The 57,671-nt window shown below is 34.9% G+C and carries 45 protein-coding genes and 1 tRNA gene (2 of these 46 cut by a window edge); 27 read left to right on the top strand and 19 right to left on the bottom strand.

Annotated features, from left to right (window positions below; all coding sequences use genetic code 11):
- From ggt to FA045_RS11915, 11 genes are all read left to right on the top strand, one after another.
- Positions 1-532, top strand: the 3' end of a protein-coding gene (gene ggt / locus FA045_RS11965; protein WP_136877314.1) for a gamma-glutamyltransferase. Its footprint begins 1,184 nt before the window's first position; 532 of the gene's 1,716 nt are visible here — the last part of the coding sequence; the start codon falls outside the window, past its left edge; the stop codon is at positions 530-532.
- A 368-nt stretch (positions 533-900) separates the two neighbouring features.
- Positions 901-2,607 carry a DUF885 family protein gene (locus tag FA045_RS11960; protein WP_136877313.1) on the top strand — a complete coding sequence of 569 codons (1,707 nt, stop codon included), beginning with the start codon at positions 901-903 and terminating at the stop codon, positions 2,605-2,607.
- Between the two features lie 239 nt (positions 2,608-2,846).
- On the top strand, positions 2,847-4,166 hold the full coding sequence (locus FA045_RS11955; RefSeq protein ID WP_136877312.1) for an OmpA family protein: 1,320 nt from the start codon (positions 2,847-2,849) through the stop codon (positions 4,164-4,166).
- A 717-nt stretch (positions 4,167-4,883) separates the two neighbouring features.
- Positions 4,884-5,324: a MarR family winged helix-turn-helix transcriptional regulator gene (locus FA045_RS11950; RefSeq protein WP_136877311.1), complete on the top strand. Its 441-nt coding sequence runs from the start codon at positions 4,884-4,886 to the stop codon at positions 5,322-5,324.
- Between the two features lie 74 nt (positions 5,325-5,398).
- Positions 5,399-7,813, top strand: a complete 2,415-nt coding sequence (locus FA045_RS11945; RefSeq protein WP_136877310.1) for a 3-hydroxyacyl-CoA dehydrogenase/enoyl-CoA hydratase family protein — start codon at positions 5,399-5,401, stop codon at positions 7,811-7,813.
- Positions 7,814-7,871: 58 nt separating this feature from the next.
- Entirely contained in the window at positions 7,872-8,249 is a 378-nt protein-coding gene (locus FA045_RS11940; protein ID WP_225871330.1) for a four helix bundle protein, read from the top strand.
- Positions 8,250-8,339: 90 nt separating this feature from the next.
- On the top strand, positions 8,340-9,518 hold the full coding sequence (locus tag FA045_RS11935; RefSeq protein ID WP_136877309.1) for an acetyl-CoA C-acyltransferase: 1,179 nt from the start codon (positions 8,340-8,342) through the stop codon (positions 9,516-9,518).
- 145 nt (positions 9,519-9,663) lie between these two features.
- A complete protein-coding gene (locus tag FA045_RS11930; protein WP_136877308.1) occupies positions 9,664-10,035 on the top strand; it encodes a four helix bundle protein in 372 nt (123 codons plus the stop codon).
- 154 nt (positions 10,036-10,189) lie between these two features.
- Complete coding sequence (locus FA045_RS11925) at positions 10,190-11,968, top strand: acyl-CoA dehydrogenase family protein (RefSeq protein WP_136877307.1); 1,779 nt, start codon at positions 10,190-10,192, stop codon at positions 11,966-11,968.
- 199 nt (positions 11,969-12,167) lie between these two features.
- A complete protein-coding gene (locus FA045_RS11920) occupies positions 12,168-12,638 on the top strand; it encodes an FKBP-type peptidyl-prolyl cis-trans isomerase (RefSeq protein ID WP_136877306.1) in 471 nt (156 codons plus the stop codon).
- 7 nt (positions 12,639-12,645) lie between these two features.
- Positions 12,646-13,506 (top strand): FKBP-type peptidyl-prolyl cis-trans isomerase, encoded by an 861-nt coding sequence (locus FA045_RS11915; RefSeq protein ID WP_169305054.1) that lies wholly within the window; start codon positions 12,646-12,648, stop codon positions 13,504-13,506.
- A 45-nt stretch (positions 13,507-13,551) separates the two neighbouring features.
- Here FA045_RS11915 and FA045_RS11910 read toward each other — a convergent pair whose 3' ends face one another.
- Together FA045_RS11910 and FA045_RS11905 are read right to left on the bottom strand one after the other, a co-directional pair.
- A complete protein-coding gene (locus tag FA045_RS11910; RefSeq protein ID WP_136877304.1) occupies positions 13,552-14,895 on the bottom strand; it encodes a cryptochrome/photolyase family protein in 1,344 nt (447 codons plus the stop codon).
- Positions 14,896-14,920: 25 nt separating this feature from the next.
- Positions 14,921-15,835, bottom strand: a complete 915-nt coding sequence (locus tag FA045_RS11905; RefSeq protein WP_136877303.1) for a TIGR01777 family oxidoreductase — start codon at positions 15,833-15,835, stop codon at positions 14,921-14,923.
- Positions 15,836-16,107: 272 nt separating this feature from the next.
- Between FA045_RS11905 and FA045_RS11900 the strand changes: the two genes are divergently transcribed.
- From FA045_RS11900 to FA045_RS11885, 4 genes are all read left to right on the top strand, one after another.
- A complete protein-coding gene (locus tag FA045_RS11900; RefSeq protein WP_136877302.1) occupies positions 16,108-17,394 on the top strand; it encodes a DASH family cryptochrome in 1,287 nt (428 codons plus the stop codon).
- A 174-nt stretch (positions 17,395-17,568) separates the two neighbouring features.
- The gene (locus FA045_RS11895) at positions 17,569-20,367 is read left to right on the top strand and encodes a 2-oxoglutarate dehydrogenase E1 component (RefSeq protein WP_136877301.1); all 2,799 of its coding nucleotides are present in this window, start codon (positions 17,569-17,571) and stop codon (positions 20,365-20,367) included.
- 47 nt (positions 20,368-20,414) lie between these two features.
- On the top strand, positions 20,415-21,644 hold the full coding sequence (gene odhB, locus FA045_RS11890) for a 2-oxoglutarate dehydrogenase complex dihydrolipoyllysine-residue succinyltransferase (RefSeq protein ID WP_136877300.1): 1,230 nt from the start codon (positions 20,415-20,417) through the stop codon (positions 21,642-21,644).
- A 277-nt stretch (positions 21,645-21,921) separates the two neighbouring features.
- The gene (locus FA045_RS11885) at positions 21,922-22,629 is read left to right on the top strand and encodes a DUF2490 domain-containing protein (protein ID WP_136877299.1); all 708 of its coding nucleotides are present in this window, start codon (positions 21,922-21,924) and stop codon (positions 22,627-22,629) included.
- Positions 22,630-22,882: 253 nt separating this feature from the next.
- On the opposite strand, the gene FA045_RS11880 is transcribed toward FA045_RS11885, so the two are convergent.
- From FA045_RS11880 to FA045_RS11850, 7 genes are all read right to left on the bottom strand, one after another.
- Positions 22,883-23,779 (bottom strand): hypothetical protein, encoded by an 897-nt coding sequence (locus FA045_RS11880; RefSeq protein ID WP_136877298.1) that lies wholly within the window; start codon positions 23,777-23,779, stop codon positions 22,883-22,885.
- 2 nt (positions 23,780-23,781) lie between these two features.
- On the bottom strand, positions 23,782-24,645 hold the full coding sequence (locus FA045_RS11875) for a DUF6175 family protein (protein ID WP_136877297.1): 864 nt from the start codon (positions 24,643-24,645) through the stop codon (positions 23,782-23,784).
- A gap of 4 nt (positions 24,646-24,649) precedes the next feature.
- A complete protein-coding gene (locus tag FA045_RS11870) occupies positions 24,650-25,507 on the bottom strand; it encodes a CsgG/HfaB family protein (RefSeq protein ID WP_136877296.1) in 858 nt (285 codons plus the stop codon).
- Between the two features lie 422 nt (positions 25,508-25,929).
- A complete protein-coding gene (locus FA045_RS11865; RefSeq protein ID WP_136877295.1) occupies positions 25,930-26,667 on the bottom strand; it encodes a head GIN domain-containing protein in 738 nt (245 codons plus the stop codon).
- A 142-nt stretch (positions 26,668-26,809) separates the two neighbouring features.
- Positions 26,810-28,468, bottom strand: coding sequence for a M1 family metallopeptidase (locus FA045_RS11860; RefSeq protein ID WP_205943143.1), 1,659 nt, complete (start codon positions 28,466-28,468; stop codon positions 26,810-26,812).
- A 6-nt stretch (positions 28,469-28,474) separates the two neighbouring features.
- Positions 28,475-30,349 carry a CocE/NonD family hydrolase gene (locus FA045_RS11855; protein WP_136877294.1) on the bottom strand — a complete coding sequence of 625 codons (1,875 nt, stop codon included), beginning with the start codon at positions 30,347-30,349 and terminating at the stop codon, positions 28,475-28,477.
- Positions 30,350-30,465: 116 nt separating this feature from the next.
- Complete coding sequence (locus FA045_RS11850) at positions 30,466-35,277, bottom strand: RecQ family ATP-dependent DNA helicase (protein WP_136877293.1); 4,812 nt, start codon at positions 35,275-35,277, stop codon at positions 30,466-30,468.
- A gap of 460 nt (positions 35,278-35,737) precedes the next feature.
- On the opposite strand from FA045_RS11850, the gene lpdA reads away from it, so the two are divergent.
- From lpdA to FA045_RS11830, 4 genes are all read left to right on the top strand, one after another.
- Positions 35,738-37,144 carry a dihydrolipoyl dehydrogenase gene (gene lpdA, locus FA045_RS11845; RefSeq protein ID WP_136877292.1) on the top strand — a complete coding sequence of 469 codons (1,407 nt, stop codon included), beginning with the start codon at positions 35,738-35,740 and terminating at the stop codon, positions 37,142-37,144.
- A gap of 170 nt (positions 37,145-37,314) precedes the next feature.
- Positions 37,315-38,850 (top strand): choice-of-anchor I family protein, encoded by a 1,536-nt coding sequence (locus tag FA045_RS11840; protein WP_136877291.1) that lies wholly within the window; start codon positions 37,315-37,317, stop codon positions 38,848-38,850.
- Positions 38,851-39,269: 419 nt separating this feature from the next.
- Positions 39,270-40,457, top strand: coding sequence for a serine hydrolase domain-containing protein (locus tag FA045_RS11835; RefSeq protein ID WP_136877290.1), 1,188 nt, complete (start codon positions 39,270-39,272; stop codon positions 40,455-40,457).
- A gap of 62 nt (positions 40,458-40,519) precedes the next feature.
- Entirely contained in the window at positions 40,520-41,704 is a 1,185-nt protein-coding gene (locus FA045_RS11830) for an MFS transporter (RefSeq protein ID WP_136877289.1), read from the top strand.
- A 225-nt stretch (positions 41,705-41,929) separates the two neighbouring features.
- Here FA045_RS11830 and FA045_RS11825 read toward each other — a convergent pair whose 3' ends face one another.
- The 7 genes from FA045_RS11825 to FA045_RS11795 form a co-directional block, all read right to left on the bottom strand.
- Positions 41,930-42,478, bottom strand: a complete 549-nt coding sequence (locus FA045_RS11825; RefSeq protein ID WP_136877288.1) for a hypothetical protein — start codon at positions 42,476-42,478, stop codon at positions 41,930-41,932.
- Positions 42,468-42,947, bottom strand: coding sequence for an RNA polymerase sigma factor (locus FA045_RS11820; RefSeq protein WP_136877287.1), 480 nt, complete (start codon positions 42,945-42,947; stop codon positions 42,468-42,470). Before FA045_RS11820 ends, FA045_RS11825 begins: the two co-directional genes overlap by 11 nt.
- Before the next feature lie 5 nt (positions 42,948-42,952).
- The gene (locus FA045_RS11815) at positions 42,953-43,159 is read right to left on the bottom strand and encodes a hypothetical protein (protein WP_136877286.1); all 207 of its coding nucleotides are present in this window, start codon (positions 43,157-43,159) and stop codon (positions 42,953-42,955) included.
- 397 nt (positions 43,160-43,556) lie between these two features.
- Positions 43,557-46,982, bottom strand: a complete 3,426-nt coding sequence (locus FA045_RS11810; protein WP_136877285.1) for an efflux RND transporter permease subunit — start codon at positions 46,980-46,982, stop codon at positions 43,557-43,559.
- A 39-nt stretch (positions 46,983-47,021) separates the two neighbouring features.
- Positions 47,022-48,113, bottom strand: a complete 1,092-nt coding sequence (locus tag FA045_RS11805) for an efflux RND transporter periplasmic adaptor subunit (protein WP_136877284.1) — start codon at positions 48,111-48,113, stop codon at positions 47,022-47,024.
- A gap of 20 nt (positions 48,114-48,133) precedes the next feature.
- Positions 48,134-49,471: a TolC family protein gene (locus tag FA045_RS11800; protein WP_136877283.1), complete on the bottom strand. Its 1,338-nt coding sequence runs from the start codon at positions 49,469-49,471 to the stop codon at positions 48,134-48,136.
- Positions 49,472-49,474: 3 nt separating this feature from the next.
- Positions 49,475-50,095, bottom strand: coding sequence for a TetR/AcrR family transcriptional regulator (locus FA045_RS11795; protein WP_136877282.1), 621 nt, complete (start codon positions 50,093-50,095; stop codon positions 49,475-49,477).
- A 397-nt stretch (positions 50,096-50,492) separates the two neighbouring features.
- On the opposite strand from FA045_RS11795, the gene murB reads away from it, so the two are divergent.
- The 4 genes from murB to FA045_RS11775 all read left to right on the top strand — a co-directional run bounded on the left by murB (position 50,493) and on the right by FA045_RS11775 (position 53,221).
- Positions 50,493-51,509 (top strand): UDP-N-acetylmuramate dehydrogenase, encoded by a 1,017-nt coding sequence (murB, locus tag FA045_RS11790; protein ID WP_136877281.1) that lies wholly within the window; start codon positions 50,493-50,495, stop codon positions 51,507-51,509.
- Positions 51,510-51,663: 154 nt separating this feature from the next.
- Positions 51,664-52,191, top strand: coding sequence for an RNA polymerase sigma factor (locus tag FA045_RS11785; RefSeq protein WP_136877280.1), 528 nt, complete (start codon positions 51,664-51,666; stop codon positions 52,189-52,191).
- A gap of 107 nt (positions 52,192-52,298) precedes the next feature.
- Entirely contained in the window at positions 52,299-52,976 is a 678-nt protein-coding gene (locus FA045_RS11780) for a lycopene cyclase domain-containing protein (protein WP_136877279.1), read from the top strand.
- Complete coding sequence (locus FA045_RS11775; protein ID WP_136877278.1) at positions 52,976-53,221, top strand: cytochrome b5 domain-containing protein; 246 nt, start codon at positions 52,976-52,978, stop codon at positions 53,219-53,221. Before FA045_RS11780 ends, FA045_RS11775 begins: the two co-directional genes overlap by 1 nt.
- Before the next feature lie 263 nt (positions 53,222-53,484).
- Here the strand turns inward: FA045_RS11775 and FA045_RS11770 are convergent, their stop codons facing one another.
- Positions 53,485-54,405 (bottom strand): PfkB family carbohydrate kinase, encoded by a 921-nt coding sequence (locus FA045_RS11770; protein ID WP_136877277.1) that lies wholly within the window; start codon positions 54,403-54,405, stop codon positions 53,485-53,487.
- 587 nt (positions 54,406-54,992) lie between these two features.
- Here FA045_RS11770 and FA045_RS11765 point away from each other — a divergent pair.
- The 4 genes from FA045_RS11765 to FA045_RS11750 all read left to right on the top strand — a co-directional run bounded on the left by FA045_RS11765 (position 54,993) and on the right by FA045_RS11750 (position 56,633).
- Positions 54,993-55,069 (top strand) — tRNA-Asn (locus FA045_RS11765).
- A gap of 20 nt (positions 55,070-55,089) precedes the next feature.
- On the top strand, positions 55,090-55,428 hold the full coding sequence (locus FA045_RS11760) for a GIY-YIG nuclease family protein (protein WP_136877276.1): 339 nt from the start codon (positions 55,090-55,092) through the stop codon (positions 55,426-55,428).
- A gap of 79 nt (positions 55,429-55,507) precedes the next feature.
- Positions 55,508-55,846 (top strand): GIY-YIG nuclease family protein, encoded by a 339-nt coding sequence (locus FA045_RS11755; RefSeq protein ID WP_205943142.1) that lies wholly within the window; start codon positions 55,508-55,510, stop codon positions 55,844-55,846.
- A 133-nt stretch (positions 55,847-55,979) separates the two neighbouring features.
- Positions 55,980-56,633, top strand: coding sequence for a GDSL-type esterase/lipase family protein (locus FA045_RS11750; protein WP_136877275.1), 654 nt, complete (start codon positions 55,980-55,982; stop codon positions 56,631-56,633).
- Between the two features lie 52 nt (positions 56,634-56,685).
- Here the strand turns inward: FA045_RS11750 and FA045_RS11745 are convergent, their stop codons facing one another.
- Positions 56,686-57,432 (bottom strand): LytR/AlgR family response regulator transcription factor, encoded by a 747-nt coding sequence (locus tag FA045_RS11745; RefSeq protein WP_136877274.1) that lies wholly within the window; start codon positions 57,430-57,432, stop codon positions 56,686-56,688.
- 5 nt (positions 57,433-57,437) lie between these two features.
- Positions 57,438-57,671 carry the 3' portion of a sensor histidine kinase gene (locus FA045_RS11740; protein ID WP_136877273.1) on the bottom strand. Its footprint extends 831 nt past the window's final position, so the window shows 234 of its 1,065 coding nt (coding positions 832-1,065); the start codon falls outside the window, past its right edge; its stop codon occupies positions 57,438-57,440.

Below are 57,671 nucleotides of genomic sequence, written 5' to 3'. Positions count from 1 at the left end.
TGCAATAACAACTACTTTAAATGGTTCTTACGGAGCAGGTGTAGTGGTAAAAGGAGCGGGTTTTTTATTAAATAATGAGATGGATGATTTTTCTGTGAAACCAGGATCACCAAATATGTATGGTTTAGTTGGTGGAGAGGCAAATGCGATTGCTCCAGGGAAACGGATGCTAAGTTCTATGACACCAGCTATTTTGGCGAAGGATGGTAATTTATATATGGTAGTAGGCACTCCCGGCGGATCAACAATTATTACTTCTGTTTTTCAAACCATTTTAAATGTGGTTGATTTTAACATGTCGATGCAAAATGCGGTGAACGCTAAAAAGTTCCATCACCAATGGTTACCAGATGAAGTGTTGGTGGAGGAGAATGCAATGGATAGTCTAACAACTGAAAAATTAAAAGCCAAAGGTTACAAATTTGTGCGTAGGGGTGCAATTGGAAGGGTTGATGCTATTTTAAAAACCAAGTGGGGCTATTATCAAGGCGGCGCCGATCCGCGTGGTGATGATAAAGCTATAGGTTGGTAAAAATCGACTTTACGAGCTTGGTGTGAAGCAATCTTTAAGGAGGGATTAGCCAGCGATTGTCGTAGCATAAAATATTCCTTCGTCTCGATGAAGGATCGATCCTCGCAAAGACGACTTGTCTAATCTGTTTCGCCCATTGTTCTTAAATTAACCGGTTATGTCAGTCTGAGCGTAGTCGAAGACCCTTTAATTTTATCATGACTACAAAAAATAATCCTTCGCGTAGTTAAAGGAAGTCTTTTTTGATATTTATGCCTTAGTTTAAACACATAGTGCACTCCTCAGTGCCAAATGGTAACCTATATTTTGCAATCGCAAGATTAAAAATTGCAGATTATTGGCTACTTTCATCAAAAATATCATCCGCTATGCGTAAACTCTATTCGATTATATTCTTAGTTTTTGCTTTTCAAATCTCAATTGCTCAAAATGAGGCAAGTCTAATAAGCTCTTTAATCAATCAATATCAAGTTGATGAAATGATGTTTAACCGCAAGTATGCACTTAAACGTTCGGATGAATATTTTAAACGGATGGAAACTTTTTATGCTGCTTGGTTAACAAAATTAAAAACTTTGCCCTTCGAGAAATTGACCGTGAATGAAAGAGTAGATTATATATTGCTCAAACGCGATATTAATGTGGATGCAAGAACACTTCAAGAAAACTATTCAGAATTTAAGAATACAAATTTTTCAATTCCTTTTGCAGCTACAATTATTGATTTTGAGCAAAAACGTAGAATTGGCAAGCAGCAAGATGGCGAAACCACTGCACAAACTTTTAAACAGTTAACTATCGATATCAACGCTACCAAAAAAGCTTTTTCTACTCAACAGTTAGCAATTAATTCTGTTCAAGCCAATTGGGCACAGCAAACAGTTAATCAATACGTAACTGTTTTTACCGAAGCCTATAAATTTTATGATGGTTACGATCCTCAATTTACTAAGGCAACAAAATCAATTTATCCTGATGTAATTGCAGCTTTAAAAGATTATGCCACAGAGTTGGGTAAAACAGCTAAGCTCTCATCAGTTAAAGATGATGGAAGTGGGATTATTGGTAATCCCATTGGTAGAAATGCATTTTTAAGTTTATTAAATGATGAAATGATTGCCTACACACCCGAGCAAATCGAAGCCATCGCTATGCGTGAGTTTGCTTGGTGCGATGCAGAGATAATTAAAGCTTCGCAACAAATGGGTTTTGGTAATGATTGGAAGAAAGCATTGGAAAAAGTTAAAAATGCTTATCCTGAGTTGGGTAAACAGCCAGAGTTGGTTTACGAATTAGCGAATGAAGCCATCAACTTTGTTGAACAAAATAAATTATTAGATGTTCCAGAATTAGCAAAGGAAGGGTGGAGGATGCGAATGCTTACGCCACAAGAGCAACAATTTGCCCCATTTTTTTTAGGTGGTGAGTCTGTTCTAATTGCCTACCCCACAGAAGACATGAGTGAAGCCGCAAAAATGATGACTTTAAGGGGTAACAACCGCCATTTTTCAAGAGCGGTTGTTTTTCATGAATTAATACCAGGGCATAATTTGCAGTATTTTATGCAAAGTAGATACAAACCCTATCGCAGAAGTTTTAGCACTCCATTTTGGACAGAAGGTTGGTCGCTTTATTGGGAAATGTTATTGTGGGATAAAAATTTCCCGAAAACACCTGAAGATAAAATCGGGATGCTCTTTTGGCGTATGCATCGCTGTGCCCGTATCATCTTTTCAATGAATTATCATTTGGGCAAATGGACACCACAGCAATGTATTGATTTTTTGGTAGATAGAGTAGGTTTCGAAAGAGCAAATGCCGAAGCAGAAGTTCGTCGTTCTTTTACCGGTGGTTATGGGCCACTCTATCAAATTGGTTATATGCTGGGCGGTTTACAATTTAGAGCCTTGCACAAAGAATTGGTAGGTAGTGGCAAAATGAGCAATATTCAATTTCACGATCGTATTTTAAAAGAGAATAACATGCCTGTAGAAATGGTTAGAGCATTGTTAACAAATCAATCGTTACCAGAAAATTTTAGCACACAGTGGAAGTTTGCTGGAAAGCTTAATTAACTAAAAAGCAAAAAAAAACTTAAACTTACATCGGGGCATCGCCCCAATTTTTCAATAATTGTATAGCAAAGTACACACTTTTAACATTCTTTAACACTTCAAATAAGTGTGTGTTATGCTGTAAGTGATTGGTAATTAATGTAGTAACATGTATTTTGTTTAAATAACTATCAATGGTATTAGTTTTGAATATTGAGTTGTACAAATAACACTAACGCTTATTTTGTAAATTTAATAATATGAAACTTAGAATTTTAAACTTTTTGCCAGTTGCATTAGCTGGTTTATTTATTGGAAGTACAGCTTCTGCACAAACAACTACTTCAGCAGAACCAATGAGATCATGGTCAGTTGGTGTTAACGCTGGTGTTTTAACTCCATTATCTCCATTAGGTGGTAAAAATGATTTCAGTAACAACAAATCTAATTTTGGTTACGGATTATACATTAAAAAACAATTTACTCCATACTTCTCATTACGTTTAGATGGTGTTAGAGGTAAATTAAAAGGTGATAATTCAGAACCATTTGAAAGCGGATTAGTAAATAACAGTTCTGTTTCTGCATTTGATACACAGTTATCTTATTCAGGTACTTTAAGTGCTGTTGTTAACATGTTTAACATCGATATGTTTAAAAAAGAAAATGCTTTACAACTTTATGCATCTGCTGGTGCGGGTTTAGCAGGTTACCAACCAACAATTACAACTGGTAATGTTACTAGAGAATATGCTCCAGATCAAACCATTAGCGAATTAATTATTCCTGTAGGTGTTGGCGCAAAATTCAGATTATCTGATGCGGTAAACTTTGATTTGGGTTGGACAGTTAACTTTGTTGATGGTGATAACTTAGATGGTGTTTACAGAGGTGGAAACGATAAATACAATTATGCTTATGCTGGTTTAGAATTTGCTTTAGGTAAAGGAAAACAATTGGCTTTCCACAATCCAGTTGCTGCCACTTATGATGAAGCTTTAGCTGCAAAAAATACAGCAAATGCTTTAAAATCTGATTTAGATGCTCAAAAAGCAGAAAATGCTAAGTTACGTACAGAAATGAACGATTTGTTAAAAGATACAGATGGTGATGGTGTTGCTGATAAATTAGATAAATGTGCTGGTACTCCAGCAGGAACAGTTGTTGATGGTTCAGGTTGCCCATTAAAAGTACCTGCTCCACAAGTAACTGAAAGAGTAATTGTAACCGAAGCAGATCGTAAAGTAGTTGCTGATGCAATTAAAAACTTAGAATTTGATTTAGGTAAATCAACAATACGCTCTAAATCTTATGCTACTTTAAACAGAGTTGCTGCATTATTAATGGAGAAAAACTTTAGCTTAAAATTAGCTGGTCACACAGATAACACTGGTTCTGATGCATTAAATTTAGGTTTATCTAAAGATAGAGCAGAGTCTGTGAAAGCTTATTTAGTATCTCAAGGTGCCAATGCTAGCAGAATTGAAGCTACAGGTTATGGCGAAGCTCAACCAATTGCTACTAACAACACAGCTGCTGGTCGTCAACAAAACAGAAGAGTAGAATTTACTTTATACTAGTAGACACTTTTTAAATATACAAAAAGCGTTCCGAGCAATCGGGGCGCTTTTTTTGTTTAATAGATTTGTCATCCAGAACTTGTACCGATTTAACATCGGTAGCGCAGCGAAGGATCTCTGAGCTTAATTGCGATGAAAAATTTTTGTAAAACAATGCCATCACCTTTCGGCAATTACTGTCTCATTGCTAGTTCGAGCCTGTGGCTCGGACTTTAAAGTATGAGCCAATTGTCTGCAAAAGGATGGCGAATTATTTATAAAATGGTTTAGTAAAACAATGTCATCACTTTTCGGCAATTGCAGTCCCTCTTTTCGTTTTACTTCGGGTAACCGCAAGGGTTAGCCCTACGTGTTCACTACAATAGGGTTTATATCACAAAGCCAGTAGTTCTTTTGGCAATTTGCAACCCCTCATAGTAGTATAATTTTGTTTTTCTAGCCCTGATTGACGCGAAAATCCTTTTTAATGTCATCCTGAGCGTAGTCGAAGAGCAATTAAAAAAGATTGCAGCAAAAGCAGGAACAAACATTAATCATTGCTTCATATTTGCGCTACAAAAACTCAATCGGCTCCAATAAACTTACGAAGTATTAATGACAGCCAAAAAGAGACTTTGTAAGTTTTGCCACTGGGTTTTAATCAAAAAAATATTTTCATTTTCTACTTGCATACTAAAATCTAATTCTATAAATTTGTTATGCAAGCATAGCAAATTAATGAAACAGAAAGAAACGGTAGATTATTTTTTAAAAGTGGTTTGGCAAAATGTATCAAACACTTATAACCAAATTGCAGGGGGCTTTGGTATTACGCAGGCAATAGGCTATGTTTTAATAAATATTGAGGCAGAAGGCACTGCGGTTTCTGCCTTGGCTGCATTGCTTGGGGTTAAAGCAACCAGCTTATCTCGTATGCTAAACAATATGGAAGAGTTGGGGTTAATTTACAGAGAAACGTCTGCTGGAGATAAACGCTCTGTAAAAGTTTTTTTAACAGCATTCGGCATCGAGAAAAGAAAATTAGCGAGCAACGTAGTGATCAAGTTTAATGAATATTTAAACGAAAAACTAAGCGCCAAAGAAAAAGAACAATTGATATCAACCTTAGATAAAGTAAACCAATTAACATTAGCTTATACACCTAAAAAAGGATCATGATGAACAAAACCATTATGATTTTCCAAAAAGAAAATAGACACTAAAATCATCATAGCTTTTTAACCGCTGAAAACATGAATTCACTGAAAAAAAACATAAATAAAGTAGTGGTACTTGGCTCAGGTATTATGGGGTCTCGTATTGCCTGCCACTTTGCCAATATTGGCGTAGAGGTTTTGCTTTTAGATATTGCACCTAAAGAACTAAGTGCTGAAGAGGAGTTAAAGGGATTGGTTTTAACTCATCCAGTAGTTAAAAATCGTATTGTTAATACGGCTTTACAAACTGCTGTTAAAACCAATCCATCTCCAATTTATTCGCAAAATGTTTTAAAGCGAATTAGTACAGGTAATTTTGAAGATGATATGCCAAAAATTGCCAATTACGATTGGATTATTGAAGTTGTTGTTGAAAACTTAGGCATTAAACAAAAAGTATTTGAGCAAGTAGAGCAATTCCGTAAACCAGGAACGCTTGTTACTTCAAATACTTCGGGTATACCAATTCACATGATGGCCGAAGGTAGAAGCGATGATTTTAAAGCTAACTTCTGCGGAACACACTTTTTTAATCCGCCTCGTTATTTGAGGCTATTGGAAATTATCCCTACGCCGCATACCAAACCAGAGTTGGTAGATTTTTTAATGCATTATGGTGATAAATTTTTAGGTAAAACCACGGTTTTATGTAAAGATACGCCTGCATTTATAGCAAACAGAGTTGGTGTTTATTCTATTATGGCACTATTGCATTTAGTAGAAAAAATGGATTTAACGGTTGAGGAAGTAGATAAATTTACTGGACCGGCTTTAGGTAGACCAAAATCTGCAACTTTCCGTACAACAGATGTGGTTGGTTTAGATACAATGATTAAAGTGTCAAAAGGGTTGTATGATAACTGTCCAGATGATAAAGCCCACGATTTGTTTAAACTTCCAGAATATGTTCAGAAAATGGAAGCTAACAATTGGTTGGGCGATAAAACCAAACAAGGTTTCTACAAAAAAACAAAATCGCCAGAAGGCAAAACTGAAATATTAGCGCTCGATTTAAAAACACTTGAATATCGTCCACAACAAAAAGTAAAATCGGCTACTTTAGAAATGACTAAAACCATTGAAAAAGTTTCGGATAGAATGAAAATTTTTGCGGCTGGAAAAGATAAAGCAGCAGAATTATTCAGGGCTTCTTTTTTTGGGTTGTTCGAATATGTTTCAGACCGTATTCCAGAAATATCAGACGAATTGTATCGTATTGACGATGCAATGAGAGCAGGTTTTGGTTGGGATTTAGGTCCGTTTGAAGTTTGGGATGCTGTTGGTATTTCAGCTTCGCTGGATGGAATGAAACAATTAGGACACACGCCGGCAGCTTGGGTAACCGAGATGTTGGCAGCTGGACATACTTCATTTTATAAAGTAGAAGATGGCGTTAAAAAATATTATGACATTCCATCTAAAAGCTACAAAGCCATTCCGGGAGCTGATGAATTTATCATATTAGATAACCTAAGAGCCAATAAAGTGCTTTGGAAAAACAGTGGTGCATCAATAATTGATTTGGGAGATGGAATTATTAATGTAGAATTTCACTCTAAAATGAACACCATTGGTGGCGATACTTTAACAGCGATTAATAAAGCCATTGATATGGCAGAGAAGGATTACCGTGGTGTGGTTATTGGCAACGATGGTGCAAACTTCTCGGCAGGTGCCAATGTAGGGATGATTTTTATGATGGCGGTTGAGCAAGAGTGGGAGGAGTTGAATATGGCTGTTCGGATGTTCCAAAATACTTCTATGCGTATTCGTTATTCATCAATTCCGGTGGTGGTTGCGCCACATAATTTAACTTTAGGTGGTGGTTGCGAATTTAGTTTACACGCCGATTTTGTGCAGCTAAATGCAGAAACTTACATGGGTTTAGTTGAGTTTGGTGTAGGTGTTATTCCAGGTGGTGGCGGAAGCAAAGAGTTTGCTTTACGTGCATCTGATGAATTTAAAGCCGATCAGATTGTGCAGAATACAATGAAAGACCGTTTTTTAACCATTGGGATGGCTAAAGTAAGTACATCGGCTGTTGAAGCATTTGAGTTAGGTTATTTACAAAAAGATAAATACGCCATTAGTATGAATAGAAGCCGATTAATTGCCGATGCAAAAGCAAAAGCAATCGAATTGGCAGATGCTGGTTATACCAAGCCAGTTCAACGAAAAGACATTAAAGTTTTAGGTAAACAAGGTTTGGGAATAGTTTACGCAGGTGCAAATACAATGTATTCTGGTGGTTATATTTCAGAACACGATAAAAAAATCTCTGAGAAATTAGGTTGGGTAATGTGCGGTGGAGATTTATCATCGCCTACAGAAGTTACAGAGCAATACCTTTTGGATTTAGAAAGAGAAGCCTTTTTATCGCTTTGCGGAGAGCGTAAAACTTTGGAGAGAATACAATCGATAGTAACGAAGGGGAAACCGTTGAGGAATTAATGAGTAGATGTGAGAAGTTAGATGTGAGATATGAGAAGCGAAACGTTTAAAGATAAGAATGATGAATAAATTAAATGAACTGAAGATTTGGAATAAGGCAATTGACTTAACAGTTGATGTTTATAAAGCTACAGCTAGTTTTCCGTCCGATGAGCGTTTTGGATTAACAAGTCAATCTCATAGAGCGGCAGTATCAATTCCTTCCAATATTGCAGAAGGAGCTGGAAGGAATTCAATGAAAGAGTTTAATAACTTTTTAGGTATTGCTAATGGTTCTTCTTATGAATTACAAACTCAACTCGTAATTGCCAATAAATTAGAGATGTTGGATATAAATTTATTAAATCCACTACTTTCTCAAATAGATGAATTACAAAAAATGACATATGGTTTCCAGCAAATGCTGGAAAAGAAAATTAATATTAAAAAGGTGTGAGATACTAGTTATGAAATGTTAGAATAGGCAGTTTGTCTCATATCTCACTTCTCATATCTCACATCTAAGGACATCTCAAATCTCAAAAAAATGCAAGAAGCTTATATTATAGCCGGTTTAAGGACGGCAGTGGGGAAGGCTCCCCGTGGTGTATTTCGTTTTACAAGAGCTGATGAATTGGCGGCAAATGTAATTAGAGAGTTGGTGGCTTCGGTTCCAAATTTGGATAAGGAGCAAATTGACGATGTAATTGTAGGTAATGCCACTCCAGAGGCAGAGCAAGGTTTAAACATCGCTCGTATGATTTCGCTGATGGGCTTAGATACTGATAAAGTTCCTGGTGTAACCATTAACCGTTATTGTGCATCTGGCTTAGATACCATTGCAACTGCAGTAGCAAAAATTAAAGCCGGTATGGCCGATTGTATTGTGGCTGGCGGAGTGGAAGTGATGTCGGGTATGCCGTTTGGCGGTTGGAAATTAGTGCCAAATCCTGAGGTTGCTAAATATAACCCAGATTGGTACTGGGGAATGGGTTTAACTGCCGAAGCTGTTGCCAAAGAATACAATGTGAATAGAGAAGACCAAGATGAGTTTTCGTTTAATTCGCATCAAAAAGCGATTGAAGCCATAAAAAATGGACATTTAAAAGATGGAGTTTTACCAATTACGGTAAACGAAAACTATTTAGATGCAAATATGAAAAAGCAAACTCGTTCTTATGTGGTTGATACAGATGAAGGGCCGAGAGCAGATACAACGGTTGCGGCTTTAGCTAAATTGAAACCAGTTTTTGCGGCTAATGGAGTAATTACAGCTGGTAACTCCTCACAAACATCAGATGGAGCAGCTTTTGTTTTGGTGGTTTCCGAAAAGAAAATGAAAGAATTAGGTGCAGAGCCAATTGCTCGTTTGGTAAGTTATGGTGTTGCTGGCGTTCCACCACGCATTATGGGTATTGGTCCAATTGAAGCTATCCCAAAAGCATTAAAACAAGCTGGTTTAAAACAAGATGATATGGATTTAATTGAATTGAACGAGGCTTTTGCTTCTCAATCTTTAGCTATCATCAGAACTTTAGGTTTAGACCAAAGCAAAATCAACGTAAATGGTGGTGCAATTGCATTAGGTCATCCACTGGGTTGCACAGGCGCAAAATTATCGGTGCAAATATTTAACGAACTTAAAAGACAAAATAAAAAATACGGTATGGTAACGATGTGTGTGGGTACGGGGCAAGGTGCAGCAGGGATATTTGAGGTGTTTTAAGAGATGTGAGAAGCTAGATGTGAGATATGAGAAGCAAAACGTTTAAAGAGAATGTGAAGTGAAATGTGGAATAGGAGAATTGGCAACTTGTCTCATATCTAACTTCTCACATCTAAAATCTTGTTTAAATTAATATATAAGAAAGATGAATAAATTAAATGAACTCAAAATTTGGAATAAAGCAATCGATTTAACGGTTGATGTTTACAAGGCTACAGCTAGTTTTCCATCTGATGAACGTTTTGGATTAACAAGTCAATCTCGCAGGGCAGCAGTTTCAATACCATCAAATATTGCAGAAGGAGCAGGAAGAAATTCTGTGAAAGAGTTTAATAATTTTTTAGGTATTGCTAATGGCTCTTCTTATGAATTACAAACACAACTTGTAATTGCTAATAAGCTAGAAATGTTGGATATAGGAATATTAAATCCGCTATTAAATCAAATAGACGAATTACAAAAAATGACATATGGTTTTCAGCAAATGCTGGATAAGAAAATAAATAAAAAAATGTGAGACGTAAGATATGAGAAGTTAGACTAGGCAATTTGTCTCATATCTCACTTCTCCTATCTCACATCTCGTAAAAAAAAATAATCGGTTGGTTTTTTGAGTAGGAGCAGGTCTCACATCTCAAATCTCACATCTCAAATCTCAAATCTCAAAAAAGATGAAAAAAACAATTAAAGGTGGCGAGTTCTTAATTACCGAAACCACTTACCAGGATGTATTTATTCCTGAAGAATTTGATGAAGAGCAGCAAATGATTGCGCAAACTTGTCGTGATTTTTTAACGCAAGAGATTAATCCAATTTTAGACAGGATTGATACCCAGGAGGAAGGTTTAATGCCATCATTGATGGATAAAGCTGGCGAACTAGGAATTTTAGGCGTTTCAATTCCTGAAGAATTTGGTGGTTTCGGTAAAAACTTTAACACTTCAATGTTGGTGGCGGATGTTTGTGGTGCTGGTCACTCTTTTGCAGTTGCACTTTCTGCACATACTGGAATTGGTACTTTGCCCATCCTTTATTATGGTAACGCTGAACAAAAAGCAAAATACATCCCGAAATTGGGAACTGGCGAATGGAAAGCTTCTTACTGCTTGACCGAACCAAATTCTGGCTCAGATGCCAACTCTGGTAAAACGAAAGCAAAGCTTACAGCAGATGGAAAACATTATGTTATCAACGGACAAAAAATGTGGATTACCAATGGTGGTTTCGCAGATATTTTTATCGTTTTTGCAAAAATTGATGATGATAAAAACTTAACTGCATTTATCATAGAAAAAGATTTTGGTGGTATAACGATGAACCCAGAAGAACATAAAATGGGGATCAAAGGTTCATCAACTCGTCAGGTGTTTTTTAACGATTGCCACGTACCGGTAGAAAATATGCTTTCTGATAGAGAGAATGGCTTTAAAATAGCAGTTAACATTTTAAATATTGGTCGTATTAAACTTTCTGCTGCGGCAATTGGTGGCAGTAGGGAAGTTTTAAATCAGGCGGTAAATTATTCCAACGAACGTGTTCAGTTTGACAGGCCAATTTCTAAATATGGTGCCATCAGATTTAAAATCGCCGAGATGGCAGCTAAAATTTATGCTGTAGAATCTGCAAATTATAGAGCCGGACAAAACATTGATGACGCTTATGAGGAATTGGTAGCTGGAGGGATGGATGAAGGAAAAGCAAAGTTGAAATCTACCGAGCAATTTGCGGTTGAGTGTGCTATTCTTAAAGTTTGGGGTTCTGAAGTATTGGATTATGTAACCGATGAAGGCGTTCAAATTTATGGCGGAATGGGCTTTAGTGCAGATGCGCCAATGGATAGGGCTTATCGTGATGCCCGTATCAATAGAATTTTTGAAGGTACAAATGAAATCAACAGATTGTTAACAGTTGACATGATGTTGAAACGTGCCATGAAAGGCGAATTAGATTTGATGACACCTGCAACAGCAGTTGCAGCAGAGCTGATGTCTATCCCTGATTTTGGAGAAGAAGACACCACTTTATTTGCGGCAGAGAAAAAAATCATTCAAAATTTAAAGAAAGCAACTTTAATGGTAGCTGGCGCTGCGGTACAGAAACTGATGATGAGCTTATCAAAAGAGCAAGAGATTTTAATGAACATCGCCGATATGGCAAGTTATGTTTACATCGCCGAATCAGCTATGCTGAGAACAGAAAAACTAGTTTCATTACGTGGAGAAGAAGCTTGCAAGGGACAAATTGATATGATGAAAATCTATTTTGTAGAAGCAGTTGATGGCACTAATAAAGCAGGTAAAGAAGCTTTATGGGCGTTTGCAGAAGGCGATGAGCAACGCATGATGTTAGTTGGCTTACGCAGATTTACTAAAACGGAACCATTTAATGTAAAACAAGCTCGCCAAAATGTGGCTCAACAGATTATTGAGGCCAATAAGTATATTTTTTAAGGAAGCTAAAAGACTAAAGCCGAACGACCAAAGCGAAGATTGAATATGTACATCTTTGCTTTGGTCTTTTTTTATCTACTTTTTTAGGCTATAAATTCCGGCGCTTTAGTCTTTGGTCTTTCAGCTTTGGACTTTTCTTAATTGTTAAATTTGGTTAAAAATTGCGCCATCGGTAATAAAAGCTTATTTTTGTGCAATTATGTTAAAAACCAGATTTTTATTAGGTCTTTTTTTAATTGTTGGAGCCTTTGCTTCATGTAAAAAAGACAGTTACAATGCAGAAGAACAAGCTAAAAAAGATGATGTTTTAATTGCGGATTTTATTGCTAAAAATAGTATCGTTGCAGTAAAACACAGTTCAGGTTTGTATTATCAGACTTTAACTCCAGCCGCAAATGGTGAAAATAATTTCAGTGGTTCAACAAATGTAACTGTTACTTACGAAGGAAAACTTCTTGATGGAACAAGTTTCGATAAAGGAACAAATGTTTCTTTTCCTTTAGGAAATTTAATTCAAGGCTGGCAAATTGGTATTCCGTTAGTAAAAAGAGGAGGTAGAATTAGGCTATTTGTACCCTCAACTTTAGCCTATGGGAATTCATCTCCTGGTGCTGGTATACCAGAAAATGCGGTTTTAGATTTTACAATTGATTTAATTAGTGCACAATAATATGCAAATGCTTAAAAAATATACACTTTATTGTCTTGCTTTATTGAGCATAGTCATTCTTTTCAGTGCTTGCGAAAAGGAATACGAATCAATAGAAAGTATTGATGATGCAAAAATTCAGGCTTATATTAAGCAGAATAATTTAACAATGACAAAAGATCCTACTGGATTTTATTATCAAATTTTAGAACCTGGAACGGGTGATGTAATATTAAATAAAGATTCTATATTTTTTAATCTAAATGTTCAGTCTTTAACAGGTACAACTTATTTTGCTACAGCAAAGTATATTCCTGAGGCTACATATTTAGGCTATGTTTCGCCTGCCTCATACAGGTTAGCTTTAAATGGTATTAAAAGAGGAGGTAAAGTTCGTGTAATTTTACCTTCGTATTTAGCTTATGGTAAAAATGGATCTGGACCAATACCATCAAATGAAGTCATATCTACTACCATAACAGTTTTATCAGAAGGAATACAAAGCGAAGTAGATGATAAAATTATCAGAGAGTTTATAGCAGATAAAGGAATAACTAATGCTGTAAAAACAACAAGTGGAGTTTATTATCAAGTTTTAACTGCAGGAACAGGTAATACTGTTGATCTTGCTTCAACAATAACTGCAAAATATACAGGAAGATTTGTAAATGGTAACATATTCGATGGGTCAGGTACTGAGCCAGCATCATTAGGTCAGTTAGGTAGCTTGGTAAAAGGATATAGAGCTTTAGTTGGTATGAAAAACGGAGCTAAAGTGAGATTAATTATCCCTTCACACTTAGGTTATGGTGTTAATGGTAGTGCTGACATTATACCACCAAATTCAATTTTAGATTTTGATGTTGAGCTCACAGAAGTTGCTAACTAACAATAGGAAATAAAGTAGCCATCCATATCAAACGGATGGCTTTTTTTATGCCAATGCTCTTTTAAATTCTTTTAAAATCCGATCTCTAGCAAACGTATGCTCAACAATTGGAACTGGCAAAATTGCTTTTTTGTATTCAGGTGCATATTTAAAAACATATTCCATTTTTGGGTCGAATTTTTTGAGCTGTAATTCAGGGTTAAAAACCCTAAAATAAGGTGCGGCATCATTGCCAGACCCACAAGCCCATTGCCAACCACCAACATTACTCGCCAGTTCATAATCTAAAAGTTTGGCTGCAAAATAGGCTTCTCCCCAGCGCCAATCGATCAATAAATGTTTGCATAAAAAGCTAGCTACAACCATTCTTACACGGTTATGCATAAAACCAGTTTCATTTAGCTGCCGCATTCCTGCATCAACAATAGGATAGCCAGTTTTACCTTCGCACCAAGCTTTAAATTCTTGTTCGTTGTTTCGCCATTTGATGTTGTCGTAAGCAGGCTTAAATGCTTTATCCACTATGTGCGGAAAATGCCACAAAATCATCATGTAAAAATCTCTCCATGCTAATTCTGCCAACCACTTATCAGCTTTGTGGTCAATCGCTTTTTTAGCAGCTGCTCTAATGCTTACTGTGCCAAATCTTAGGTGCAAACCAATTTTTGTAGTCGCTTCTGCTGCCGGATAATCTCTTTTTTTACTATAATTATCCAACTTCTCTTCAAAGTTCAGCGTAGGAAAATGTTGTGTTGATTTTTCAAATCCCATCTCATTTAACGAGGGGATAGCTATTTTTTTGGTTGAATAAAAATTGCTAAAGTATTTCTCTGTTGGATAGGCTTTTACAAAAAAATCATTGAGTTTGCCATGCCAAATTTTATAGTAGGGTGTAAAAACTGTATAAGGTTTACCATCTGCTTTTACCACTTCATCTTTTTCAAAAACTACTTGATCTTTAAAGCTATGGAAAATAATGTCTTCGCTCCTTAAAAATTCAGCTAATGCATCGTCACGTTCTTTAGCGTAAGGCTCGTAATCGTGATTGGTATAAACCGCTTTCACGTTATATTCTTTCAAAACTGCTGCCCATGCGTTTTCTGGCGTGTCATATTTTACCAATAATGAGCAGTTTTCTTGGGTTAATTTTTCTTGTAAATCAATTAACGTTTGATGAATGAAAGTTACTCTTGCATCAGCCTTATCTTCTAATTTATCAAGTATGTTTATATCAAAAATAAATAAAGGCAAAACAGGGTAAGGGCCTTTTAAAGCGTGATAAAGAGCAGCATTATCCGTTAATCGTAAATCTCTTCTGAGCCAAACTATACTTACCCCTAAATCCCATTTAGGGGATTTTTTTATTTCACTTTTTTTGTCTCGTATCATATATGAAATTTGGTTTTACTCCCCTTTAGGGGTTGGGGGTGTAGATAGCTGCTAATGCATCATCCAGGTTGGTGTATGCAAATTTATAACCTGAGTTTAAAATTTTTTTAGATAAGGTATTGTTGCTCATTAATGGTAAAATACTCATTTCTCCTAACAAAGCATTTAATGCAAATTTAGGAACGTTTACTGGCCAAACTGGTCTGTTTAATTGTTTAGCTATAGATTTGGTTAAAAATTTATTGGTAACTGGAAATGGCGCACAAGCATTGTATGCGCCAATCATGTTTTGGTCTTCAACAGCCTTTATAAAAATACCTAAAATATCATCCAAGTGTATCCATGGCATCCATTGTTTGCCAGAACCTAATGGTGCGCCTACAAAAAATTGTATTGGTTTTTCCATTGCAGCAAGCGCTCCACCTTCTTTGCTTAAAATTAAGCCAATTCTAATTTTCGCAACGCGGATATCCATTTTTAAGCCTTCATCAACTGCGTTTTCCCAATTTACGCAGCATTCTGATAAAAAATCAGTTCCACTTGCACTTTCTTCGGTCAATATTTCATCACCTCTATCGCCGTAAAAACCAACTGCAGAAGCAGATACGAAAGATTTTACTGATGAATTTGTCTCTTTAATGGTTTGGTATAACAATTGCGTAGAAAGAACCCTGCTGTCTATAATTTGCTGTTTTCTCTCAGCGGTCCATCTTTTATCGGCAATGCCCTCTCCAGCTAAATGAATAATAGTATCAACTCCAATTAAACATCCTTTATCTATCTTTTGTGCATATACATCCCAGATAAAAGTCTTAACACCTTTAATCTGGTTGTCATTCCTGCTAAGGATATTAATTTCGTGCCCTAATCGCTGTAATGCTGGTATTAGTTTGCTACCCACCAAACCAGTTGCTCCTGTTATTAAAATTTTTTGCGGCATTATAATTTAACCAATAAAATGTTAGATAGTTTTGATGTAGGCAAGATAACAATTTACTCAATCATTAAACTATGCGTAAAAGTTGTGTTCATTTAGAATGCCTTAAATTAGCATAACATCAATTAAATTTTACATCAAATTGATGTTAGGCCTCCGGTTTCCAGAAAAAATATTATATTGAAATGTGTTATCCGTATGTAAAATATTGAGGGGCAAAGTGTGGCTCTGAATAAAATTACGGATATTGCGTATTCATATAAATGTTTTCCTTCATGAGCAAAAAAATTCTGGTTTGGTTTAGAAATGATTTACGTCTGCATGATAATGAAATGCTGGTGGAAGCTCTTGCCAAATCTGACGAAATTTTGCCTGTTTTCTGTTTTGATCCACGTCAGTTTGAGCCAACATCTTACCAAACAATTAAAACGGGATCTATAAGAACTAAGTTTTTAATAGAAAGTGTGAAAGGATTGAGGGAAGCACTACAAGCCTTGGGAGGTGATATTTTAATAGTACAAGGAAAGCCAGAAGAGGTTTTGCCAGAGTTGGTAAATCAATATGAAATTGCTGAGGTTTATCACCATAGAGAAGTTGCTAGCGAAGAAACAGAAGTTTCTACACTAGTTGAAGATTTGCTTTGGAAACAGAAAGTAAATTTAAGACACTTTATCGGTCATACGCTTTACAACAAAGAAGATTTGCCATTTCCTATCAAAGATATTCCGGATGTTTTTGCTCAATTTAAAAAGAAAACAGAGCGTGATGCAATTGTAAAACCCTGTTTTGTAACTCCACAGCAAATTTCTTTTGTAAATGTTGAAGCTTGGGGAGATTTGCCGACACTTGATCAATTAGCCATCAATGAAAATATTGAAGCTATCACCACGCAGGATGAAATTATTGGAGGTGAAAATGAAGCATTAACACATCTTCATGAGTTTTTACATACGGGTGAAGGGATGGCATTATCGAATACTTCACTTAAAAAGAATACCATTATATCTAAACTTTCTGCTTGGCTTGCGTTAGGTTGTTTATCACCTCGTGAGGTATATTGGAAAATGAAAGATGCAGAAGCTAATTATGGTTTAAAGCCATATTTTAATCAAATTATTTTAGGTTTATTATGGAGGGATTACTTCCGTTTCATGTTTAAAAAGTATGGAAATACATTTTTTAAACCAAAAGGATTTAGTTTGCAGCCCAATAAAAAGTATGACCTAGATACGCCTTTACTAAATGCTTGGAAGAGCGGGAATACAGCGCAACCTTTAGTAAATTCACTGATGATTGAGTTAAATACTACAGGTTATCTAAGCAATGCTGCTCGTCAGTTAGTTGCCACTTATTTAGTTTATGAACTAAATATAAAATGGGTATATGGAGCTGCCTATTTCGAAGAAAAGTTAATTGACTATGCACCTGCAAGTAATTGGGGTAACTGGGCCAATTTAGCAGGAGTGGGTAATGATTTGCGTTTAACTACCAGTTTTGATTTTCAGAAATTGGTTAAAATTGTTGATCCTAAGGGGATTTACACACAAGAATTGAGAGCTTAAATTATCATATTTATTAGTGAAATTTGATTTCAGTTTATCATTTCGCAATCATTAAAATTTTAATATCCAACAATCTCCCCCAAAAAGCGTTTTTTATTTGATTTTATCTTCAAGATTATTGCCATTTCTTAAGGTAAAATCCTAATTTTGCAATACTTATCGTAAAAAAACAAAATGGATAACTTATCTTATCTCAATGGCGCAAATGCCGAATACATAGAATCTTTATATCAAAGCTATTTGGCAGATCCAAATTCGGTAGAATTTGGCTGGCAGAAATTTTTTGAAGGCTTTGATTTTGGAAGAAGTGCAGATGCAACAAATGCTGGTGCTGAAGCCCCAGAGCAATTTATTAAAGAAATTAGTGTTTTAAATCTAATTACAGGCTATCGTCAACGTGGTCATTTGTTTACTAAAACAAATCCGGTTAGAGAGAGACGCAAGCACATGCCTACACTAGATATTGAAAATTTTGGTTTATCTAAAGCTGATTTAGATACCGTTTTTAATTCTGCAATTGAAACAGGAATTGGTGCGCCAGCAAAATTAAAGGATATCATTGCCTTTTTAGAGCAAACTTATTGCGTTTCTATTGGAGCTGAGTATTTATATGTTCGTACGCCAGAAGTTTTAAAATGGATACAACAGAAAATGGAAAGCGAACGCAATACGCCCAAATTTTCATTAGACGAGAAAAAACGTATCCTCACTAAATTAAATCAAGCGGTTAGCTTTGAGAATTTTTTGGGTACTAAATTTTTAGGTCAAAAACGTTTTTCTTTAGAGGGAGCAGAAGCCTTAATTCCGGCATTAGATTCGGTAATTGAAAAAGGTTCGGAGTTAGGTATTGAAGAGTTTGTAATCGGAATGGCACATCGTGGTCGTTTAAACGTATTGGCAAACATTATGCAAAAAACCTATAAAGATATTTTTGCAGAATTTGAAGGTAAGGGTTACAGTGCAGAATCTCCATTTGGAGGAGATGTTAAATACCACCTGGGTTATTCAACAGACATCACTACCAATAAAGGTAAAAATGTTCACTTGAGCTTATGCCCAAATCCATCGCACTTAGAAACCGTGAATGGTGTAGTAGAAGGAATGTCTCGCTCAAAAATTGATTTTAAATATGGCGGCGACAACAATCGTTTAGCCCCAATTTTAATTCATGGTGATGCTTCTGTTGCCGGACAAGGTATTGTTTACGAAGTAATACAAATGGCTGGTTTAGAGGGTTATAAAACAGGTGGAACTATTCACTTGGTAATTAACAATCAAATTGGTTTTACTACAAATTATAAAGATGCTCGTTCTAGTACGTATTGTACTGATATTGCTAAAGTAACTTTGTCTCCTGTTTTTCACGTAAATGGCGATGATGTAGAAGCTTTAGTTTTTGCGATTAATTTGGCAATGGAATATCGTCAGAAATACAAAAACGATGTATTTATTGATATTTTATGTTACCGCAGGTTTGGTCATAATGAAGCGGATGAGCCTAAATTTACGCAGCCATTATTGTACAAAGCGATAGAAAAACACGCTAATCCGAGAGATATTTATATCGAAAAATTAACTAAAACGGGTGAGTTAGAAGCTGGTTTAGCTAAAGAAATGGAGAAGGAGTTTAAAGGCTTGTTACAAGATCGTTTAAACGAAGCTAAAGAATTAACATCTACTTACAGCGAAGTAAAATTTGGTGGTGCATGGGCAGATATGAGATTAGCCACTGCTAAAGATTTCGAGACCTCGCCAAATACATCGGTTAAAAAAGAAACTTTATTAGAAGTAGCAAAACGTATTTCTACTTTACCAAAGGATAAAAAGTTCTTCAAAAAAATTGAAAAATTATTTGATGAGCGGAACAAAATGGCAACATCTACCCATGTTTTTGATTGGGCAATGGGCGAGCAATTAGCTTACGGCACTTTATTGGCCGAAGGTAAAAGAGTTCGTTTAAGCGGTCAGGATGTGAAAAGAGGAACTTTCTCTCATCGCCATGCGGTACTAACTTTAGAAGATAGTGAGGAAGAATATACTCCATTAGCAAACATATCTGAACAACAAGCACAGTTTGATATTTACAACTCACATCTTTCAGAATATGGAGTTTTAGGCTTCGAATATGGTTATGCAATGGCCAACCCTAATGCATTAACTATTTGGGAGGCCCAGTTTGGAGATTTCTTTAATGGAGCCCAAATTGTTGTCGATCAATATATTGCAAGTTCAGAAACCAAATGGCAAAGAGCAAATGGTTTGGTAATGTTGTTACCACACGGTTACGAGGGTCAAGGTCCAGAGCATTCATCAGCACGTATTGAGCGTTTTATGGAACTTTGTGCAGATTACAATATGCAAGTAACAAATTGCACTACTCCGGCAAACTTTTTCCATGCTTTACGCCGCCAGTTCAAACGCGATTTCCGTAAACCTTTGGTAGTTTTTAGTCCGAAAAGTTTATTGCGTCATCCGCTGTGCGTAAGTCCGTTAAAAGATTTTACCGATGGTAAATTCCAAGAAGTAATTGACGATGTAAATGTTAAACCAGCTGATGTTAAACGTGTAGTTTTTTGTAGTGGTAAAATCTACTACGAAATGTTAGAAACACAAAAGAACAATGCCAAAGGCGATGTAGCTTTAGTGCGTGTTGAGCAATTATATCCAACTCCTGTTGAGCAAATGGAGGCAGTATACAATAAATACAAAAATGCAAAAGATGCGGTTTGGGTACAAGAAGAGCCAGAAAATATGGGCGCTTGGCCATATTTATTGCGCAGATTGAGAAAAACTTCGTTTAGCCAAATGGATGTAATTTCGAGAAAAGAAAGTAGCAGTACAGCAACTGGATTTGCAAAACAACATGCTAACCAGCAAGCTTATATTATTGCTAATGCTTTTGAAATAAAAGTTCAATCAGAAGTAAAAGAAAAAGTTTTAAAAACAGCTAAAAGAATGGCTAAAGTTGATTAATACTTTAACTATCATTTTTACATTTAAACATAAGGATATTATAAATTATGAGTTTAGAAATTAAAGTACCGCCAGTTGGCGAATCGATTACAGAAGTAGTTTTATCTCGTTGGGTTAAAAACGATGGAGATTTTGTTGAAATGGACGAAATTATTGCTGAGTTAGAATCAGACAAAGCTACGTTTGAATTGACAGCAGAAAAGGCAGGTGCTTTAAAAACGGTAGCTAGCGAAGGTGATACTTTGGCTATTGGTGCAGTTGTTTGTTCTATTGAAGAAGGTGGGAGCGGAGCTTCGAAAGAAGAAGCTCCTAAAAGCGAAGAAAAAGCTGTCACTCCTGCTGCTGATAAAGCTAGTGCTCCAGTTGCAGAAAAATCTGGTGATAGCTATGCTTCGGGAACTCCATCGCCATCTGCAGCTAAAATTTTGGCCGAAAAAGGTGTTGATGCAGGTGCTGTAAAAGGTACTGGTGTTGATGGTAGAATTACTAAAGATGATGCGAATAATGCTCAAGCTGCAAAACCTGCTGCTAAAGCTGAAGCTCCAAAATCTGCTGCAGCTCCTGCGGTTGCTGGTGCCAGAAATGAGCGTAGAGAAAAAATGTCGCCATTGCGTAAAACAGTAGCAAAACGTTTAGTTGCGGTTAAAAACGAAACTGCAATGTTAACCACATTTAATGAGGTTAACATGAAACCAATAATGGATTTGAGAGCTAAATATAAAGACCAGTTTAAAGAAAAATTTGGTGTTGGTTTAGGTTTCATGAGTTTCTTTACCAAAGCAGTTTGCGAAGCAGCAAAAGATTTCCCTGCGGTTAATGCACGTATTGAGGGTGAAGAAGTTGTTTTTAACGACTTTGTAGATGTTTCTATTGCAGTATCTGCACCGAAAGGATTAGTTGTGCCAATTATAAGAAATGCAGAGAGCATGACTTTAGCGCAGATTGAAAAAACGGTAATTGAATTGGCTACAAAAGCTAGAGATAGCAAATTAACGATTGATGAAATGACAGGCGGAACATTTACCATTACAAACGGTGGTGTATTTGGTTCGATGATGTCAACTCCAATTATCAATGCGCCACAATCTGCAATTTTAGGGATGCACAATATTATTGAGCGTCCAATTGCTGAGAATAAAGAAGTAGTAATTCGTCCGATGATGTATGTTGCTTTATCTTACGATCACAGGATTATTGACGGACGTGAGTCTGTTGGTTTCTTGGTACGCGTTAAACAATTATTAGAAGATCCAGCTAGATTGTTGTTGGGAGTATAGTCGATAGCCTTCATGCTGAACTTGTTTCAGCATCTGTTATAGAGAGATAAAAAACCTTGTTCATTAAAATGAGCAAGGTTTTTTTGTGTGATTTGCTAATCCGATTCGTCATCGCGAGGTACGAAGCAATCCTACAACTGTTTTATACTATAGTACATGCGCTTTAAGATTGCTTCGTACCTCGCAATGACGAAATTAGATTGTCTACTTTCTGTTACTTATTCTTAGGTTTTAACTTATTTTAATACTTTCGCTAAACACAACAAATCAAAACTAAATGAGAAAATATTTACTACTTGCGGCATTCTTTTGCTTTATTTCTACTTCCCTTTTTGCACAAACAGTTAATCAAAATAGTGGTTGGCTCTTCTTTCTAAAAAGTACAAAATTAAGTGAGAAATGGGGTTTGCATTTGGATGTACAAGTACGTTCTGCTGATGAGTGGGGTTACGTACGTAATGTATTGGTTAGACCAGGATTAACTTATTTCATCAATAAAAATAGCAATGTAACTACGGGTTATTTATTGGCAACCACCAAAACTCAACTGAGCAATTTACCAGATGTAAATACAAACGAGCATCGCATTTGGGAACAGTATATTTATTCTCATAAACTTGGTAGTGGAGCTTTAAGTCATAGGTTTAGGTTAGAACAAAGGTTTATAGGGCAGCCAACAGGCGATGATATTTTTTCTCAGCGTATTCGCTACTTTTTTAGATTTGTACAACCTTTACAAAAGAAAGAAGAAGCATTTACAAAAGGAGCTTTTGCAGCTTTGCAAAATGAAACTTTTTTTAATCTTCAAAATAAAGACCAACTAAACGGAAGTCTATTTGACCAAAATAGAGTTTATTTAGCAGCAGGTTATCGTTTCTCTAAAAAGTTTGATGTAGAGGCTGGCTATTTAAATCAAGCCATAAATGGTAGGGCAAACAATACAGTTAATCATGTTGCTCAATTGGCTTTCTATACAAGGTTTTAGGAATTTATTTGCGTTTAAATAAAAGTGGTAGTTACCCTGAATTTATTTCAGGGTCTTTCATGTTAAAACGGTGAAGATTGCGAACATTCAATACAGTATGAAGAAGAGTGTTAGTGTTATGTAAATAATTAGTTTTTTTATTAAGAATAATAATCGAAATCATCAGGCTAATTGATGTTCTATTAGTTATTGATATGGACCAAGCTCTTTTTATTTGTTTTTCTAAAACTTGTGAAAACCATAAAAATTTATTTTATCTAACTATAATGTTATATCTTACAGTTTTCGAAGAATTTAAATAGTAAGCTTTTGCAATTTCTTTAATAGCATTAATTCTTCTGATTTCTAAATCAAGTTCTTTCTTATTGTTATTATCAATTTTATAAGAAATTTGATTTGTTAATCTTTCTACCTCCGAATAGCAAGTGGAGGTTACATCAATCATATTTAAGTACGATAAAGCATTTTCGTAATTTTTAATAGCTATTTGTGATTTAGCTTTAGAAATGTTCTCTTTACAAAGTTTTGATTGATAACCTTTGTAATAAATCAAAGCGTTTTTTTGCGCTTCTTTATAGCAATTTTTGCCTGTTTCAGGGATGGACTGCAAAATACTTATGGCTTGTTCAAAATCTTGTATAGCATAGAGATTTGATGCTTTACTCATTATTTTTGAACAGTTCTGGTTAAAATATTTATAGATATTTTCTTTCCCTTTTGAGATGAAATCCAATATGTTTTTATCTGAAGCTTTTATCAATGAAAAAGCATTTGTAATTGCAAGTTGCTCTGTTTTTCCACTCCCTTTAATTTTTTTAGAAATTATATTAAAAGATTTGTTAGTTGAAATTTGTTTAATATTTAATGTTAAATCTAACGTTGTAATTGTTAAGTTTTCTAAGCCTCCTTGTACTATGCTAACATCATCAATATTAACAATTGGTAAAATAACAAAATCATTATTGTAGCCGTAGGTTACAACTCCTGAATTGTTAATTAAGTTAGATAATTTACTTTCTAATTTTATTATTTGTGCTTCATTTAAATTTTGACTTGGCTCAGGAAGAATTAACCCAAGAGTAAAATCTAAGTTTTGTGAATAACATAGACTTGGTAAAAATACCGCTAATGTTAGAAGTAATTTTTTCATAACTAATTGATTGTTATATAAATGGTGTTTGCTTTGATCTCTCTAATAGGCTCTAAGCCTAATGATTTTAAGTAGTTAAAAATGTCTAGTGCAAATTTATTTGTTGTGTAATTATTTTGATTTTTGTCTTTTACAGGGATTTTGACATCATCAAAAATCATTTTTAGGTTTGTTGTTCCTTGAATGTGATAATTATTGTTTAATGAATTGTTTGAAAACCACTCTTCTAGAACATCTGATAATGCTAACTTATCATTTCCAAAAGAGCTCGTCATGTCATAAGATGAATTTTCTGAAAAAGAAATATCAACTAACACTGAACGACCATTTTTACTTATTTCAGCAAATTTTGAAGTCATAATTGTTATAAATTCTTCTATAGATTTATCAACTGCTTTTGAAACAAGTTTAGCAATATCATCAGTTTCAAATCTTCCAGAACTACTCACTTTATTTGATAAGGAATTTCCTGTTGAAGTTTCATAAGCAGAAATGATAACACTAGCGCTCGCAGTAGTTTGATCTTTTTTTGTTTGAACCTCAGCAACGACATAAATATCGCAACCAGCCATTTCTATTATTTTCGACTTAATGTCACTTTGATTATCAGAAGTGAATATCTGATTATCCTTTGCCGCTTTTAATTTACCCACAAAGTCAACAGTTGTAAAACCGCGACTATCGAATCCTTCTTTAATTTTAGTAATTGCAATTCGAATATTAATATTTTGGTCTAAAACTGTTCTTAAATCCTGTCCATCTTTTGTAAATGGTATTACCATTATTTTTGGTAATGCAGTTGGATCTTGAGCAAAAGTTAATATTGAAGAAAGCAAAAGAGTATAAAGAAATAATAATTTTTTCATAATCTTATTCTGAGATAATTTCACATTTTAGATTTGCTCGTGCATCTAATTTTGCTGCAATAGTAGCACCGCCATTGATTACTTTACAAATTGAAAAATTTTCATCTTCTATCTTTTCAACTGTAATTTGACCTATTTCTTTTTTTCTTGGTATTTTTTTACCGTCAACTAATAAATATGTTAATTCAAAAACTTTTAGAGTTGTTTGTAGTTTCAATCCAATATTAGTTCCGCCAGAAATCAACACTTTTGTTGCTTCATTTGAAGCATTTTTTTCTTCAATGTTGGCAATTGAAATTGCGATTTTGAAATTATCTTTAATGAATTTTTCAATATTAGGTTTTATGATATTTAATGCATCATCAAAACCATTTTTTCCTTTTGCTTCCGAAGAGAATTTTTCTGAAGCCATAATTTCTCCAGTTGAAACATCTATTACTTTGATATTAAATGAAATTTTAGCTTTTCTACTCGTAATAGAAAGACCACCATAGCCTAGTGCATTATTTTGCTCTTCAAATGATGATTCGATAACATTACCTGTAACAATGTAACTCGCTCCCATAGATTTTGATTGTTCAACGGTTTGACCATCAATGAAATCATCACTTTGTTGGGTTTTTCTCTCTCCCTTAATTAACACCATTTTTTCTCGTTCTACAAGAGTAAATCTTTTAGTACTTAAAAAAGCGTCTGAAACTGCATCTTGTATGGCAACATCATTTTTATTGTTGTTTCTATTAAAATAATTGTTTTCTTCCGAAGAGCTGTTAAAAGGCATTATCCCAACAATTATTTTTGTTTGAGCTAATAGACTGATTGTTAATAATGTTAATATTGTCGTTAAGTAAAAATTTCTCATATTTTCGTTATATTTTATTTAATAAAATCCGTTATTTTTCCTAGTATGAATTAGCTTGTCATCTTATAATTAAAATTTATTAATTGGCGCAAGCTACAAACTATAACCATTTATATTTTACGGTTTCCCGTAATGTGGTTTTTTAAAGCATTTTGTTTAATAATTATTTAAATGCGTGTAAGTTTTGATAGCATTTAGAATACTTTTTGTTGCATATCGATACAATTATTCACCGCTACATTTGCAAAGGATTGGAACTTAAGCAGGACTTGCTTTAATTAAAATCCTGAAACTGCTCTTCTAAAAAGTTATGTTGTAATATAGGTCTGTGAGATTCCTCGCAAGCTCGGAATGACAAAACTGCATAAAAAAAGCCCCCCGATTATCGGAGAGCTTAAGCTTTTTGTGTGTGTTAAAAGCGTTTATATTTTTCTTACTTTACCAGAACCAACAACACGTTGCTCTACTTCTGGGTTGCCGCTATAATTAATAGTACCTGAGCCACTAATTACTGCATTGATTTGGTTTTCTGCGGTTACATAAATAGAACCAGAACCGCTTACTACAGCAACCATTGTATCTACAGAGAAATCTTTTTTAGTTAACGAACCAGAACCGCTAATCGTTACCGATGCTTCATCTGCTGCGCCAGAAAAATTTAATTTACCAGAACCGCTAATCGTGCCAACAAAACTATTTACATCAACACTTGCAGTTATGCTACCCGAGCCACTTAAAGTTGCTGCTAAAGAATTTTCTTGTATTTTGCCTTTAACCAACATGCTACCGTTACCACTCATGGTTAAACTTTTAAGTGTTTTTGCAGAAACGTAAGCCGTAATTTTTTTATTCTCATATTTTTTTGCCCAACTCGTCCAGCTGTTTTTTGGTCTGATAACCAATTTGTTGCTTACCACTTCAGTTATTAAAGTAGAAATTGCTTCAGCATCACCTTCAAATCTTAAACCTTCGGTGTTGCCTAAAGTTATAATCACATCTATTGGGCCGCCAGAAGCTACTCCGTTAAAGTTTTTTACATCTCTATCTTCTTTTTTAAATTTAGATAGACCAATGTTAATTGGATCGGCAGCAAAAACTGGCTGAAAACTAGTAATTGCTAGCGCAAAAATTAAGCTAAATGAAAGGAATGATTTCTTCATGGTTTTATTGTTTTTATATAAGACGTAAATAGGTTGCAAATAGTTGCATGAGGATGAAAAAAAAATGTCATTTAAAGAGGAATCTAATTTTAAAGATTCTTTGTTGCACTCAAATTTGATAGATATCGGATGACAAAGATTCTTACTCTCCCTTCTTAACCTTTATGTAAAAATTAGGATCAGCATTAAAATTATCCATATTTACTGATGCATCAATTTTACTTGTTTTCCAATCATTTGTAGGTTTAATCAAGCTGTAATTATTCATTTTAAGCGAAACCTTTACTGGCATGTCAAAACCTTTTACATCAGTTACCCAACGGTAAGATAAAATGCCGTTATAAATTTTATATTCCAACACCGGTATTTTAGCATACCGTAAATATTGATCGAAAACCTTGTCTAATTTCAATCCACTTTTTTTAGCGATATAATTTTCTACTTCGGCAGATGTGGTGGTAATATGGTAAAACTCCTTGTTCATACCTCTTAACATTTGCCTAAATTTTTCATCATTATCTATTAATTGGCGGATGGTGTGAATTAAGTTTGCTCCTTTAGGGTACATGTCTCCACTACCTTCGTTATTTACATTATATTGGCCAATTACCGGACTTCTGTTGGCAATGCCTCTACGTAAACCAATTGCATATTCATCTCCAGCTTTTTTGCCTAAAGTAGATTCTGTAAAAAGTGCTTCAGAATAACTCGTAAAGCCTTCGTGTACCCACATATCGGCAATATCTTTTGTTGTGATGTTGTTCGCAAACCATTCGTGCCCGCTTTCATGTACGGTAATGTAATCCCATTTTAAACCATGGCCAGTACCTGATAAATCTTGCCCCAAATAACCTTTTTTAAACTGATTGCCATAAGCAACTGCACTTTGATGTTCCATGCCCAAATGAGGCGCTTGTACTAATTTATAACCATCTTTATACCAAGGATAAGGACCAAACCAATATTCAAAAGATTTTAACATCGGTTTTACATCGGCATCCCAATGCGGACGAGCTTTTGCGCTATCTTCTTTCAGTGCCCAATAATCTATCGTTAATGGTCCATTTTCGCCTGCATAAGTATCAGTCCAATGTGCATATTTGCCAATGTAAAAAGCAACATTATAATTATTGATTGGATTGGCAACAAACCAATTGTGTTGGCGATAACCGTCTTTTAAATCAACTATGTTGCGCAAACGTCCGTTAGAAACTTCATCTAAATCTTTAGGTACAGCAATGCTGATCAACATGCTATCAACTTCATCACTTTGGTGATCTTTTGTCGGCCACCAAACACTTGCCCCCAAACCTTGGCAGGCAACAGATACAAAAGGATTACCAGATTTATCTTTTTTAAAGATGAAACCACCATCCCAAGGCGCATTTTTAGCCACTCGTGGATTACCGTTGTACCACACTGTAAAGCTGTCTTTGCTTCCTTTTTTAATAGTAGTAGGGAAGGTTACAAATACAGCCCCAAATTCTCGAGTAAACTGAACTTCAGCACCTTTGTAAATAATTTTATCAATTTTTAAATTTTCAAATAAATCGAATTGAAGTTTGGTGAAATCTTGATTTGCGGTAAATTTAAATTCATTACTGCCACTTACGGATTGTTTTTCGAGATCAATTTTAACAGCTAAATGGTAATAATTAATGTCGTAACAAGTTCGTAAAGGAGTGAGCATTCCTCGCAACGTATCAGCTCTGCTAAATTCTCTTTTGTTGGTCATTAGTTGTGCATTTGCATTTTTGCACAATAATGAGATCATTAAAAAAGGAATAATCAATTTGTTCATTAGTATTTATGGTTTTAGTACATCTACGGTTATAAATGAACTGTTATTGGTATCGTGGTAAATTTTGTGCGTTGCTTTCTGAAAATCGCTTGGCTCTGCTTGATAAATATCCATAAATTTTTGCGGGTTTCTATCTGCCAACGGGAACCATGAGTTTTGAATTTGGATCATGATTCTGTGTCCTTTTTTAAAAGTATGGGCAATATCTGGTAGTGGATAATTTACTTTTGTAATTGCACCAGGTACAAAAGCTTCAGGATTTTCGAAGCTATTGCGGTACTTGCCACGCATAATTTCGCCGCGAATTAACATTTGGTAACCACCCATCATTATACTGTTCGGATTTGGAATAGGATCGGGTTCATTTTCTGGGAAAACATCAATCAGCTTTACTACATAATCTGCATCAGTACCAGTTGTAGAAACAATTAAATTAGCTAAAACTGGTCCGGTTAAGGTAATATCTTCTGTTAAAACATCGGTTTGATAAACTTTAACATCTGGTCTGCGTGCAGCAAAACGCTGATCATCTACCATATACTCTCTAGTTCTTTTGGCTTGTACACCATCTTGATAAGGTACAGGATTATTCGGGTCGCTTACATACTCATCCCAACTATCTGTTCTGCCAACTTTTTCGAAAGATAACTTCCCGTTAGGATGTAAATATAAATTTCTGCTTTCGGTAGCTGCTGGTGGCCAAGTGTCAAATTTTTTCCATTGGTTGCTTCCCGTTACAAAAATATTTGCTTCTGCTGGATTAAAGTTTCCTTCTCCTTTTAAGTAATATTTAAAAAATGGAAGCTCAAAGTTTTCCTGGTAATAAGTACTTGTTGGCTGACCAAATTTCATATCGCCGAAAGTTGAACCATCGCCACGTACCCAGCCCCCATGAAACCATGGGCCAGCAACTAAAATATTGTTGGTTTTTGGATTTTGCTTTTCAATTGCTTTGTAAGTTGCAAAAGTGCCGTAAGCATCTTCAGCATCGAAAAAGCCACCAACAACCATAACAGCAGGTTTTACATTGGTTAAGTGAGGCAAAATTGTTCTCGCTTTCCAAAAAGTATCTAAGTTGGGATGTTTAAATAAATCGTTCCAAAATTGAATGCTGTCGCCCATGTATTTGTCCTTCAAATTTTTTACAGAACCAGCTTCTAAGTAAAAACGATAATTATCTTTTATTGGAAATTGAAAAGGTTTTGGGCCTTTATCTGGCGTAATTGGTTTAGGGCGAGGAACGCCGAAAGAAGTCATGAAACTAAAAGCATCCACTAAAAATAAAGCGCCACGGTGGTGAAAATCATCGCCAATAAACCAATCGGTTACTGGTGCTTGCGGCGAAACTGCTTTTAAGGCTGGATGAGAATTTGGTAAAGAGGTGGTTGAGTAAAAACCTGGGTAAGAAATGCCAGAAATACCAGCTTTGCCATTATTGTTTTTGATGTTTTTTACCAACCAATCAATGGTATCGTAAGTGTCGGTGCTTTCATCGATTGCATTTTTGCCTTTTTGGGTTGTTTGCGGTCTAATGTCTTCAAACTTTCCTTCGCTCATCCAACGTCCACGAACATCTTGGTAAACAAAGATAAAACCATCTTTCATTAGAGCCGGAAAAGTGCCCAAACTCAATTTGTATTTATCTTCGCCATAGGGCGAAACCGTGTAGGGTGTTCGGGTAATTAAAAAAGGATATTTTTTAGATTGATCTTTTGGTAAGTAGATGGAAGTAAACAATTTTACACCATCACGCATAGGTATTAAGCGTTCTATTTTGGTGTAGTTGTTGCGTACGTAGGCAGAATCGGTTTCTTGGGCTGATAAATTTGTGAAAAACAAAGTGCAGCAAAAAAACAGCAGGAAAAATCTCAATTTTTTCATGAAAATTTGAATAGGTTTTGAATGCTAAATATAGATAAATGCAATTCAGGTTTCAAATGTTTGCATTTAAGTATCAAGAGTGTGACTTGGTTGTGGAGAGTAATACCATTACAATTTTACTTTCTCTCAAATAATAATTCTGGCAGTATGATTTTTATTTCCTGTTCTGTATCCTCTTTTTTCCAGTAAACGATGAAATTCACTTTTGCAGTTTTCAATTCATAGTTTTTCGCTTTCATACTTTCTATTTGTGTCGCGAATTTTCTCGAGAATTTTAAAACAGATTTTCCGTTGGTATCCAAACATTCATCTCCGTTTATTTTTAAAGTATCGCCACTGATAAACTGGTCAACTAAGTGCTGTTTGTTGATGAAATAGTTGAGCCAAACATCTTTTAAAAATAAGTGCATTAGCAATTCATTAGGCTGCGTATAAATTTCTTTATCGTCTACTCGCTCCAAATTCTCTGATGTTAGGTTGTCAAGAAAGTTTGAGTTGAGATGAATTGTTAAGTTTTGTTTTGCTCTTGTCATGGCAACATATAACTGCCGTTTAGCGCCATCAGTTGTAGGATTAAAGTTTTCGAGCATTAAAAAAACATTATCAAACTCTCTTCCTTTAGCTTTGTGAATGGTTGACACGAAAATAGTTTCGCCGTTTTCGCTATAGAAATCTTCTAATTTCGACTCTCTTATAAAAACTTCTAAATCAGTTTTGTATTTCTTTTTAGGGTTTGATGCTTCAAATTCTTTGATGATGTTTCCTAAAATATCTAATTTGTTGCTATGGCGAAATTTATTCACGACTTTATGCTTTGCATTTAACCACATTTCGTCGGTGATAATGAAAATATCGTCCCGTAAGTTCAAATGACTTAAGAAATACCTTACTTCGGCGAGGTTGTATAAGTTGAAGCCGTCATTGCTCTGTATTAACTTTGCCTGTACATTATTTTTCAGAAGCAATCCAGCAATTTGTAGTGCATCTTCATTTATTTTAGTTAGCACACAAGTGGTGCCAGAAAGTCCTGTTTGGAGAATGTCTTTTACAAGCGGATTGATGAGGTTTTCACTTTCGTAACTAATTATTTTCAGTTTTCCATTATCGTTTTGTTTTGCTATAATTGGCGTTTGTTTTAGTCGGTGAGCAATTCGATTTACAAATTGGTTTGTGAAATTTACCAGATTGCTCTTACTTCTGTAGTTTTCTACTAATTCATGTTTTGTAGCATTATTCTCATTGATGAATTGCTCCAAATATTTTGAATTTGCCCCTCTAAATTCATAAATATTTTGATCGTCATCGCCCACGGCAATTACTCTCATATCTTCGTTTTGCTCCATTAAAACGGTTATTAATGCAAACTCATCCTCATCCATGTCTTGAGCCTCATCAATAACCAAAACGGTTTTTGTTATTCGGTTTGCTTCAACTTCGTTGTTTTTTATTTTCTGGATAGTCTTTTTTACGATTTCACTTGATTTTTCTAAACTTCCAACTTTGCCCAACAAATCAAAACAATAAGAATGGAAAGTTTTTATCTCGATGTAGTTTGCAGCATTCCCAATTAATTTAAGTAATCGCTTTTTAAACTCTGTTGCCGCTGCTCTTGAAAAAGTAATCATTAACAATTGCTCGTGTTTCACGTCTTCCATTAAAAGTAGTGAAGCCAATTTGTGCACCAAAACTCGTGTTTTTCCGCTACCAGGCCCAGCAGCAACTGCAATATGTTTGGTCTCGTTGTCGTTAATAATTTTTAATTGAGTTGGCGAAAGCTCTCCAAAAAGTTGTCTGAATTTTGCAGGTGTAATGTTTCTTTTGATTTCATTTTGCCTACTGCCTTTAAAATATTTGTTGAGGAATGAAGCGTAGTTGAGTTGGAAATAATCTTCTACAAATTGTAAAGCATTTTTGTAATCTTCAATCATTTTGGTGGCATACTCGCCCACAATATGAATTTGTTGAACTTTACTTTCGTAAAACTGTTCTAGTTTTTGATAATTGTCTTTTGTGTATTGCTTATAATTATTCTGCTCAGTTCTCTCAATAGATAAGCGGTTATATACAACTAAAAAACCGCCTTCAATTTTTATGGCTTCAATTCTAGATAGATAAAAGAGCGTGTCTTCAACATCATCAAGAGTAATGTCCAGTTTAAATAAGCTCGAGGAGTTGTCATAAGCGTTCTTTATTTCATGAACAGAAAATTCAACTAATACTTCATCTTTCCCAAAATCGTCTTTTGATGCGTTTACATTACTTTTTTCGTATAAAAACTCCACCATAAACTTGGCTAATTCATGTCGTTTTACTAGTTTATCTTTTAGAAAACTTTTAGTGTGTAATATAGCTGTAGCGATATGATTTTTTGAATCTAAATTTTTTCGTTTAATCCAGTTTTTTATTGCCCAAAAGTTAATAATGGTTTTAATTTTGTTGGTGCTGATGTCGCTGAGGCCTATTTCTTCAGCATGTTCATTCAGTTCTTTAATGTGTAATACCTTTTCCTCTTCTTCAAAATAAGGCAGTAAAAAGTTTTCAATTTTGCTAAATGAATCAACAATATTGAAGGAACGATTTTTGTTTTCTCCTTTTTTGATGAATGCTGTTAAATCTTTTGCATCTGCTAAAATTTTCTCTTCACGTAAAATATTTATGATAGTGATGACTTCTTCTTTTACAATGCCTAAATGATCGCTGATGTAATCAACCCTCGACTCAGCACCTTCATCATTTGAATGCTTTCTGCTTTTACTAGAAAAAAGTTTTTTAATGATTCTCACTGCCTTTGACTTTTGATTGTCTTGCAGTTTTTCCGAAGCGTTTATTTTTTCAATTGCCTCTTGAGCATTTTTAGAAAGAATACTATTCGCAAAAACTCTTGGCATATTTTGCCCTCTTTTCAAGTAACCAGCGTCCTCTAGCGCAGCAATAGCTGTAGTTACACGGGTTTCAATGTCTGCAACATTATCATCCCAACCTGCTTTTCTTGCAATTTCTAAAGCAGAATTTGAAACTTGTAAGCGAAATCTTGTGATCTCTTTTATCGCTTTCCAAATCTGTTGAATTTCTTTGATGGACAGTTTGGTTTGATTAAGAAGAATAAAGTGTTTGCTTAAATCTTCTTCGTTAAACAATACAAAACATTCGGCAGTAATATTTTCATCTCTTCCTGCTCTTCCCGCTTCCTGCACATAATTTTCAAGCGAATCGGAAATTTCAAAATGGATCACCATCCCAACATCTTTTTTATCAACACCCATTCCGAAAGCAGATGTTGCTACCATTATTTGGATTTCTCCGCTGATAAATGAATTTTGATTTTCAGATTTTTCTGCCTTATCCATTTTTCCATGATAAGCTTTTGCATTGAAACCATCTTTAAATAGTCTTTCGGCCAATAAGAACGCTTTTCTTGTTCTGGAAACATAGATGATGGTCGGGCAGTTTTTTAGCTCAATTAAATCACGAACGGTTTGATATTTATCTTCTTCGTCTCCTTTTTCGTAAACCTTATACTGAAGATTTGTTCGTGATGCTTTTGAAGTAAACAACTCAAGATCCAACGAAAGCTTATCTTTGAAATAAGCTTGAATATCTTCGATAACTTTTTGTTTTGCTGTAGCTGTAAAGCAAGAAACAGGAATGCCGTCTTCTAAGTTTTTCTTTTCTTGAATGGATTTAATGAAATCTCCAATAAACAAGTAGTCTACTCTAAAATCTTGTCCCCATGATGAAAAACAATGCGCTTCATCAATTACAAAACGTGCAATTTTTCTGCCCAAAACTAAACGCTCAATAGTTTTCGAGCGTAATGATTCTGGAGATATATAAAGTATAGCAGCAGAACCATTTTCAACTCTCTCAAAAGATTTTGCTCTCTCAATTGGGTCGAGCAGCCCATTTATTGTAACTGCATCAGTAATGCCAATTTTTTCCAAATTGTCAACTTGGTCTTTCATTAACGATTGCAATGGCGAAATCACAACTGTTAAAGCTTTGGCGTTTTCGCCGCTCATTAACGCTGGAACTTGAAAAGTAATGGATTTTCCCCCGCCAGTTGGAAAAACAGCAAGAATTGATTTGTTGTTAATTGCTGCTTTAACAGCTTTTTCTTGCAAGGGTTCATCGCCATATTTTCGGTAAGTATCAAAACCGAAAAATCTTTTCAATCCTTTGTGTGCATCTAAAACTTGATTGCAATAATCGCAACCGCTTACACAAGGTTTGTTTCGCAAACGAAACATGATACGCTCTACTTCAGGATAATTTTTTAAAACCCAAGGCGGCGTTATGGAGTGTATTTTTTTATATTGTACAAAAGAATTTATTAGCGATAAACAGTAAGCAAGCTCAATCGGGTTGTCTGAAATATCTTTGTCTAAGGAAATTTGTTCGCAAATTTGATGTTTGAATTTTTGGTGTATTATTCTTTCGATATCTGCATTTACGCTTTGATAAGAAATATATTTGAAAAAAGATCGAAACTCTTTTTGCTCGTTTAAAAGCAGATAGAAGATTTCCCTTAGTGATTCATCAGTTTGTTTAAAAGTAGCAACTTCATCATAAAATAAATCTTTTGCTTTAATAGAATCGTTTAGAGGGTTATTGGTATCTTCCGATTGCAGTTTATCATCTTTAAGTAATGAATGATAAGGGTTCGTTGGGAAAAGTAATGGCGAAAGAAATAACGTATCGATGATATTTATAGAACTTATGCCAGCATCTTCAATCGCATTACCGATGTATTTAATGTCGTGCTTAAGAATATTGTGCCCACAAATGAATTGAGCTCCATATAGAAACTCCGTAAATTCAGCTACCGAGTTTTTGTGAAATGTAGAGCCGTTATCCTTGATACTTCCGATGTCAAGAATTTTACCGCTTTTGGGTTCAATTTCTGTATCAATAAATGCAATTGTGTTCAATCGAATTATTAAATGTTGCTTTACGGATGTTGTTTTCTGTTATGGTTAGTCTCAAATATACAAATCTTTATTATAGCCACAAGTTGTTGCTTTTTAAACGGGATTGAAGCGAAAATCCTTTTTTGTTGTATTAACTAAGATAAACCTCGCAGGTTTTTAAAACCTGCGAGGTTTGGTAGAAGTTGCGTTCACAAAAAAGATTGTAGTGCAAAGCTCGGCTTTCGTAACCGATGATATGCAGAAACTTGCTTTACAAATCCAATTATTACAGTTGACAATTTAATAATCTAGCGATCTAATAATCATTTCGGCTCACTTTACAACTTCCCAACAATTTATCAGGATTTATGGATTGTAGGATTTGTAAGATCATAAAGTCCGAAACATTACAACTTTCAAACATTACAACTTTCCAACTTCCCAACTAATCCGTAACTTAGCCACACAAAATTTATAAGATATGCAATACGATGTAGTTGTTATAGGCTCGGGTCCGGGCGGATATGTAGGTGCCATTCGCTGTGCACAATTAGGATTAAAAACAGCAGTGGTAGAAAAATATAAAACTTATGGTGGTACTTGTCTAAATGTAGGCTGTATTCCATCAAAAGCTTTGTTAGATTCTTCTGAGCATTTCCATAACGCGGCTCATACTTTTACAACACACGGTATTAAACTTAAAGATTTAAAAGTTGACATGCCCCAAATGATTGCTCGTAAAGATGATGTTGTTTCGCAAAATACAGCGGGGATTACTTATCTTTTCAAGAAAAACAAAATTGATACTTTTGAAGGTGTTGGCTCTTTCGAGGATAAAAATACCATCATTGTTACCAAAGCAGATGGAAGTACAGAAAAATTAACCGCTAAAAATGTAATTATTGCAACAGGTTCTAAACCTACTGCATTGCCGTTTTTACCAATCGATAAAAAACGCATCATTACCAGTACCGAAGCTTTAAATATTAAAGAAGTGCCAAAAACAATGGTAGTTATTGGTGGTGGTGTAATTGGTTTAGAGTTGGGTTCGGTTTATGCCCGTTTAGGAACAAAAGTTTCGGTAATTGAGTTTATGCCGTCTATCATCGCTACTATGGATGCTGGTTTAGGTAAAGAATTGCAACGTGTGTTAAAGAAATCTTTAGGCATGGAATTTTTTATGGGGCATAAAGTAACTGGAGCAACCACCAAAGGTAAAACCGTTACAGTTACAGCAGATAATGCCAAAGGCGAAGCGGTTTCTTTTGAAGCTGATTATTGCATCGTAGCTGTTGGTAGAACTGCTTACAGCGAAGGTTTAGGTTTAGATAAAATTGGGATTACAGTTGAAGAAAGAGGAAAGAAAATTCCGGTAAACGAGCATTTAGAAACAACAGCTAAAGGTGTGTATGCCATAGGCGATGTAATTACCGGTGCGATGTTGGCGCACAAAGCTGAAGATGAAGGCATTTATGTGGCAGAAACTATTGCCGGACAAAAACCGCATATCAATTACAATTTAATACCAGGTGTGGTTTACACTTGGCCAGAAGTGGCCTCTGTTGGTCAAACAGAAGAGCAATTGAAAACCGCGGGAGTTAAATACAAAGCTGGTTCGTTTCCTTTTAAAGCAAGTGGGCGTGCAAAAGCAAGTATGGATACCGATGGTTTTGTAAAAGTTTTAGCGGATGAAAAAACGGATGAAATTTTAGGTGTACACATGATTGGTCCACGTGCGGCAGATATGATTGCAGAAGCAGTTGTTGCGATGGAATTCCGTGCATCGGCAGAAGATATTGCTAGAATTTGCCATGCTCACCCAACTTATACCGAAGCTTTAAAAGAAGCTGCAATGGCGGCTACTGAAAATAGAGCGATACATATTTAACCCCCAACCCCTAAAGGGGATTCGAGGATATCCTAAGAATTATAATTAAATAAAAAGCCAGTAAGCAATTACTGGCTTTTTTTATGTCAAAAATTAATATAATGATAATCTACAGCAAATATAGGTTTGCTTAACAGGGAATATTTTTGCAATAATTAAAATAATCAAAAATGACCCTTAAAACTAAATTATTTACTGCTCTTGCTCTTGTAGCAATTACCTTAAATGCTTGTAAAAAAAGCAATCCGGTTTTAGAACCAGAAGTTGAAACAATATTACCAGAAGATATTGCAAGTTTTAAAGAAACAGCAATGATTGATTTGGGTGGAGAATTTGCATCAGAAATTTCTGCCTATGATCCATTAACTAAAAAACTATTTGTAGTAAGTAATGACGGTGGTACTAAAGTGGATGTGGTTGACTTAAGCAAATATCCAACATTAACAAAATTAACAACCTTAACTTATGCTAACAGTGTAGGTATTAACAGTGTTGCAGTTAGTAATGGTTTATTAGCAATTGCTTTAAATGGTGCTATAAGTACAGCCAATGGAACTGTAGTTGTTCTCAAAACATCTGATTTATCTGAAGTTAAAAAAATTACCGTTGGTGCAATGCCAGATATGGTAACTTTTAGTCCAGATGGTAATTACCTAATTACTGCAAATGAGGGTGAGCCAAATGATGCATACACCTTTGATCCAATTGGAACTATATCAATTATTGATGTAAAAAACAATTATTCGGTTAAAAATGCAGGTTTTGAAAGCCTTGAAACTTCAAAAGCATCACTTGTAGCTGCTGGTTTAAGAATTTATGGGCCTAATGCCAGTTTTGCTCAAGATATAGAGCCTGAATATGTTGCCGTTGCCGCTGATTCGAAAAAAGCTTATGTAACCTTACAAGAAAATAACGCAGTTGCCGAGGTTGATTTGGTTGCTGGTACAGTTACAAAAATTATGCCTTTAGGTGTAAGAGACATCAGCCTTGCTGAAAATGCATGGGATGTAAGCGATAAGGACGGAAAAGTTGGTCAATTAGGCACTTGGCCTATCAAAGCATTCTATTTACCAGATGCTATTTCTTATTTTTCTACTGGCGGAAGTAATTATTTGGCTTTGGCAAATGAAGGAGATACTCGTGCTTGGGGTGGTTATGATGAAGAAATTCGTGTAAGTTCAAAAAGCTATACTTTAGATGCCACTAAGTTTCCAACAGCTGCTACTTTAAAATTAGAGACTAACTTGGGCAGACTAACGGTTTCGAAAGCATTTGGAGATACCGATGGTGATGGTGATTACGATGAAATTTATGCAACAGGAGGCAGAAGCATGAGCATTATTAATGCTAGTAATGGTCAGTTGGTTGCAAATATTGGTAAAGATTTAGAACAAAGAGTGATCGATGCTGGTAAATATGAAGACGACCGTTCGGATAATAAAGGTGTGGAAGTGGAAAGTGTAACTGTTGCACAAGTAAACGGAAAAACGTTAGCCTTTATTGGGATGGAGAGAGTAGATCATATTGCAGTGTATGATGTAAGTATTCCTGCCACGCCTAAATTTGTTCAATTGTTTGCCACTGGCGATGCACCTGAAGGATTAATGTTTGTGAAACCTAAAGATAGTCCGAATGGAAGAAGCTTGTTGATTGTTTCTAATGAAGCAGATGGTACGGTAAGATTTTATCAGCCAAATAAAATATAACATTTACAAGCCTGTGTAAATTACTGGCTTTTTAGTTTTACAATATGAGGCATTTAAGGAAATATAAGTTATTCCTTAAATGCCCTTATATTTCTTATATGGTTCAAAAAATTTAGTTCCTAATAAGATTTGCTTCCAAAAACTCAGAATTATTACAAACTTAAGATTCTATTGGTCGGTGATAAATTAGGTTATTGATTTAACTGAAAGATAAGGCTGTCTCAAAAACAAAATATTGCCGTCCTTTCCATGATCGAAGGAGGAGAAATCTATCTCAAAAGCGCTTCCGAAACAGATCTCTCACCTGCGTTCGAGATGACGGATCATTTTTGAGACAACCTCATGACGTTTAGACTTCTTCAAAATTTTTACAAAACTTTACAGCTGTTATTTGTTAATTTAAATAACAAAGCCGATACATGAAGAAAACTATTTTTGCAGTAACTTTCATCTCGATAATTTATACTGCTTGCGTTCCGCTAAGGTCTATTAAATATTTAATTCCTGATTCACGAGATAGTGCGATTTTTAATAATCAAACGATCCAAAAATCAGCAAATCCATTCTATTTCAAGCCATATCAAGCAAATCCAGCTTATGCTGCACTAAAACAAAAAATAGACACCTCGTTAATTGATACAAAAACAAGTGCATTTATCGTCATTAAAAATGACAGTATTATTTATCAGCATTTATCAGAAGATACAAATTTACAAGCTAAGCAACCTAGTTTTTCTATCTCCAAATCATTTGTAGGTACTTTGGTTGGTATTGCAGTAGATCGTGGTCAAATAAAATCAACCAACGATCTGGTCATTAAATATCTGCCAGAATTAGCAAAGAATGATGAACGTTTTAATCGTTTAACTATACAACATGTGTTGGATATGCGAAGCGGTTTCGATTTTAACGAACGTTCTTTAAATCCATTCTCAAAAATTGTAAGAAGCTACTATGGCGCCGATTTAAAGAAAATGGTGAGTAAGCTTAAAATGAAAAGTGAGCCAAATACGGTTTTCGAATATCAAAGTTTAAATACCCAAGTATTAGGAATGATATTAGAAAAGGTAACGGGTAAAACACTCGATGTGCTGTTGCAAGAAAACCTTTGGCAACCATTAGGTGCACAAAGCGATGCCTTGTGGAGTGTAGACAAAGAAGGAAACATTAAATCTTTTTGCTGTATCAATGCAACTGCCTTAGATTATGCAAAATTAGGTCGGTTGTATCTTAATGGTGGTAATTGGCAAGGCAAACAAATCATCTCCAAAAAATGGGTAGATGCAACAACTCATCCAGATACTTTAGCTAAAAAGCGTTATAAAAATCAGTTTTGGGCAACCAGAGATTTTAAATATTTTCCAGATTCACTAAGTGCCATTAAACAATTAGAGAAAGAACATTTGGGTTATCCTGTTGAACGAAATAACGATGGTAGATATTTTTACGCCAAAAAAGTTTACGATTTTAAGGCTCAGGGCATGTTTCATCAATCTATATACGTAAATCCACAAAATCAGGTCATCATAATTCGCTTAGGTGGCCGACAAAAAGAACTCAACTTTCATGGTTTTGTACAAGAAATTGGCAGGTCAATTTGCAAATAGTAAATAATTGAAATCATTTCAATACAAATGCCGAAATTTGCAGTATTCCTATCAATTGTTAAATGTCAGAAACTATAGCTCAAATCAGTACCGATCAATCAATTACTCCATATAGCAGAAAAAGAGTACGTTTTGCCATCTCACTTTTCTATTTTGGACAGGGTGTTGTATTTGCATCTTGGGCAAGCCGCATACCAGATTTAAAATCTACATTAAACCTTTCTGATGCTGCGTTGGGCAGTATTTTATTAGCCTTACCGCTTGGTCAGCTCTTAACAATGCCAATTTCTGGCAGATTAACCACAATTTTTGGTAGCAGAAGAATGCTAACCATTGGAGCGCCGTTATATGCTTTGTCACTCATATTATTAGGTTTAGCAACAGTAGGTTGGCAGTTAGCTATATTTTTATTCCTTTTAGGTATTAGCGGTAACATTTGCAATATCGCCTTAAATACGCAAGGTGTTGCTGGCGAAACTTACTATGGAAAACCCATCATGACTTCTTTTCATGGTGCTTGGAGTGTTGGTGGTTTTACAGGAGCTTTGGTTGGCTTATTGATGATGAATTTTCACCTTACGCCATTCATTCACTTTTGCATAATTGCTGCAATAGTTTGGGTGCATATCATCATCAACTACCGATTTTTATTGCCTGGTCAAAAATCTAGCACAAGCGATAAACCAAAACTATTTACCAAACCTCAAGGTGTTTTGGTACAATTAGGTATCATTGGTTTTTGCAGCATGGCAACAGAAGGTGCCATGTTCGATTGGAGTGGGGTTTACTTTAAAGAAATTGTAAAAGCACCGCAATCACTTGTTATTTTAGGTTATACCTCATTTATGATTATGATGGCTACAGGAAGGTTTTTAGGCGATAAAATTATAGCGAAATATGGAAGAAAAAGATCGCTTCAAGTGAGCGGGATTATCATCTCAACAGGAATGTTTATTTCAGTTATTTTTCCTTTTTTAGTTCCCTCTGTTATCGGTTTTATGCTGGTTGGTATTGGCGTTTCGGGTATTGTACCTATGGTTTATAGTATTGCTGGTGCAAATACCAAAGTTTCGCCAGGTATAGCTTTAGCTATGGTTTCTGGTGTAAGCTATTTTGGTTTTTTAATGGGGCCACCTTTAATTGGTTACATTTCAGCTTTGTCTAGTTTACGTTATTCTTATGCAGTAATTGGCTGTTTTGGTTTGTTAATTACTTTTATTGTAGCTAAAATTAGTGCGATAAGGTAAAGCGATTTGCGTTAGTCGTTTTGCGATAAGGATTTGAAAAAGTGCGGCAGTGGTTTTTGGCTAAGTTAGTCCCGCCATACGCTACAAATTTTGTTTGTTGGTCTTCGACTACCTGCCTACCGCAAGGCAGGCGCTCAGACTGACACCGCACAAAAGTTTTCCGCTGCTGTCGGGTTTATATTACAAAGGTAGTGGTTCTTGGCCTAACCTATCAAGCGCCATAACCTACCAGGTTTCAAAATCCTGAATAGTTAGCTTTATGCGAGTTATTCTTTTTCTCCAAATGTTGTTTATTAAAGCTAGCTGCAAAATAAATAAAAACGTAATAACAGCCATTGCAAACCATTTTTTCTCAGTAAATTCAATCCCGTTTGTAAAAAATAGCATCAATCCAATTAACAAAATAGCTTTACTAATTATTACTTCTAATTGGTAGGTTTTCAATTTAGCAGCAAAACTTTTTAAATCATCTTTAATATTTTCGCTAGCTCTAAAATGTTGTTGTAATCGATATCCTTTGAAATGATTTAGCATACTAAATGCTACAGCAAAAATTAAAATCAAATTAATAAGTAGCGGTTTTTTGTTTCCATCAAATATGGTGTAATAACAAAATAGAAAAATCGCAAGAGCCAAAAATTCAATAATAGCTTGTCTTTTAATCGATTTTATTACCGGATGATTTTTTGCTTTCATCATTTTTGATAATTGGTTAGCATCTTTTTCTGGAGTTTTAATTCCTTTCCACAAACTTTTTAAATCATCATTTTCCATTGCTCAATATTTTATGTAGTTTATTTTTAATTCGGTTAATTTTTACTGCAGTATTGTTTTCACTTATGCCAATAATTGATGCAATTTCTGCATAGCTTAATTCTTCTAAATAAAGTGTAATTATTGCTCTATCGCCCTCATTTAATTGTTTAATTGCATAAATTAAATGTTGATTTTGGTTGTGCTGCTCTTCATCACTAAATATGGTTTCATCAGGCAGTTCGGCAACAAAATTCAGTAAGGGCTTTTTCTTTCTAAAAGAACTCATGGCAGTATTTAGTGCAATACGATATAGCCAAGTACTAAATTTGGCTTCGCCTCTAAAAGTTGGGTAGCCTTTGTAAGCTTGATAAGTGATCTCTTGAAAAAGATCTTCGTAATCTTCTTTATAATTACAATAAATGCTACAAACTTTGCCAATTATACCTTGATTGGAATTAAGTAATTGTAAAAAAGTTGCTTCACTCATTGTGGTTATTTTGCATTTTTTAATGCCTCTATTTTTTGATCTAAAACTTTTAAGCTATCTAAAATTACGATTTGCTTTTTGTTTAGCTGTTCAATTTTATCGCCAAGTTTTTTATCTCTCAATTGTGCTCTGCCATCTGGCGATGAACTTTTATTGCAGCCAAATAATCCAGTAACTATTGCTAATGCTAAAATTGTGATTTTAATTTTCATAATTATAATTGTTTAAAGTATAAGTAGCATTCTGTGATAAAAACTTACACTTGCTCAAAAAAACTTTGATAGCTGCAAATTTGAGGTTAATTAAACGGGATTGTAGCGCAAATACTTTTTGTGTGCCACGCTGAGCCTGTCGAAGCGTTTTGCAAGCATGCTCCTTCGACAAGCTCAGGATGACATGAGTGAATATTAGTGCCGATAACAAAAAGATTGCCTGCCTGCGGTAGGCAGGTAGCAGAAAGCCCGGCTGTCTTTGATTGGAGCGTATTACTTTGCTTTTCGAGGAATATTTTTCAAATTATTAAAGCAATGACACACAAAATAACGCTCAAAAAAAATCCCGATAACTTTTTAGGCTATCGGGATTGGTTTTCATTATTGCGTGTTTAAATTATTCTGATTTGTTTTTCTGCTCAGCAAAAACATCAATTGCTTCTGGTTTTTTCTTAAACCAACTTTTAATTAATTTAGAGTTTACATCGCCTAATAAATACATACAAGGCACTAATATTAAAGTAAGGAAAGTTGCAAAAGCTAAACCGAAAATCATGGTCCATGATAAAGGTCCCCAGAAAGCAACGTTATCGCCTCCAAAATATAAATGCGGATTAAACTCGGTAAATAAAGTCGTAAAATCCATATTTAAGCCTACTGCTAAAGGTATTAAACCTAACATTGTAGCTGTAGCAGTTAACAATACCGGTGTCATACGAGTTCTTCCGGCTTCAATTACCGCTTCTTTAACTGGCATACCTTGCTCAATTAATAAATCGGTAAATTCTACTAGTAAAATACCATTTCTTACCACAATACCTGCTAAGGCTACAATACCAATACCACTCATTACAATAGACATTTCCATTCTAAAAATGGTGATACCTAAAATTACACCAATGATACTGAATAAAATCTCACTTAAAATAATTAACGGTTTACTAATTGAGTTAAACTGTGTAACCAAAATAATTAAGATTAAACCTAGTGCAATTAGCATCGCTTTACCTAAAAATGCTGCGGTTTCCATTTGCTCTTCTTGCTCACCCGCCATTTTAACCTCAACACCAGTTGGCACTTTAAACCCATTAATCTCACTCTGTATTTTGCCTACAACTTCGTTAGGGTTAGCATCAGCCAATACGTTTGATGATAAAATGATAATTCGTTTCTCTTGTTTACGTTTAATACCGCCATAAGTATTTACATAATCAACCGTACCGAAAGAAGATAATGGCACTTGGCGAATAATACCACCCATGCCCATATCGCGGTAAGTCATTTTCATGTTTCTTAACGCATCAAGGTTGTTGCGTTGGTTTTCTTGTGACCTTAAAGTGATATCGTAATCTTCATCAACATCTCTAAATTTAGAAACCTCTTTACCAAAAATTGCGGTACGTAAATCGCCACCAATTTGGCCAGAAGAAATACCTTCTCTATTGGCACGCTCTCTATCTAGGTTGAAAACAATCTCAGGTTTATTGTTTAAAAAGTCAGATTTTAACTCTTCAATACCGGAAATCCTTTTGCCAACAATAAATTTCTTCAAGTTTTCAGAAGTTTTTACCAATGAGTCTAAGTTATCGCCAGTAATTTCTATACTAATTGGCTTTGCAGTTGGCGGGCCGCCTTGCTCTTTTGCAACCGTAATTTCGGCACCTGGTATGCCTTTAACTGCATCTCTAATTTTGCTTAAGTAGGTTGAAGTTTCAGGTCCGGTTCTTTTGCCAAACTGTACAAAAGCAACGGTTATTTTTCCCTTGTTAGGGTATTCACCTTGATCTTCATCCTGAGGATCGGTAACACCTACCGTAACGTTAGAAATGATAGACGAAACATCTTTGTTTTCTTTTCCGCCAACAACTTCAGTTACTTTTTTCTCTAATTTTTTAACAACCGCATTGGTGTAAGCTTGGTCGGTTCCAATTGGTAAGTTCAAATAAACATAAATAAAGTTAGGATCTCCCTCTGGGAAGAAAACAACTTTTGGAGGTACAACTGTCATTAAACCGAAAGAGAAAATTAACAGTGCTAATGTTCCAAAAAGCATCGCTCTTGGCCAATTTAAAGCTCTAGTTAACAACCTTGCATAACTAGCCTGAAAACGTGGCCATAAGTTATTTTGGAAGTTTTTAACTGCGTTTTCTAAGTAAAAATGGTTTAATAAATAAAGTAGAATTAATAGTACTACAAAGTTTCCTAACCCAAAAGCATACAGGTAAGCTAACACAGCTATACCCGCCATAATCAACACCGTTTTTTTAACTTTTTTATCAAATTTAGGCTTGTGTGTTTCATGGTCTTCAATCTCCATAAAATCTACCGCAAAAACAGGGTTGATAATGTATGCTACCACTAACGATGCTAATAAAGTAATGATTAGCGTAACTGGTAAGAAGAACATGAACTCGCCAATAATACCAGGCCAAAATAGCAAAGGTACAAAAGGCGCAAGTGTAGTTAAAGTACCAGAAAGTACAGGCATAAATACCTCGCCAGCTGCGGCTTTGGCGGCTTTTACAATTGGTACTTTGCCATTGTTAAAAATACGGTGTGTGTTTTCAATTACCACGATGGCATCATCTACCACAATACCCAAACCTAAAAGGAAAGAGAAGAGTACAATCATGTTCATGGTAAAACTAAAGCCAAATAAGCTGCCTAAAAATGGCATGGTTATAAAGGCAATAAACATTGATAATGGAACTGAAAGCGCCACAAACAACGCGTTTTTAACACCCATAAAGAACATCAAAATGATTGTTACCAAAATGAAACCGATGATAATGGTGTTAATTAAATCGTGTAGGGTAACACGAGTTTGATCAGATTGATCGCCAGTTACTTTAATTTCTAAATTTTTTGGCAACGTTGAGCCTTTCATTTCTTTAATTAAAGCATTGATTTTATCAGATGCTTCAATTAAGTTTTCGCCACTACGTTTTTTTACATTTAGCGTAATTACGTTTTTGCCATATAAACTTGCATAGCTATTTTGCTCTTTAAAACTATCTTTAACCTCTGCAATATCTCTTAAATAAACCGAAGAGCCGGTAGGAGTTTTGATAATTAAATCAGCAATTTGTTGTGCATTGGTAAATTCTTTTTTAACATTTAAAGTTCTTTTAATGCCATCCATCGCTACATCGCCACCAGAAATGGTTAAGTTTTCATAAGCAACTGAGCGTTCAATGTCTGCAAAAGAGATTTTTGCAGCTTCCATTTTGTTCAAATCCACATTAATTTGAACTTCTTGTTCTAAAGCACCAACAATATCAACACCAGAAATTTCCTTAAAGCTTTCTATTCTATCTTGTAAATCCTCAGCATATTTTTTTAAACTTTTAAGGTCGTAATCTCCCGAAAGGTTAATGTACATAATTGGCAAATCGGCCAAATTGATATCAGATACGGTGGGATCATTAGGTAAATCGCTTGGCAAATCTGTTTTAGATTTATCAACTGCATCTTTTACCCTTTGCTTGGCTTCAGCTATTTCTATATTGGTATTAAATTCTGCAACAATAACCGAGAAATTTTGGTAAGAGTTAGAAGTAACCTTTTTTAAACCTTTGGTAGATTTTAGTTGCTTCTCAATCTGTTTGGTCACCAAAGTTTCCATATTGGCAGGAGATGTTCCTGGATAAACGGTTTGCACAAATATTTTGGGCACCAAAACCTCCGGAAAATTTTCTTTCGGTAAACCTTGGTAGCCTAAGTAACCCATGATGGTAATGATAACGGTAAGCACATAAATTGCCGTTTTGTTATCTATAGCCCAACTTGAAGGTCCAAATTCTTTTTTAAAATCGTCTTTCATCTATTTTAAGATTAAGCGTGTGTATAAATGGTTATATTTTTAGAATTTAACAGCATCATCTGCGTTTAAATTCTGTGCACCTGCGGTAATTAATTTATCACCAACTTTTAATCCCGATAAAACTTCTACTTTACCTTCGTAAGATTTGCCAGTTTTGATATCTGTTTTTTTAGCAATACCATTTACTGCTACATACACAAACTCTCCACTTTCTGATTTTTGTACAGCTGAAATAGGGATAACTAAAGCTTTTGGATTTTGGTAATCAACAATTTTTAATACCGCTAACATATTCGGACGATATTTTTTGTTTGATGGTAAATTGATCTGTACTTCGAAACTTCTTGAAGCTGGATCGATAGTTTTTGAAGCGAAATTAATTTTAGTCATCAAACTATCTGGTACATCAGGGAAAACTACATTTACTTGGTCACCTTGGTTAACTCTACCTGCATAAGTTTCGGCAACTTGTGCTTTCGCTTTTAAATTGCTAGCGTTAATAACCCTAATGCTCGATAAACCTGGCATTACAGCATCACCTACTTTAAGATCCATTGCATCAATTGTTCCGTTAATAGGCGATTTGATTTTGTACATCGCAATTTGAGAACGTAAAGTTGCAATTCTATTTTCTGCAGCTTCTTTTTGTGTTTTAGCACTGATGAATTGTACTTCGGTTCCAATTTTCTGATCCCAAAGGTTTTTTTGTCTGTTATACAAACTTGTAGCTAAGGTTAATTGTGTTTGCAACTCAGCAATGTTCTGTCTTAAGACTTTGTCATCTATTTGCGCTAAAACCTGGCCTTTTCTTACATTCTGACCAATTTTTGCATATACGGCTGTAACAACGCCTTGAGCTTCAGAAGTAACCAAAATATTCTCTTCTGCATCAATTTTGCCTTGCACTTCCAAGTAGTTTTTAAAGTTGCTTTCTGCCACATCCATCACATCAACATCTTTTGCAACTGCTTTAGTTGTATCACTTGCACCTAATGTTTCTTCTAATTTTAATATTTTCGCATCTAATTCGGTACGTTGTTTTTTAAGATCTGCTAATTCTGCTTTCGGATCTTTTTTGTTGCCACATGCTGCTAAAAATGCAATGGCCATGATGAATAAAATTCTTTTCATTATATGTTGTTTTTGTGAGGTTAGTAATTGATATTTCCTAAAGCTTGATCTAGATTTACTTTGTTAATCAGCATATCATATAAAGCATTTATGTAATTGTTTTGAGCTTCTTTAAGTGAAGTTTCGGCGGTAGTTACTTCTAAACTAGAACCAACACCTTGGTCGTACTTAATTTTAGTAACTCTTAAAACTTCTTTAGCCAAATCCATATTTCTTTGTTGGTTTTCTAAAGATTTTTGTCCGTTTAAATAAGTAGTTTGTGCTTGAGAAACTTCAAGGTTAATTACATTTTCTAGGTTTACTAAATTATTATCTGTTTTAAGCGATTCTAATTTCGCATTGCGAAGATCATATAGTTTTTGTCCGCCAGAAATAATGGGCACTGATAGTCTTAATCCAACAACTGTAGTAGGGAAACGGTTATCGTATAAGTTTCTAAAGTTGTCATTTTGAAAGTTTGCAGAAGTGCTACCGAAAGCCGCTAAGCTTGGTAAGAACAAACTTTTATAGCGTTTTACATCTAATTCGTTTAGTTTCTTTTGGGTTTGTAAAAGCGAGTATTCAATTCGTTTGTTGTAAACCTGTCCATCAGCTAATACCTGAGCTTGGTCTATTTTTACATCGCTTATTTTATCTTTTAAAGTTAATGTGCTACCCACTGTCATTCCCATTTGAAATTTCAAGAGGTTAACATTTAGTGCTAAAAGTCTAATTACATTTTCGCGTTCGGTAAGTAAATTGTTATTTAAAACGCTCAATCTGTCTACATCAATTTTTTCTACAAAACCATTTTTAAATAGCTGTTCGGTATCGCTTAATGATTTTTTTAGGCGTTCTAAATTGGCATCAATTAGCGCCAATTGCTCATTGCTAACCAAAACAGAATAATAAGCTTTTGTTACAGCAACTGTAGTTTCAATTTTAGTTCTTCCTGTATTTTTTACTGATAGTTCTTTAAAAGTTCTCGATGCTTTTAAGCCAACCAAATAACTTCCGTCAAATAACAATTGGCTAGCTTCTAATCCAATTGCTGAATTGTATTTAACGCCAAATTTTACAGGTACAAAAGTACCAGGTTGACCAAAAAAATCTCCAGGAAGTAAACTTGTAGGTACTTTTAAGAAATCTTGAAAACTGGCATTTGCACTAACTTGTGGCAAACCAATGCCAATGGTTTTTTTAACCGTGTTTATTGCAATTTGTTCATCAATTTTTGCATTTAAAATATTAACCTGATGAGTTTGTGCATAAGTAATAGCCTCTTGCAGACTAAAATTCGCTGTGGTGTCTTTTTGCTGAGCAAAGCCTGGTAAAGCCAAAGTCAATCCAAAAAGGAATAGGTAAAGTTTATGTTTCATATATTAGGGTTGCGTTATTTGTTGTTGTTTATATTTTGCAATTAATGCCAAACCATTTTGGTTGCAAACACCATATAAAAAATGCTCGGTTATTTCAGACATTACCTGCGCCAAATTAAATTTATTCATATTGTATTGGCCATGTTGGTTAAATATCAAATCTATTTGATCTAGTCTCATTTGCGTAATGATTTCCGTGTTTAGCTCTTCCCTGTACAAACCCTCGCTAAGGCCACGCTCTAAATTTACCATAATGCATTTTCCTAAGTTCTGCTCCCTAAATTCTTTAAAGGTTAGCCATGCTTTTGGGTGGTGTTTTTGCAAATCGTAAAAAAGTATCGCATTCATGCTCGATAACATTTCATGGATATTTACAATTACAAAAAATATTTCTTGAACAGCATTTTCAGCATTTTTTGCACAAAAATCCATTGTGCATTCTTGGCTATTTAGCTTTTCGTTTATTAAAATGTTAACCAGTTCATCTTTATCGCTAAAATGCTGATAAATTGTTTTTTTAGACATGCCTAAGTGTTTGGCAATATCATCCATGGTTACACTTTTAAAGCCATATTGGCAAAAAAGTTTATCCGCCTCCTCAACAATATATTCTTTTACTTCCAATTTTGCTCCTTAGTTAAATTGCATACAACTAGTTCCAAATTTTTTTAATTAAAATCTTAATTTCTTCGCTAACTGTTGCTTCTTCATTATATAATTTCATGCGTATAAATTTAGAAGCGTAAAACTATGGAAACTATTTTTAATTCCAAAGTTTCCTTATCAAAATTTTTATTTCTTCGGCAATGCTGAGTTCTGGTGTTTGCTGTATTTCCATGATACAAAAAGAAGCTTTATTATGATGTTAAAACAGATTTAATCGGTGAATGGCGTATTTAAATAGGTGAGTTTAATTTTAATACGGATATAAATTTACACATCGTTTACAGAAGGCAATATAAAAATGAGATAACCGATTTTTAAATATTACATTTTATACATTTGTGCTTTATATTTAACCATGCCAATTTTACAAGAAAACATCTCCTTAAAACCTTACAACACATTTGGTGTAGAAGCTAAAGCAAAGTATTTTGTTGAAGCTAAAAGTGAAAATGATTTAGTAGAAATTTTTAGTAACGAACTTACTAAAACACAAAAATTATTGGTGCTGGGTGGTGGCAGTAATATGTTATTTACACAAAATTTTGATGGCTTAGTTTTAAAGGTTGGCATTCAAGGTATAAAATATACTACGCAAGGCGATGATGTTTCTTTAACGGCTGGTGGAGGTGTAGTTTGGAATGATTTGGTTAATTATTGCGTAGATAAGGGTTTTGCAGGGATGGAAAATCTTTCGCTAATACCCGGTACAGTGGGTGCATCGCCTATTCAAAACATCGGTGCCTATGGTGTAGAGCTCAAAGATGTATTTACTTCTTGTACAGCTTTTCAAATATCAAGCGGTACAATAAAAACCTTCAATTATCAAGATTGTAAGTTTGGTTACCGAGATAGCGTTTTTAAAAATGAGCTAAAAGGAAAGTATGTTATCACAAGTGTTACTTTTCACCTCAGCAAAAAGGCAAATCTAAAAACACATTATGGTGTAATTACAGCAGAGCTGGATGAAAGAGGGATTGAAAGCCCTACAATTGCTGATGTTTCTAATGTAGTTTCGGCAATTAGGGTAAGTAAATTACCAGATCCTAAAACAATTGGCAACGCTGGTAGTTTCTTTAAAAACCCAATTATCTCGCAAAGCGATTTTAAAGAATTGTTAGCTAACTTTCCATCAGTGGTTAATTATCCAGTTGGAGAAAACGAGGTTAAACTTGCTGCAGGATGGTTAATTGAGCAATGTGGTTTTAAAGGTATTGTTGTTGGGCAAACTGGCACTTGGAAAAATCAAGCTTTGGTTTTGGTTAACCATGGCAACGCTAGTGGACACGAAGTGTATAATTTTTCAGAACAGATAATTAATACAGTGCGTGCCAAATTTGGCGTAAAGCTCGATCGCGAGGTAAACATTTTGTAACAATGCCTTTTTTGCTTAATAAGCTAAGATTTTTCTTTTAAATAAAATTCAATTTACTTTTTGGTATCATAGTTGTATGTGTTGTAACAAATAAACGAACTTTTGCTTGAACCATTAATAGCGCTGTTCCTTTTTAAAACTTAAACTAAAAATTATGACACAGCTTCAATTTAACCACCAATTGCATGATTATTCTGGCTCATTACAGTCATTCGCTTTAAATTTTACTAAAGATGTTGAAGATGCTAATGATTTGGTACAAGATACCATGCTTAAAGCGGTTACTTATTACAGCAAGTTTAAAGAAGGTACAAACTTAAAAGGTTGGTTATTTACCATTATGCGTAATACGTTTATCAATAATTATCGCCGTATGGTTAAAACAAATACGCTAATTACGCAAAGCGAAGACATATCATCAGCTAATTTACATTATTCTGCTACCAGAAATGAAGTAGAAAGTAAGTTTGTAATGGGAGATATTCATAAAGCCTTAGCTACTTTGCAACCAGAATATTATGTGCCTTTTATCAAATATTTCGAAGGTTTTAAATATCACGAAATTGCTGAAGAACTAAATATCCCGATAGGAACAGTTAAAACCCGTATTCATGTTGCACGTGGTATTTTGAAAAAATATTTAAGAACATACGCTAAAGACCTTACATCTACCGAGTCTTAAAATTCAATACTCAACATATATCTATGTAAACCCTTCGATTTTTTCGAGGGGTTTTTTTGTTGTTGATTTGCGCCATCAAAACCATACTTTTGACAAATTTTAAATAAATGAATAACACTTTTTTATATCTCGATTTATTTTTATTCGTTGTACCCTTATTATTAGCTTTAGATCGAAAAGCAAAGGTTCTGAGCAATTTAAAAGCAATGCTAATTTCATCTCTATTGGTGATGCTGGTGTTTTCTGAAGTTGCAGTTTTTTTAACTGGCGTAAAAACTTGGAATTTTAATCCAGCCTACATTATTGGTGCTGATTATAGAGGGTTGCCATTAGAAGCGTATTTATTCTTACTTACTTTCAGCTTTGCTGGATTAGGAATTTATAAATTCTTAAATGCGAGATTTCCAAAAAACGATTTACAGAAATATGCGCTAGCGGTAAGTCATGCTATGATGGGTATTTGCATAGCCATGTTGTTTTTTGCTTATACCAAATGGTACCCGCTAATTACATTTGCATTTTTGATGATGTTGTTGATTGGCGTAGAATACATCAATACTATTAGATTTATGTATAAATTCTATAGGGGTTATACTTTTGCATTAATTCCATTTTTTGTTTGTTATGGCGTAATTTGTAACTTCCCGATTATAACCTATGATGCTAAGGAAACTTTAGATTTTAGTTTAGCAAATATCCCATTCGAAAATTATTTTTTGATGATGGGAACTTTGTTACTTGGGGTTTATTTTATGGAAGTGCTAAACCGAAAATTTGCCAAATAATGGAATTGCCAGTTTACACCAAACAACAGCTAGCTTTACGAAATGGGCAAGATAAACCACAAATTTGGGTAGCGCTTAAAGGTTTTATTTATGATGTAAGTGAAAGTAGGCTTTGGAAAAATGGTAAACACTACGAGCATTGGGCTGGGCAAGATTTAACGGATGAACTCGCTGATGCACCACACACGGAAACTGTTTTTGAGAAGTTTGAAAAAGTTGGTGTTTTGCAGGGAGCTATAAGTTAACCACATAGACATATAGTTGATAGCTAGTCTATAAAAATTTAAAATGATTTTTTATAGCGCATGACCAAGCCATGGTCTGTGGTACACAGAACACAAATTTATAATTTATAAGTCTGCTGTTGATGATCTAACCATTTGCACTATGCTGTGTTTGTTACTTGCAAAGGTGTAACAAAAATAGCCCCGGTTGCAGCGGCACCGTAGGTACAGCGGAAAACGGGACTATCTTAATATAGTAGCACTACAATTGCGCTTCTAAATTATTATTGCTTAATCTCGAAACTGCTTAAACTTACAAATTGTTGTAAACGAGCGGCAATCGCTTCTTTATCTAATTCTAACAAACGTTCGGTGCCAAATTTTTCTACGCAGAACGATGCCAAAGCCGAGCCGTAAATTAAAGCGTTTTTCATGTTGTTAAAGTTAACTGTGCCAACTTGGGCCAAGTAACCAATAAAACCACCTGCAAACGTGTCACCAGCGCCAGTTGGATCAAAAACATCGGCTAATGGAAGGGCAGGGGCAGAGAAAATTTTATCTTCGTGGAACAATAACGCACCGTGCTCGCCTTTTTTAATGATTAAATATTTTGGGCCCATGGTTAAGATTTTTTTAGCCGCTTTAACTAAAGAGTATTCTCCAGATAATTGGCGAGCTTCAGAATCGTTGATGGTTAAAACATCTACTAATTTGATGGTTTCTAATAAATCATCCATCATAATGTCCATCCAAAAATTCATGGTATCTAAAACGATTAATTTTGGGCGGTTTTTAAGTCGCTCAATAACCGTACGCTGAATTTGAGGGGTAAGGTTGCCCAGCATTAAATATTCACAATCTTGGTAGCTTTCTGGTATAATTGGGTCGAAATGCTCTAATACATTTAATTCTGTAACCAAAGTATCGCGACTATTCATGTCGTTGTGGTATTTTCCGCTCCAAAAAAATGATTTTTCGCCTTCTTTAATTTGTAAACCTTCGGTGTCTACACCATGTTTTTCTAGCAAAGCGATGTTGTCTTTTCCGAAATCATCGCCAACAACTGCCACAATTTTTGTGTGATTATAGAAGTAAGATGCAGCTAAACTAGCGTAAGTTGCGGCTCCACCTACTATTTTATCGGTTTTTCCGAAGGGAGTTTCGATAGCATCGAATGCTACAGTACCTATGATTATCAGGCTCATATGAAATAAGTTGAATTTTTTTTAAAATATTTTGCTACAAATATTGCATAAATAATTTAAAAGCCCTAATATTGCATTCCCAAAACGAACAAGGGTTTATGTTTAAAACATATCATCTAAAGGCGTTTTCGGAATAACCAGTACTCCTTCTTAGCTCAGCTGGTTAGAGTCCCGTAGGTACGGGATTAAACAGAGGGTTGCTGGAAAGATAACTGTCAAAGGATTTTGACTAAAAAAATTGAAAATATAAACACTCCTTCTTAGCTCAGCTGGTTAGAGTCCCGTAGGTACGGGATTAATCAGAGGGTCTGCTGGAAAGATAACTGTCAAAGGATTTTGACTAAAAAAATTGAAAATATAAACACTCCTTCTTAGCTCAGCTGGTTAGAGTCCCGTAGCTACAGGATTAATCAGAAGGTCGGCTGGAAAGATAACTGTCAAAGGATTTTGACTAAAAAAATTGAAAATATAAACACTCCTTCTTAGCTCAGCTGGTTAGAGTCCCGTAGCTACGGGATTAATCAGAGGGTCGGCTGGAAAGATAACTGTCAAAGGATTTTGACTAAAAAAATTGAAAATATAAACACTCCTTCTTAGCTCAGCTGGTTAGAGCATCTGACTGTTAATCAGAGGGTCGCTGGTTCGAGCCCAGCAGAGGGAGCCAATGCAAGAACAAGCCTTACCATGTCCGGTAAGGCTTTCTTGTTTTTAAAGCATTTTATGTTTTACCTGTATATTCTTTATTCTAAATCTTCTGATAAATATTACGTGGGTTACACAAATGATCCCCAAAGGCGGCTGCATGAGCATAACAACAGCTTAATGACAACCTATACTTCAAAACATCGTCCTTGGATATTACGAGTAGTTTATGCCTGTGGGCATGTAGAGGCGGACGCACTAAAAATAGAAAAGTTTGTTAAAAAACAAAAAAGTAGAAAATTGATAGAAAAGCTAATTGAGGGTGGTCAATTTACTGGGATTCTGGCTCAGCTGGTTAGAGTCCCGCACGTGCGGGATTAATCAGAGGGTCGCTGGGGAGTATCATCCCGACTTTTCGGGAAGCCCAGCAGAGGGAGCCAATGCAAGAACAAGCCTTACCATGTCCGGTAAGGCTTTCTTGTTTCTAGAGGTTTTTATGTTCTATCTGTATATTCTTTATTCTAAATCTTCTGATAAATATTATGTGGGTTACACAAATGATCCCCAAAGGCGGCTGCATGAGCATAACAACAGCTTAATGACAACCTATACTTCAAAACATCGTCCTTGGATATTACGGGTAGTTTATGCCTGTGGGCATGTAGAGGCGGACGCACTAAAAATAGAAAAGTTTGTTAAAAAACAAAAAAGTAGAAAATTGATAGAAAAGCTAATTGAGGGTGGTCAATTTACTGGGATTCTGGCTCAGCTGGTTAGTGTCACGCACGTGCGGGATTAATCAGAGGGTCTCTGGGGAGTATCATCCCGACTTTTCGGGAAGCCCAGCAGAGCGAGCCAATGCAAGAACAAGCCTTACCATGTCCGGTAAGGCTTTCTTGTTTTTAAAGGTTTTTTGATACCTTTAAATTTATATGAAGACAATTAAATTATTAGCCCTATTCTTATTTTTATTTTCCGCTGCACAAGCTCAAACGCAAGCTCCTTTTTATAATGATATTCAGCAGTTTAAAAAACAAGATAGCTTAGCGTTTCCTCCAAAAAATGCAGTTTTATTAATTGGAAGTTCTACATTTACCAATTGGAAAGATGTACAAAATTACTTTCCAAAACATACCATTGTTAACCGAGGTTTCGGCGGTTCATCTTTACTAAACGTAATTAATTATGTTGGCGATATCGTTTATCCATACCATCCAAAACAGGTTGTTATTTATTGTGGTGAAAACGATTTCATGGCGGAAGGAACCACGCCTGATATGGTGGTTGCAAGAGCTAAAAAATTAATTGATACCATCAGATTTAAATACCCGAAGGTTCCTATTGCCTACATTTCAATTAAGCCAAGTCCTTCAAGAGAAAAATATTTACCCATGATGATTGAAGCTAATGCTAAGATTAAAGATATGCTAAGCACAATTAAACGTACTACATTTATCAATACCTATAATGCTATGTTTAATGCGGATGGTACAATTATGAAAGATATCTTTCTTTCGGACAATTTACACATGAATGCAAAAGGCTATGCAATTTGGCAAAAAATTATGGAGCCTTATTTGAAGTAGATGTGTTTTGATTATTCTTAATAATTTTTTGTTAGAATGATCAAAAACTTCGCTAAATATCAAACCTAATCCTTAACGCCTCGCTATTAGAACGGCTTGATGTAACTCTGCTCTCAGAAGTGTTATTGAGCACAAATATCAATGCACCGTTAAATCCCTTTCTAATTTCTTTGATGTAATCTGTATTGATAATATCGCCTCGGTGAATTCTTAAAAATTCTTCTGGGAGTTTATCTTCTAGGGTTGATAAAGTAAAGTCTGTTAAGTGTTTTTTGCCATCCACTGTGTGTAAAAAAACATATTTATCTTCTGCTTGTATGTGTACAATATCACTCAGTTTAATTAATAAAATCTTTTCGCCTATTTTTACCGTCAAGGTTTTGATAGATTTTTTGCCGTTAATTTGTCGGATCAGTTCTTCTAAAGGTACTTGATTTGTTGTAGTTAAATTAGTTTGCTTTAGCTTTTTTATAGTTTTATCAAGGCGATCAAGCTCAATAGGTTTTAACAAATAATCAATCGAACCTTCTTCAAAAGCTTTAATGGCATATTGGTCATAGGCTGTGGTAAATACAACTTTTGGTTGGTGATTTAACTTAGCAAGCATCTCAAAACCATTTAAAATTGGCATTTCGATATCTAAAAAAATTAAATCTGGCTTAAGCTGCTCAATTATTGTTAAGCCCTCTTGGCCATTTTCTGCCTCTGCAACAATATCAACTTCATCATATTCTTTTAGCAAGCGTTTTATTCGTTGCCTCGCTAATTGTTCATCATCTATTATAATTGTTTTCCACATGGTGATTAGATTTTTTGAATTGATATTTTAATGTGTTTCTCAGGACTATTATTAAGCGCTAAGTTATAGTTGCCTTTGTACAGGAGTTCTAACTTATCGTAAGTACTTTTTAAGCCATAACCCGCGTTAAGTTCTTTAGGAAAAGGATGGCCGTTATCATGAATGTAAATCTCAATTTGATCATCATTTTGCGTAATAGCAACTCTCAATATTCCGTTTTGTATACTATCTTTCAATCC

Origin of the sequence: Pedobacter cryotolerans (genome assembly GCF_005116475.1) — a bacterium.
Taxonomy (GTDB): Bacteria; Bacteroidota; Bacteroidia; order Sphingobacteriales; family Sphingobacteriaceae; genus Pedobacter; species Pedobacter cryotolerans.
This window is presented reverse-complemented; position numbering and strand designations above follow the sequence as displayed.

Excerpts from the sequence above, each read along its gene's own strand:
- FA045_RS11905 (WP_136877303.1), bottom strand. The coding sequence starts at position 15,835 with ATGCCGCAAAAAATTTTAATAACAGGAGCAACTGGTTTGGTGGGTAGC.
- murB (WP_136877281.1), top strand. The coding sequence starts at position 50,493 with ATGCCAATTTTACAAGAAAACATCTCCTTAAAACCTTACAACACATTT.
- FA045_RS11935 (WP_136877309.1), top strand. The coding sequence starts at position 8,340 with ATGCAAGAAGCTTATATTATAGCCGGTTTAAGGACGGCAGTGGGGAAG.
- FA045_RS11750 (WP_136877275.1), top strand. The coding sequence starts at position 55,980 with ATGAAGACAATTAAATTATTAGCCCTATTCTTATTTTTATTTTCCGCT.
- FA045_RS11815 (WP_136877286.1), bottom strand. The coding sequence starts at position 43,159 with ATGAAAATTAAAATCACAATTTTAGCATTAGCAATAGTTACTGGATTA.
- FA045_RS11775 (WP_136877278.1), top strand. The coding sequence starts at position 52,976 with ATGGAATTGCCAGTTTACACCAAACAACAGCTAGCTTTACGAAATGGG.
- FA045_RS11940 (WP_225871330.1), top strand. The coding sequence starts at position 7,872 with ATGATGAATAAATTAAATGAACTGAAGATTTGGAATAAGGCAATTGAC.
- FA045_RS11920 (WP_136877306.1), top strand. The coding sequence starts at position 12,168 with ATGTTAAAAACCAGATTTTTATTAGGTCTTTTTTTAATTGTTGGAGCC.
- FA045_RS11860 (WP_205943143.1), bottom strand. The coding sequence starts at position 28,468 with ATGAACAAATTGATTATTCCTTTTTTAATGATCTCATTATTGTGCAAA.
- FA045_RS11960 (WP_136877313.1), top strand. The coding sequence starts at position 901 with ATGCGTAAACTCTATTCGATTATATTCTTAGTTTTTGCTTTTCAAATC.
- FA045_RS11900 (WP_136877302.1), top strand. The coding sequence starts at position 16,108 with ATGAGCAAAAAAATTCTGGTTTGGTTTAGAAATGATTTACGTCTGCAT.
- FA045_RS11885 (WP_136877299.1), top strand. The coding sequence starts at position 21,922 with ATGAGAAAATATTTACTACTTGCGGCATTCTTTTGCTTTATTTCTACT.
- FA045_RS11825 (WP_136877288.1), bottom strand. The coding sequence starts at position 42,478 with ATGGAAAATGATGATTTAAAAAGTTTGTGGAAAGGAATTAAAACTCCA.
- FA045_RS11805 (WP_136877284.1), bottom strand. The coding sequence starts at position 48,113 with ATGAAAAGAATTTTATTCATCATGGCCATTGCATTTTTAGCAGCATGT.
- FA045_RS11830 (WP_136877289.1), top strand. The coding sequence starts at position 40,520 with ATGTCAGAAACTATAGCTCAAATCAGTACCGATCAATCAATTACTCCA.
- FA045_RS11755 (WP_205943142.1), top strand. The coding sequence starts at position 55,508 with ATGTCCGGTAAGGCTTTCTTGTTTCTAGAGGTTTTTATGTTCTATCTG.
- FA045_RS11780 (WP_136877279.1), top strand. The coding sequence starts at position 52,299 with ATGAATAACACTTTTTTATATCTCGATTTATTTTTATTCGTTGTACCC.
- FA045_RS11820 (WP_136877287.1), bottom strand. The coding sequence starts at position 42,947 with ATGAGTGAAGCAACTTTTTTACAATTACTTAATTCCAATCAAGGTATA.
- FA045_RS11800 (WP_136877283.1), bottom strand. The coding sequence starts at position 49,471 with ATGAAACATAAACTTTACCTATTCCTTTTTGGATTGACTTTGGCTTTA.
- FA045_RS11870 (WP_136877296.1), bottom strand. The coding sequence starts at position 25,507 with ATGAGAAATTTTTACTTAACGACAATATTAACATTATTAACAATCAGT.
- FA045_RS11745 (WP_136877274.1), bottom strand. The coding sequence starts at position 57,432 with ATGTGGAAAACAATTATAATAGATGATGAACAATTAGCGAGGCAACGA.
- FA045_RS11945 (WP_136877310.1), top strand. The coding sequence starts at position 5,399 with ATGAATTCACTGAAAAAAAACATAAATAAAGTAGTGGTACTTGGCTCA.
- FA045_RS11895 (WP_136877301.1), top strand. The coding sequence starts at position 17,569 with ATGGATAACTTATCTTATCTCAATGGCGCAAATGCCGAATACATAGAA.
- FA045_RS11865 (WP_136877295.1), bottom strand. The coding sequence starts at position 26,667 with ATGAAGAAATCATTCCTTTCATTTAGCTTAATTTTTGCGCTAGCAATT.
- FA045_RS11910 (WP_136877304.1), bottom strand. The coding sequence starts at position 14,895 with ATGATACGAGACAAAAAAAGTGAAATAAAAAAATCCCCTAAATGGGAT.
- FA045_RS11770 (WP_136877277.1), bottom strand. The coding sequence starts at position 54,405 with ATGAGCCTGATAATCATAGGTACTGTAGCATTCGATGCTATCGAAACT.
- FA045_RS11855 (WP_136877294.1), bottom strand. The coding sequence starts at position 30,349 with ATGAAAAAATTGAGATTTTTCCTGCTGTTTTTTTGCTGCACTTTGTTT.
- FA045_RS11835 (WP_136877290.1), top strand. The coding sequence starts at position 39,270 with ATGAAGAAAACTATTTTTGCAGTAACTTTCATCTCGATAATTTATACT.
- FA045_RS11840 (WP_136877291.1), top strand. The coding sequence starts at position 37,315 with ATGACCCTTAAAACTAAATTATTTACTGCTCTTGCTCTTGTAGCAATT.
- FA045_RS11915 (WP_169305054.1), top strand. The coding sequence starts at position 12,646 with ATGCTTAAAAAATATACACTTTATTGTCTTGCTTTATTGAGCATAGTC.
- odhB (WP_136877300.1), top strand. The coding sequence starts at position 20,415 with ATGAGTTTAGAAATTAAAGTACCGCCAGTTGGCGAATCGATTACAGAA.
- FA045_RS11930 (WP_136877308.1), top strand. The coding sequence starts at position 9,664 with ATGAATAAATTAAATGAACTCAAAATTTGGAATAAAGCAATCGATTTA.
- FA045_RS11950 (WP_136877311.1), top strand. The coding sequence starts at position 4,884 with ATGAAACAGAAAGAAACGGTAGATTATTTTTTAAAAGTGGTTTGGCAA.
- lpdA (WP_136877292.1), top strand. The coding sequence starts at position 35,738 with ATGCAATACGATGTAGTTGTTATAGGCTCGGGTCCGGGCGGATATGTA.
- FA045_RS11875 (WP_136877297.1), bottom strand. The coding sequence starts at position 24,645 with ATGAAAAAATTATTATTTCTTTATACTCTTTTGCTTTCTTCAATATTA.
- FA045_RS11880 (WP_136877298.1), bottom strand. The coding sequence starts at position 23,779 with ATGAAAAAATTACTTCTAACATTAGCGGTATTTTTACCAAGTCTATGT.
- FA045_RS11760 (WP_136877276.1), top strand. The coding sequence starts at position 55,090 with ATGTCCGGTAAGGCTTTCTTGTTTTTAAAGCATTTTATGTTTTACCTG.
- FA045_RS11785 (WP_136877280.1), top strand. The coding sequence starts at position 51,664 with ATGACACAGCTTCAATTTAACCACCAATTGCATGATTATTCTGGCTCA.
- FA045_RS11810 (WP_136877285.1), bottom strand. The coding sequence starts at position 46,982 with ATGAAAGACGATTTTAAAAAAGAATTTGGACCTTCAAGTTGGGCTATA.
- FA045_RS11925 (WP_136877307.1), top strand. The coding sequence starts at position 10,190 with ATGAAAAAAACAATTAAAGGTGGCGAGTTCTTAATTACCGAAACCACT.
- FA045_RS11955 (WP_136877312.1), top strand. The coding sequence starts at position 2,847 with ATGAAACTTAGAATTTTAAACTTTTTGCCAGTTGCATTAGCTGGTTTA.